Source organism: Pectobacterium nicotianae (assembly GCF_023272715.1).
In the GTDB taxonomy this organism is placed as follows: Bacteria; Pseudomonadota; Gammaproteobacteria; order Enterobacterales; family Enterobacteriaceae; genus Pectobacterium; species Pectobacterium brasiliense.
In genome coordinates this window covers 2,825,907-2,883,577 of the sequence record NZ_CP096821.1, presented here as the reverse complement: position 1 = coordinate 2,883,577, position 57,671 = coordinate 2,825,907, and the positions used below count along the sequence as shown (strand labels likewise).

Genomic DNA, 57,671 nt, shown 5'->3' with positions numbered 1-57,671 from the left:
GGGCGACGAAATCACTGTTAAAGTGCTGAAGTTCGACCGCGAGCGTACTCGTGTGTCTCTGGGTCTGAAACAGCTGGGCGAAGATCCATGGGTCGCTATCGCTAAGCGTTACCCAGAAAGCACGCGTCTGACTGGCCGCGTGACCAACCTGACTGACTACGGCTGCTTCGTTGAAATCGAAGAAGGCGTTGAAGGTCTGGTACACGTTTCTGAAATGGATTGGACCAACAAAAACATCCACCCATCCAAAGTTGTTAACGTTGGTGATGTAGTGGAAGTGATGGTTCTGGACATCGACGAAGAACGTCGTCGTATCTCTCTGGGCCTGAAACAGTGTAAATCCAACCCATGGCAGCTGTTCGCAGAAACCCACAACAAGGGCGACCGCGTTGAAGGTAAAATCAAGTCTATCACTGACTTTGGTATCTTCATCGGTCTGGATGGCGGCATCGACGGTCTGGTGCACCTGTCCGACATCTCCTGGAACGTGGCTGGCGAAGAAGCCGTTCGCGAATTCAAGAAAGGTGATGAAATCGCCGCTGTTGTTCTGCAGGTTGACGCAGAGCGCGAGCGTATCTCCCTGGGCGTGAAACAACTGGCTGAAGACCCGTTCAATAACTACCTGTCTGTTAACAAGAAAGGTGCTATTGTTACTGGTAAAGTTACAGCAGTTGACGCCAAAGGTGCTACAGTTGAATTAGCAGACGGTGTTGAAGGCTATCTGCGTGCTTCTGACGCTTCACGTGACCGTGTTGAAGATGCAACTCTGGTACTGAGCGTTGGCGACAGCGTTGAAGCGAAATACACCGGTGTTGATCGTAAAAACCGCGTTGTTAGCCTGTCTGTTCGTGCGAAAGACGAAGCTGACGAGAAAGATGCAATCGCAACTGTTAACAACAAGCCGGAAGAAAACAATTTCTCCAGCGCGATGGCAGAAGCGTTCAAAGCAGCTAAAGGCGAGTAATCACTACGGTGGAATGAGCAACGTAAGTTGCTCATTCTTGTAACGGTAGTCAGTTATCCTGGTTATTGATAACCGCACTTGGAGGAGCTATGACCAAGTCTGAACTTATTGAAAGGCTTGCTGGACAGCAATCTCATATCCCAGCCAAAGTGGTTGAGGATGCAGTGAAAGAAATGCTCGAACAAATGGCTTCTACGCTAGCCGAAGGCGACCGTATTGAAATCCGTGGGTTTGGCAGTTTTTCACTTCACTACCGTGCACCGCGTGTAGGTCGTAATCCGAAAACGGGTGACAAAGTTGAGCTGGAAGGTAAGTACGTCCCTCACTTTAAACCGGGCAAGGAACTCCGCGACCGCGCTAATATCTACGGCTAATCGTTAGTCTTAAATACCAGCCTTATAAAAGCACCCATCCCGGGTGCTTTTTTACATTTATAACCACCATCTTCTCCGCACTTCCTCACGATTGACGATTAGGTTTGATTACTTATCAGGGTGCGATCTCACGTAATACGCTTTCCTTTTTGCCCTTCACACCGCTAAGTGATCGTCAGCACACAAAATATGAATTTTTTGATTTTCAACTGCTTGGACGTTGAAGTTTCTAATGCTATTGCCTATTTTTTATTCGGCACATTAACATTTCTAATGCGTTACCTCTAAATAAGGAAAGTGTATGAGCGAAGCGTGTAGTCATTCTGGCAGCATAAGCTGTTCCTGCTGTAGCCCTCTGTGGAAATCGTTTCTCCCTGATACTCCAATTGATATCCCAGAAGAAAAGAGCAGCCTGCTTATCGAAACGAAATTATTCCGTTCCGCGCTAAATAAGGATGGGAGCCCTGGAAAAGCGATTCTGACATTGGAGGATGGGCAGGAGGTTTCGGTTGAAGCCATGGGCATTCATGGCGGACTGGTGGTGGCGACAGGTTCATATCAAGACGTGAAGGCCAAAATGCCGAAACACACAGCGGAGCATCAATTGTCTGGCAAACAAACGCTGTTGCCGGGCCTGATTGAGCCCCATGTCCACATTATTAACACCGCGATGTTATCTGCTATCGGCAATGATGTTAGCCCGTTCGACAAGCAGAAATTACGAAAAAATTATAATAGGGACTGGGTGACATCCTATCTGGCGGCGGAGGCAAAGTCGGCTACGAATAAAAATGATAGCTGGCTTATCGGCTTTGGTGCCGATCCCTCCTTGTTTATTGGTGGAAAGAAGGAGTTTAATGCTGCCGTTCTTGATCAGTGTGTGACGGATAAAAGACCTGTCTTTGTCATCAATGCCTCAATGCATCTGGCCTATATCAATACGTGTGCGATTGAACTTGTTAGCAAGTCTTGTAAAGATATTCCACCAGACGGCATCCTTAAAGAAATAGCAGGCATAGAGCCTGTCGTGAATGTCATTGTCAGCAGTTATCCCAAAGCAAAATTGGCACTCATGCTAATTGAATCGGTTAACAGCCTGTTGAATGTGGCGAGTCAGCGCGGTGTGACTTATATGCTTGATGCTGGCGTTGAACCTAAAGGGGCTCAACCCGGCTTCGATCAGGTGGGTTTTCTGAACACGTGGGCACACCTTCCACTCTGTCCGGTGCGAATAGGTGGTGCACTGATCGTTACGAGTGATGATGATTTCAATAATAAGGTGGTCGATTTTTACTCCCCAGGCTACGGCGATAAACATTTTCACTTGCCGTATATCAAGGTTATTTCAGATGGTTCAAACCAAGGACTGACGGGGTATCAATCTACGCCGTACTGCTGTAATAACCGCTATGAGAAGACACCGGGTGAGGAAAATATCGGGGCCTTTAACTTTAATCCTCTAACTGATATCAATACGCTGGTGCAGAATGTTGTGGATAAAAACTGGCCGTTGATGATTCATACGAATGGCGACGAAGCCATTAGGCTGACGTTAGCGTCATTTAAAGAGGCTGGTGTGACATCGGCTACCTATGAACAGCGCCGCGATCGCCTGGAACATGCATCCCTACTGACTGATGACCATCTATCTGAAATGAAGCTACTCGGTATTTCGCCTAGCTTCTTAATTGGTCATGTAGGGTATTGGGGATGGGCATTTCAGCAAACCATATTGGGAGAGGAGCGGGCTGATCACCTTGACCGCTGCCAGTCCGCTCTTAATCACGGGATGAGGATTACGCTACACAGTGATAACGGTGTTACACCGCTTGGCCCGTTGCGTATGATGGAACAGGCTATTTCACGCGTGATGGAAGGTGCATCTCAAGAGACGGCTTCTGCTGTACTTAGTGAGAAAGAGCGGATTTCCCGTTTCGCTGCGCTTAAAGCCGCGACCTATGATGCAGCCTGGCAATGCCATGCCGATAAGTGGGTAGGTTCGCTAGTCGCAGGTAAATGTGCTGATTTTGTTATTCTGGCAGATTCTCCGCTGACCTATGACTCAGCAGATAAGAATAACCCGGTCAAGAATATGCGTAATATCCCGGTTCTGGAAACCTGGAAGGGGGGACGTAAAGTCTATTCAGGCGCTGGTCATTCTTAACGCTGCAATATCATGATACTAAAGCCCCGCGTTATCAATGACTGATAACGCGGGGAAATGCTTACTTATTGTGACGCGCTTTGAGGCGATTGATGATGGTCGCCAGATCTAAATCCTGATCCTGCAACAGTACCAGCAGATGGTACATTAAATCTGCGGCTTCATTGGTCAGTTCTTCGCGATCGTGTACCGTAGCGGCTAGTGCGGCTTCCAATCCTTCCTCACCGACTTTCTGCGCAATGCGCTTGGTGCCGCTGGCATACAGACGTGCCGTGTAAGAGCTATCCGGGTCAGCATGTTTACGCTCGGCCAGCAGTTGCTCTAACTGATAGAGGAACGTCCAGTCGCTGGCAGCAGGTGAGAAACAGCTGCTGGTGCCCAGATGACAGGTTGGCCCGATAGGATTAACCAGAATCAGCAGCGTGTCGTTATCGCAGTCTGGCGTAATAGAGACGACATTGAGGAAATGGCCGGAAGATTCGCCTTTCGTCCACAGACGCTGCTTGGTACGTGAGAAAAACGTGACCTTTCCGCTTTCTTCCGTGGCCTGTAAGGCATCCTGATTCATATAGCCCAGCATCAACACTTCACCGGAGACGGCATGTTGCACGACAACTGGCAGCATACCGTCCGTTTTTTCCCAATCGAGCTGGTTTCGTTGTTCGTCGTTTAGAAAAACTGCTTCGCTTAACACACTCGAATCTCCACACCCTGTTGCTTAAGATATTGTTTCAGTTCGCCAATATTAATAATTTGCTTGTGAAACACCGATGCTGCAAGCGCGCCATCAACGTGGGCGGTTTGGAACGCATCCAGAAAATGTTCCATGGTGCCTGCGCCGCCGGAAGCAATGAGCGGGACATGACAGACATCACGCACCAGATTTAACTGATGTAAATCGTAGCCGTTGCGCACGCCGTCCTGATTCATCATGTTCAGGACAATCTCACCCGCGCCGCGCTTCTGCACTTCTTCTACCCAATCGAGCGTTTCCCAGGTGGTGACCTTGGTGCGCGCTTCATCGCCGGTGTACTGATTGACATGGTAGCGGCCCGTCGCCGCATCGTGCCAGGTATCAATCCCGACGACGATGCACTGCACGCCATAACGATCGGCCAGGCGAGTAATCAGCTCAGGGTCGGCCAGTGCCGGTGAGTTGATGGAGATTTTATCCGCGCCGAAAGAGAGGATTTGACCTGCTTCTTCCACGCTTTTAATGCCGCCCGCTACGCAGAAAGGAATATCAATCACTTCTGCGACGCGGGATACCCAGCTTTTATCGACCACACGGCCGTCGGAAGAGGCGGTGATATCATAAAAGACTAACTCATCGGCCCCTTCCTGAGCGTAGCGCTGCGCCAGTGGGACGATGTCGCCGATGATTTCGTGGTTGCGGAACTGTACGCCTTTGACGACCTGGCCGTTACGCACGTCCAGACAGGGAATTATCCGTTTTGCCAGCATGAAATAGCCTCCGCGACGTTGAATTTACCTTCCAGCAGCGCACGACCCACGATCACGCCCTGCACACCGCTGCCGCGTAAATTGGCGATATCCGTCAGATTACCGATGCCGCCGGATGCCTGAAAGGCAATCTGTGGATAGCGCTGACAGATTTCACGATAGAGCTCGACGTTGGAACCGCTCAGCGTACCGTCACGAGAAATGTCGGTGCACAGTACATGCTTCAGACCGAACGGCAGATATTGTTCGACGACCTGCTCAAGCGTGGCGTCTGAATTTTCCTGCCAGCCGCTGATTGCGACGAACTTCGTGCCGTTGGCGTCGATACGAACGTCCAGTGCCAGTACCAGTGCTTCTGCGCCGTAGCGGGTGAACCATTGCTGAACGAGTTCCGGCTGCTTAACCGCGGTGGAGCCGATAACGACACGGCTGGCACCAGCTTTTAATAACGCTTCTACGTCCTGTTCGGTGCGGATACCGCCACCGATTTGAACCGGTACGCTCACGCCAGCCAACAGCGTGGTTAACAAGGGGATTTGGCGGGCAGAAGGATCTTTTGCACCAGTCAAATCCACCAAATGCAGCACGCCAGCCCCTTGTTGCTGGTAATCCTGCAAGCGGGGAAGCGGATCGCTACCGTACTGGCGCTGTTGGCCATAATCACCCTGATGCAGACGGACAACCTGTCCATCAATCAGATCTAAAGCGGGAATAATCATGACGTTCTACATCTCCAGGAAGTTTTTCAGCAACTGCGCGCCCGCAGCACCCGAGCGCTCAGGGTGGAACTGCACGCCAAAGAAGTTATCTTTTTCCAGCGCGGCGGTGAAGGCTTCGCCGTAGTTGGCCTGTGCAATCGTGTTTTCGCAGACCGGCATGGCATAGCTGTGAACGAAATAGAAATAGGCACCGTCATCGATATCGCGGAACAAACGATGTCCGGCCTTCGGAATGACCTGATTCCAGCCCATATGCGGCAGCGGTAAGCCGTGGTCAACCATCTTTTTCACTGGCGTGTCGACAATCCCCAGCGTGGGGATGCCACCGTTTTCGTCGCTGTTTGTGCCCAGCAACTGCATGCCGAGGCAAATACCGAGAACGGGTTGGGTACAGGCCTTGATCAACGCAATCAGGTCGCGCTCTTCCAGTTGATTCATCGCGGCCTGCGCGGTGCCAACACCCGGCAGAAACAGCTTGTCCGCTTGCAGGACAATCTCGGCCTCACGGCTCACAACGGGCGTATACCCCAACCGCTGCACGGCGTAGGTCACCGAAGAGAGGTTAGCGCAGCCAGTATCAAGAATGACGACCTTCATCAGAGCACTCCTTTCGAGCTCGGCAGCGTGTCACCCTCGACGCGAATGGCCTGACGCAGCGTGCGTCCGAAGACTTTAAACAGGCTTTCCACACGGTGATGATCGTTGCGCCCTTTGGTTTTCAGATGCAGCGTACAGGCCATGGAATAAGACAGCGAGCGGAAGAAGTGTTCGACCATTTCCGTACTCAGATCGCCGACGCGCTGGTAGCTGAATTCCGCTTTGTATTCCAGATGCGGACGGCCTGAAATATCCAGCGCACAGCGTGCCAGACACTCATCCATCGGTAGGACGAAGCCAAAACGGCCAATGCCGCGTTTGTCGCCCAGCGCTTTGTTCAGGGCTTCACCCAGTGCCAGACCGGTATCTTCCACCGTGTGGTGATCGTCAATGTACAGGTCGCCTTTCACTTCAATATTCATGCGGAACCCGCCGTGGGTGGCGATTTGATCTAGCATGTGATCGAAGAAGCCGACGCCAGTGTTGATCTTGCTGCCACCTTCCTGATCCAGCCAGACGTTCACATCAATCGCGGTTTCACGCGTGACGCGGTTGACGTGTGCATGACGGTCACGCTTGGTCAGCTGGTTGGTAATGGCTTGCCAGTTAAGTCCACCGCGTTGGTAGAGCAGGCCGGTTATGCCCATATTTTGTGCCAGTTGAATATCGGTCTGGCGATCGCCGATGACGTAGCTATTCGCCACATCCATCAGGCCACTATTCAAATAGGCAGTGACCAGTTCAGTCTTGGGCTTGCGGCAGGTGCAGTTATCCGCCGGCAGATGCGGGCAAATCAACACTTGCTCAAACTGGATGCCCTGCGATGTCAGAATCTGCATCATCAGGTTGTGCGGTGGATCGAAGGTTTCCTGCGGAAAACTATCGGTTCCCAGACCATCCTGATTGGTGATCATCACCAGCGTATAGCCCGCTTTTTGCAGTGCCAGCAGCGAAGGGATGACATCTGGTTCCAGCGCCAGTTTATCCAGACGGTCAACCTGAAAATCCTCAGGCGGTTCAGCAATCAATGTTCCGTCACGGTCGATAAAGAGGTATTTCTGGCCCACGTGAGCTCCTTAAAATTAAGCGTTGATGCCCGGCAATGATTGTAATGCAGCAACAACGCGTTCACATTCGTAGCGGTTGCCGATAGTAATGCGCAAACAGCCTGCGAGGCTCGGTTGCTTATTTTGGTCACGCAGAATAATGCCTTGATCCCACAGCGTTTTAAATACAGAAGGGGAAGCGGTAAAGCGCACCAGCAAATAGTTACTCTCGCTGGGGAGGATTTCTTCAACGCAGGGAATGTCTTTTAAGGCATCGCTCAGCCAGCGGCGAGCGGAGGTAATTTCCTCAACATTCGCCTTCATTTTGGCGATCCCTTCGTGACTCAGCGCCTGCGCGGCGATATCTGCCACCGGAGTGGACAGCGGATAAGGAGCAATGACTTTCAGCAGAAGCTGAATCACTTCAGGGTTCGCCAGCGTGAAGCCACAGCGCAGCCCCGCGAGTGAAAAGGCTTTGGACAAAGTACGCAGAATCACCAGATGAGGAAACTCGCTTAGCCAGACTGCGGTGGACGCCTGCGGACAGAATTCGATGTAGGCCTCATCGATAACGACCAACGCTTTGCCCTGTGCCAGCGTGAGTAACTGGCGTAAATCCTCCCGTGCAATCAGGTTGCCAGTCGGGTTGTTCGGGCTGCACACGTAAATGACTTTGGTGCCGTCCAACTGTGCTTCAATCGCGTCGAGATCCAACTGCCAGTCTGATTTACTGGCTACGGTGCGACGTTCGACGCCAAACGTCTCAGCGCTGACGGCGTACATGCCGTAGGTTGGCGGACAGAACAGGATGGCATCTTTCCCCGGTTCGCAGAACGCGCGGATCAGCAGCTCGATACCTTCGTCGGCACCGCGGCTGACCAGAACCTGCTCCGGCGTTACGCCAGCATATTCAGCGTAACGGTTGATCACCGTGACCGGCTGACACTCGGGGTAGCGGTTCAGCGTTTGCAGCGTTAACTGAAACTCTGGTGCTTCAGGATATTCATTGGCATTCAACCAGACATCGCCGTTACCGCCCAGACGACGGGCAGATTGGTAGGGGGTCAACGCACGGACGTTGGCACGTGCCAGTTCTTCAATGCTGCTCATGCTTGCTCCTTCAGTGCTGCAACACGCAGGGTAACGGCGTTTTTGTGGGCGGTCAGCTGTTCGGCCTGAGCCAAGGTTTCTATGGTCGGTGCCAGTTGCAGTAACCCCTGCGGCGTGAGCTGCTGTACGGTCATGCGCTTCTGGAAATCGGCCAGACCCAGGCTTGAATAAGTTGAGGTATAGCCATAGGTCGGCAGAACGTGATTAGTACCGGAGGCGTAGTCGCCAGCGGATTCCGGCGACCAGTCGCCAAGGAAGACTGAACCCGCGCTGGTGATGCTATCAACCAGTGATTCGGCGTCGCGCGTCTGAATGATCAGGTGCTCTGGGCCATATTGATTGCTGATTTCAACGCACTGCGCTAAATCACGCGCGACGATGACGCGGCTGCTGGCAAGTGCCTGACGCGCGATGTCCGCACGGGACAGCTGCATGAGCTGCTCTTCAACGGCGTCTGCCACAGCTTTGGCCATTGCTGCGTCTGGCGTGAGTAGAATAACCTGTGAATCGGGGCCGTGCTCTGCCTGTGATAACAAGTCAGAGGCAACAAACGCGGGCGTCGCGCCGCTGTCGGCGATCACCAGAACTTCGGATGGCCCAGCGGGCATATCAATGGCCGCGCCATCAAGCTGCTGGCTAACCTGACGCTTGGCTTCCGTCACATAGGCGTTGCCGGGGCCAAAAATCTTATCCACTTTCGGCACGCTCTCGGTGCCAAATGCCATCGCAGCAATCGCTTGCGCGCCACCGAGCTGAAAGACTTCTTTAATGCCACAGAGCTGCGCGGCATACAGAATTTCATCGGCAATCGGCGGCGGTGAGCACAGCACGACACGACCACAGCCAGCGATGCGCGAAGGTGTTCCCAACATCAGCACGGTTGACGGCAGCGGGGCAGAGCCCCCGGGAATATACAGACCGACGGTTGCGATAGGGCGAGTGAGTTGCTGGCAACGTACGCCCGGCTGCGTTTCGATATCGACAATCGGCAGTTTTTGCGCGTTGTGGAATGTCTCGATATTACGCACGGCGATCGCCATCGCCTGTTTGACGTCATCGCCCAGACGAGCGGAGGCAGCGGCAATCTCGGCCTCGGTGACGCGAATCGCATTCACCTGAACCTTATCAAACTGCGCGCTGTAGTCACGCAACGCGCTATCACCACGGCTTTTCACGTTTGCCAGAATATCGCTCACGATGGCGGTAATGCGATCTGACGCAGAAATGGCCGGACGAGTGAGTAACTGACGCTGCTCTTCTGCTGAACAGCGCTGCCAGTCAACGAGCGTGCTGAAGCTGCCAGTGCTGTTGGTGTTATCAGCCATCGTCATCACTCCATCATTTTTTCAATAGGCAGGACCAGAATAGAGCTGGCACCCAATGATTTCAGCTTTTCCATCGTTTCCCAGAACAGCGTTTCGCTGCTGACCATGTGCATGGCAACGCGGCTTTGATCGCCAGCCAGCGGCAGAATGGTTGGGCGTTCGGCGCCAGGCAACAGGGCGATGACTTCTTCCAAACGTTCGCTAGGCGCGTGCAGCATGATGTATTTCGATTCACGCGCCTGAATCACGCCTTGCATACGGGTGAGCAGTTTATCGATCAGCAGCTGTTTCTCTTCTGGCATCTCGCCGTCGCGCTGAATCAGGCAGGCTTTAGAACGGTAAATCACTTCGACTTCGCGCAGGCCGTTGGCTTCGAGCGTGGCACCGGTTGATACCAAATCACAGATGGCATCGGCCAGACCGGCGCGCGGAGCCACTTCGACGGAACCGTTGAGCAGGCAGGATTTGAAATTGACAGATTGTCTGTCGAGATATTGTTTGAGCAGGTGAGGATAAGAGGTGGCAATACGTTTGTTTTGCAGACATTCAGGACCGGTGTAGGCTTCATCCAGCGGCATCGCCAGCGACAGGCGGCAGCCGCCGAAATCCAGACGGCGCAGCGTGAAGTAACGCGGGTCTTCGCCCTGTGCACGACGGTTTAACAGCTCTTCTTCCAGCACGTTTTCGCCGATGATGCCCAGATCGACAACACCATCCATGACCAGACCGGGGATATCGTCATCGCGTACGCGCAGGATATCAATCGGCATGTTTTCTGCGAACGCGATCAGGCGCTGTTGCTGTAAGTTGATTTTGATCCCGCAACGCGCCAGCAGTTCGCGTGAATCGTCGCTCAGGCGGCCTGACTTCTGCATTGCTATCCGTAAACGTGTTTTATCCAGCATGGAAACCTCATTAACCTGTCAAATTTAAAATTTTTAGAAACATTGGGCCATAAAAAAACCCTCGGAAGATGATCTTCCGAGGGCTCTCTTTGTGTTCTGCGCCACTGGAAGATCTTAACGTCTTCCAGCACCAACTGCCCGAAAGACTAATCAGGATGATGGTGATGATGGTGGTTAAACAGAACGCGTGTCATAAAGTGTCTCTTTGTTGTGTCAGTATTTATTAAATGAATAACGATTTCTGTCGAATAACCTAAACCATGTTCGGGTTGTTGTGCAACATTTTTTTAGCAGATGTGGGAAGTTCGTTTTGGTTGCGTGATGCGTCTGCCTAATTGCACGAGATATCGGCCCAGGATAGACAGAAAGCGCGGCTGAAATCGGACAGGCTCTGTAGCGATGGGCATGAAAGCCGTTTACTCTGTAGGCGGTGCGTGATGTTAATTAACAGGCTCCTTGCAGGGGAGAACGGCTGATGAAAAAAGTATCAATTGTTGGATTGGGCTGGCTGGGTATGCCGCTGGCTCTGGCGCTGAATGGGCACGGTTACCACGTGACAGGGACGAAAACCACTCAGGATGGCGTGGAAGCAGCGCGTATGAGCGGCATTGAGTGCTATCAACTGGCGCTGACACCGGAACTGGAATGTGACGCTGATGAGCTTAGCGCACTACTACAGGTTGACGTGCTGATCGTGACATTGCCCGCCAGCCGAACGGCGGAAGGGGGCGGAGGCTATGTGCAAGCGGTACAGCAACTTGTGAACATGGCGCGCGTATTTCATGTCCCGCGTATCATCTTCACCAGTTCGACCTCGGTTTATGGCGATAGCAGCGGCACGGCAAGAGAAAATTCGCCGCTACAGCCAACAACGGTAGCTGGGAAGACGCTGGTGTCCCTCGAACAGTGGTTGCAGCATCTACCTGATACTTCGGTGGATATCTTGCGTCTTGCGGGGCTGGTCGGCGGTGAACGCCATCCCGGGCGTTTCCTTGCCGGCAAAACCAATCTGCCGCGCGGTAACCAGGGTGTGAATCTGGTGCATCAGGAAGATGTGCTGGCGGCGATCCTACTGCTGCTTAAGCTTCCGAACGGTGGGCATATCTATAACCTGTGTGCGTCAGAACATCCTGCCAGACAGGATTTTTACCCTGAACAGGCGCGCAGATTGCACCTGTCTCCGCCGCAATTTGCACCCGTCACCGACAGCGATCAGGGGAAGATTGTTGATGGGCAGCGTATCTGCCATGAACTCGGGTTTGAGTATCAATACCCTAATCCCTCAACGATGCCGCTGAATGAAGGGGTGTAGCGCTAACCGAAATCGGTGCTGTTTTTGATACCGCTATAGGGTTACAGATATGCCCGGATGCGCATGAGGCCATCCGGGCGTGAAGCGTTAAAACGACGTCCAGTCGCTTTCTGACGATGTGGCTTTCTTATCTGCCGTTGACACGCGTTTTGGCAGCGCGTGTCGTGGCGTAGAGGATGACGTACGTGAGCCAGCGCGGTTGTCAGATTGAGACACGCGGAAGTGCTCAAGCAACTTCTCTAACAGCACGGCCTGTTCTTCCAGTGAGTTGGCGGAAATGGAGGATTCCATTACCAGCGAGGCGTTCTGCTGCGTCGTGGTGTCCAGTTCACTGATCGCCTGCGCGATTTGCCCAATTCCCCGGCTCTGTTCCTCAGAGGCGGAGGAAATTTCCCCCATGATGTCGTTCACGCGGGAAACGGAATCGACGATTTGCTCCATGGTTTCTCCCGCAACCGCCACAAGATGACTCCCCGCATTGGTACGCTCGACGGACTCTGCGATCAGGGACTCGATGTCTTTGGCGGCCTGAGAACTGCGCTGCGATAAACTGCGTACTTCGCCTGCGACCACGGCAAAACCACGGCCTTGTTCACCGGCACGCGCGGCTTCTACCGCAGCGTTCAGCGCCAGAATGTTGGTCTGGAAAGCAATGCTATTGATGACAGTGGTGATATCGGCGATTTTTTTGGAACTGGCCGCGATATTGTCCATGGTCGTCACAACCTGTTTCACGACTTCGCCACCTTTCAGCGCATTCTTGGAGGCATCGGCAGCGATCTGACTGGCATGCTTGGCGTTGTCGGCGTTGTTTTTCACCGTTGACGTCAATTCTTCCATGCTCGCCGCGGTTTCAACTACGGCTGCCGACTGCTGCTCGGTGCGCGATGATAGATCGCTATTGCCTGTGGCAATTTTGCTTGCCGACTGGCTGACGCTACCGACGCTGTCCCGCACTTCGGAGATAACGTGGCGCAGCTGTTCATTCATCGTCCCCATTGCGTGGGTAAGCCGCCCCAGTTCATCGTGGCGATCGGTCTGAATCGAGGTGGTGAGATCGCCACTGGCAATACGTTCCGCCAGCGACAGGTTATGGATGATGGGTCTGGTAATAATCCGGGTGATGTAGATCGAAATAATAATACCGATGATTACGGCGATGAGACCGATAATCATGGTAACGGTAGCGGAGTGATAGGCCAGTTCATCGTTTTTCGCTTTGATAATGGCCGTCAGCGCGTTGATGTCTGCGCTGCTTTTCGTTCCTGCTCTCATGACTAAATACTCTGCTTTTTTCACGTCATCGAAAGCGGTGTAATAGTCTGCATTAATCTGTTGATATTGCTTGATATAATTGCGCAACGCGTCAGCCTGACTTTTCAGGTCGGCAGGTAAAATCGGTAAGGCCTGATAGGCGGATTCCGTTTCCGTATAACGGTTATTCAGCGCAGTGACGGTTTTCTCATCTTTTGTTATTTGCAGCTCATAACTCAGCTTTTGTACTTCACTTAACAAGAAAGCCAGTCTGCTAATCGCGTAATAAGCATCGTTATCAGGGAATGAACTGGTGCTATGAATAGTCTGTGCAACAGGTTCCAGCGTGGCTTGTGCATGGAGTTGATTCATTTTCTCCTGAATAGCAACCGCTTTTTGTGTTGCAACAGACATTGCGGATACCGATGTCTGAAAGCCCTCTAAATTTTCTTTTAAGCTGTTGATGTGGCCTAACTCATCGGCGCTCCAGGCCAGCGTTTTTGCACTGTCTGTTAAGTCTGTCGCGCTTTTAACGAATTTCGCCAGAATATCTTTTGTTTTTTCATCAGGGGCGTAGAAATATTTAACACGGTTTATTTTTGCCTGAAACACCTCAATATTGATGCTGTAAATAAGATTGGTTTTCTCATAGATATCTTTGATGTCTTTAAATCTTTTGGTACTAAGCGATGAGGCAACAATAACGAGTAATAAAATAATGCCAAATCCCGCATACAGTTTATGTGCGATTTTTGTGTTACGGATTCGACTGGCAAGATTCTGCATTATAACTCTCCATGTAGGACGATTTTAGTAATAATGGCCACGGTTTTATTGCTAACTATTATTTTACTGTTAACGACAATGCCGTTTCTAAGCACGATTTCATTTCTAACTGCTGTTTCATTTATAACTACTATTTCCTTTCTAACTACTATGAGTTATCGGGCTTTCTTATCGCGATGTTAGTGCCGAAGTAGGGGATAATAACATTTTGTGATGGTTATCAAGGCGGGCTGTGCAAATGCATAGTGTTTTATGGGAATACATCCAAAATAACGTAGCTTACTGATTATTTAACGATTTATTTATTGTTGAATTCAGCCCTGACGTCATATCAGGGCTGAAGAAGCGAACGTTAGAAGGTGGTCCAGCCTGAATCCTGCGATTGTTTTGATGCAGGCGGCAGGCGTTTCTGCTGTGGCGGCAAACCGGAGAGATTGGCTTTGGGTTTGCGCCCCTCGTGATCGGACAGGCGGAAGTTCGCTACCATACTTTCCAGTATTGCAGACTGTTCTTCCAGCGAGTTAGCGGAGATCGAGGATTCCATTACCAGCGCGGCATTCTGCTGTGTGGTGGTATCCAGTTCGCTGATGGCGCGGGAGATTTGCTCAATGCCGCGGCTTTGCTCATCGGAGGCGGAGGCAATTTCCCCCATGATGTCGTTAACCCGCGAGACAGAGGAGACAATCTGATCCATCGCCGTTCCCGCATTGGCCACCAGTTGTGTTCCCACATTAATACGCGACACCGATTCAGATATCAGGCTGGCGATTTCTTTTGCCGCTTGCGATGTGCGTTGAGAAAGCGTCCGCACCTCGCTGGCAACCACGGCGAACCCACGACCTTGTTCACCGGCGCGTGCGGCCTCTACCGCGGCGTTCAGCGCAAGAATATTGGTCTGGAAAGCAATGCTGTTGATAACGGCAGTAATGTCGGCAATCTTCCGTGAGCTGTCTGAAATGCCTGACATTGTGTCCACCACATCCCGAACCACTTCGCCGCCTTTGTGCGCATTTTGCGAGGCTTCGGTACTGATTTGGCTCGCTTGTTTGGCGTTTTCGGCGTTGTTTTTCACGGTCGACGTCAGTTCTTCCATGCTGGCGGCGGTTTCTACCACGGCGGCAGACTGCTGCTCGGTGCGCGAGGAGAGGTCGCTGTTACCCGCGGCAATCTTGGCCGCAGAGGTGGACACGCTGTCCACGCTGTCACGCACATCGCTGATCATATGGCGCAGCTTCTCGTTCATTCTCCCCATAGCGGCCGTTAGCTGACCCAGCTCATCATCGCGGTCAGCCACGATTGTTGACGTCAGATCGCCTGCGGCGATTTTTTCCGCCAGAGAAAGGTTGTGAATCACGGGGCGGGTGATTTGGCGGGTAATCAGCAGCGAAATGATAATACCGATCACGACGGCGATGAGGCCAATGATCATCGTGATGGTAGCGGAACCGTATGCCAGTGCGTCATTCTTCTCTTTGACGATAGCGATAAGCGCTTTAATAGAGGCGCTGCTTTTATCCCCGCCGACCTTCACGCCGTCTTCGGCTTTTTTCAGATTGTTGACGCTCTGGAAGTAGTCAGCGTTGAGCTTTTTATAGCTGGTGACATAGTTTCGCAGGCCCTCTGCGGCGACCTGTTGTTCAGGCGTCAGTGCCGCAGTGGCGGCCTGGTAGCTACTGTCAAAGCGACCAAAAGCCTCATCGAGCTTCTTCGCCGCATCGGCATTTTGCTTAAGCTGCAACTCATAGGATAACTGCCTGAGTTCTGAAACCTGTGTTGCCAAATCTTCAACTGGATATTGCGTTGCGCTATCAGCAGGCTGCTGGCGCAGTTTGGCGTAAAAATCTGCGGTAATGTTTTGCCCGTTGGCGGTGCTGATTTTGTCGCGATTTTCTACCACGCGCTGCGTGGCTTTCCCCATCTCGGTGATCGCGTTCTGGAATTCGGTTAGGTTCTGGCCGAGATCGTTGACGAGGGGCGCGCCTTCCGGACTCCATGAGAGCGTTTTCGCTTCAGTGGTTAACTCTGAAGCATGTTTAACGAAGCCCGCCATGGTTTCACGCGACTTCTCTTCATACGAATAAAAATACTTCAGGCGGTTTATTTTGGCCTGAAAGACTTCGATGTTGATGTTGTAAATAAGGTTGGTTTTCTCATAAATATCACGAATTTCTCTGAAGCGACCTGCGCTCAGTAGCGATGCAATGATGACCAGTAGCAGGATCACCCCAAACCCAAGATACAGCTTTTGGGATATTTTAAGATTTCTGATTTTTTTGGCTAAGAACATGACGTCTCTCCGGGGATGAATTACTGGTGTCGGGTGTTAATAACGATATGATCCATGGTGTTTATCGGATTTATAGTGGTTTTTTTTAGTGTGAGTGAAGAAACTAATAATAATTTGTGAGGCTTCTCTCTTATTGTTGGACAACTGCACAGCAGGCACCGGTTGAATTACCAATCTGTATTACGTTAATCGTTATAAGAATAAGCACAGAAAACCGGCATTGTTTTTTAATTTTTAAAAAATAGATAAGAAAATGGTTAACTTAGACATATATTGAAATATAAATAGGATAAAAATAACGAATGGTTAAACTTTGACTTAGAACCTATCCCAATAGGATTTTATTCCAAACAATAATGCCACAGGAAAAATGCAGCATCGCTTCATAGTTCTCGACTTTTTTCTCCCAACGGATCAGGATTCGACGAAAGCGGTTCAGCCAGCTATGTGCTCTTTCTACCACCCAACGACGTGCTTTAAAGCCATCTGTCCTGATAACTTCTGATTTCTCTTTCCTCGACCTGATATGCGGCACGTAACGACGTTCTTTCAAGCTGTTTTCCAACCACTCAGCGTCATAACCTTTATCCATACACAAATGCAGCCTTCTCCCAGGACGCCCCGTCTCAAGCGAATCAAGCGTCGCTGCAACCAGCTTGATATCGTGGGTATTTGCTCCAGCAACCACCACAGAGAGCGGCAAACCGTTAGCATCGGTCAGCAAACTGCGTTTTACGCCCTGTTTTCCTCTGTCTGTGGGGTTACGACCTGTTTTTTTGAGCCTGCCAGCGGAGATTTTGTCATGCAACCGTCCATCGACAGCCATGACCAGTCAATCACATTCAACCGCTCACAAGCCAGCAATCCATTCTGCCAAAAGCGTTCAAAAACCCCAGCGTCACGCCATTCCTGAAACCGGCGATGAGCAGAGCTGGATGAGCATATCCCCGTGCCATTGAGTGCATTCCACTGACAACAGGTTCGGAGCACAAAGAAAATGGCGTTCATCGCGGCGCGATTATCAACACGTTTACGATGTGTCCCCAGTGGGTGACGAGTTTTGTGTTCTGGGATAAGGGGTGCCATTCTTTCCCAGAGTTCATCACTGATCTGCCATTTATTGGCCACGATTTCCTCCATCATTAATGCTCATTGTTTATTAATGATAACGCCTTTTGGGATAGATTCTTAATTAACTCATTGATTTGTAGGTAATCATCATTAATTCAGTTTTATCATAGAATATAGTACAAAAATTACACCCGCTTAGAATGGTATGAAGAATTATGAAAAAACGACAAACGTAGATAAATCTTCGTATAATAACTCATTCTAAATAACCTTCAGAGCAGAACCATTCACTTTGAGCTATTGCGTCCATTAACACTCTTATAATTGAATTAGCTGGCTGCCTTAAAGCTTTACTTGCAAAGTTAGCCTGAATTTGTGCCGTATTGAGATTTTGTTCATGTTTTAATTCTCGGACTTGTCCAATGAACATAGTGAAAAATAATGAAGCTTGAACTTTATACCTAGAAGCTAGATCGAAACCATCGAAGTGGTTTTTAGCTCTTTGTTGAGAATTATTGTCCCAGCTTGATGGTGGGTTTGCATAAAACTGAGCATTAACAGGTCTTGTTTCAAGAATTTGAGCAGCTATCCAATGGTCGTTGACAAATTGCTGAGATATAAAATAGGGATGCAATGGTTCTTCATTACTAGAACTTAAAATAGAACTTCCTTTACCTTTGTTGCAATCTATACATGCAGGAACAAGGTTATGTGGATGTACAGAATAAAGAGGATATCGCGCCTTTGGCAGATAATGATCAAGCGTAGAAACGAAACCGATTCCACAGAGAGGGCATATCCCATCAGAGGAAGACCTTACTGTATCATATATCCCTCTTCCACTGGCTCCTGCTTTCGATAAGTAATTATCGTATAACTCAACCAAGTCGGCTTTTGTTACATTATCGATAACCACATCATCTGAATGGCCATGCCTAGAATGAGAAAATTGATGTAGAGCCACAGACTCTGCCATTTGCTGATAAATCCGTTCAAATTCAGGTAATTGTGGGCTAATAGCTCTAATGGCAGAAATATTAGCAGAACGACTATTCTGAATGCATATATTGAAGACATCTAAAAAATGATATACAGGTAAAGGAAGTTTTTTCATTTCTATTTCTTACCATTATCCCTATTTGAAATCATACTCTGAAGTAAAAATTGTCCCTCGATACCTATTTTTTTACCGTATTCATTAAATATCTCTTGATAGCTACCGCCATCATCAACAGAAGACTGTAATAGTGCATGAAATCCTGATTTTGTTACTTCTAATCGAAAAACTTCTCGTGTAAGTATACCAAAATTCTCAGCAAATGTTTCTACTGTTGGGCTTGATATACTCATAATTTTTCCATAACGAGTTATTATAGATACGCAACTTTGTGGAATTTCTTGTAATACTACAGGTGAATGTGTAGCGATAATTGCCACACCATTTCTGTTTGAGAGTAAATCACTCAATGCTCTGGTAAATGCAGAAAGTAGAGGCGGGTGCAAATGACTTTCTGGCTCATCAATGAGGAGAAGTGTTTTTTCCTCTACCTTCTCAACAAGTTTTGTAAGCGTAAGAATAACAACAGCATGACCTGAACTCATTTTAGAAATTAAGTGCAGCGCTGCTTTTTTAAGATACTCATCACTTGTAATAGTCGCTAGAATTTTAAGGTTCATATCTGCAAAATTACTATCAGACTCTAAAGTTTTGACTGCTTTTAACCATCTTTCTTTTTTAGAGTTATCAACAAAACAATTTGTCAAACTGCGATAAAACTCAAGATGTAGTTGAGGTAAACTCTTAAGTACCTCCTGAGATTTTTGTTTCAAACCAATATAGTAATAACAAGTTCCCCCTGAAGGATCAGCTCGTTCCGATGGCGGGTCAAATGGATCAAAAACACTAAAGGAAACGGAAACAATACTACTAAAAAAATCATTACTAATTACTTTTCCAGCTCCAAATAGGTTATTCTCCTGGAAATTCCCTTTAGAAAAATCTTGATTAATAACACTAGTAATCATTCCATTCAGTAGTGTGGTTTTACCTACTCCATTACGTCCAATAATTGCATGAATATTTGTTTTTGGTTTCGAAAAAGGTTCAACTTTGAATTGTAGTAATACCTCTGCAAGGTCATCAGTTGATGGACGAATGAAACTGAAATCATAGGAAGTTAATTCAACACCGCCACCTAAAACTCGCTGAAATTGCCCCTTAACAGCAGATAAGCTTACAAACCTTAATAAGGATGTACCGAAAACGCTCTCATCTACTATATCTTCAATAATTTGAGGATTAAAAACAATATCGTTAAGTCCAGTTAGTAGCTTTTCTTTGGTTAGGCTAGACAAATCATTTGCAATCGTCTTGTAGTACCCAACATCATCACCAAGTGAGAAATAATCATCAGAAAGGTTGGTAAATGTGGAGTCCAACGTACTATGCGTTGTTTGTTCTACCTTTTGTCCCTTAAAACCAATTTTCACGCTTCCGAGATCATGTTTAGTACCATCTTCATCAAAGACGATTAAGTAGAACATTGTCACAAAAGAATAATCATTCCAGTTATCTATTCTCAGATAAGCAGTATTTAAACCAGACGAAGGCATCGCTTGATTGCTGGGAATTAAAGTAAAGTTCATATAGTATTCTTACATAAAATTATCTAAGCATTGCATATAATCATACACCCTAACTAATCTAATTTCTTTAGTCGTTAAGAAAAAACTGTACATTATTTTAGAACAGCCGTTCTGATTTATTAAACATCTACATACCATTAGGTTGCTCAGACTAGGACTGATAACAGACAGGATTGCGAACCTTTTACGTACATCTTCTGAAGAGCTTTCAATCTTAGTTGAAGGTTTACCTGCTTCAAATACCATTGACATAGCAACCGAATCAATAATTTCATCGAGAAACTACTTAGTAGGCTATCCCAATAGGATTTTATTCCAAACAATAATGCCACAGGAAAAATGCAGCATCGCTTCATAGTTCTCGACTTTTTTCTCCCAACGGATCAGGATTCGACGAAAGCGGTTCAGCCAGCTATGTGCTCTTTCTACCACCCAACGACGTGCTTTAAAGCCATCTGTCCTGATAACTTCTGATTCCTCTTTCCTCGACCTGATATGCGGCACATAACGACGTTCTTTCAAGCTGTTTTCCAACCACTCAGCGTCATAACCTTTATCCATGCACAAATGCAACCTTCTCCCAGGACGCCCCGTCTCAAGCGAATCAAGCGTCGCTGCAACCAGCTTGATATCGTGGGTATTTGCTCCAGCAACCACCACAGAGAGCGGCAAACCGTTAGCATCGGTCAGCAGACTGCGCTTTACGCCCTGTTTTCCTCTGTCTGTGGGGTTACGACCATTTATTGGCCACGATTTCCTCCATCATTAATGCTCATTGTTTATTAATGATAACGCCTTTTGGGATAGATTCTTAATGCTACTGAAGCATACCCAAGTAGTGAATGACGTTATTACTTTATCTGACTTTTATCTCAATTTTTATCGCACATTGTCGTCTGACTGTGCCGAATGCCTTATGACGGCTAACCTCGCCGCCATAGGATAGGGGGAGGAATCTAGTGGGTGTTTTTTGTGCGATATAGCCGGCGTGGGTGTCCAATCTTGCCGTAACGCATTTCGATGTCGAGGAACTGGTTTTCAACGCAGAACTCCAGATAGCGGCGCGCGGTCGTTTTACTGAGCCCGGTTTTTTCGACGATATCATCGACAGAATAGAGTGTCTCGCCGTCATTGTTGGCAAAAATCTGCTTGATCAGCCCCAGCGTGTTCTCTTCAATACCTTTTGCTGACGAGGAGGTGGCTGTGCCGGATGATTGCAACTGATAGAGAATATCGACGTTCTGCTGATCGACAATTTTGTAGGTGTGCTGCGTTTTCACGAATTGAATAAATCGCTCCAGCGAAGAGCGCAGCCGTGGGTAGGAGAGCGGTTTGATAATGTAGTCAAAAGCCCCGCAGCGAATCGCCTGAGCGCAGGTATTCATATCGCTGGCGGCGGTAATAAAGATGACGGAACAGTCCATCCCTTTGAGCAGTTGGCTTTCAATCAGCGAAACTCCTTCGCCGTCAGGCAAATAGTTATCCAGCAGGATCAGGCGCGGCCTGTGCTGCTGAAGGAGCTTTTTGGCTTCAAAAAGCGTAGCGGCAATCCCGACGACACGCAGATTGAAATGTTTCTCAATAAATTCAGCATGAATAGTTGCCAGCTTACTTTCATCTTCAACGATTAAAACATCGAAATGTTCAGTGTGCTGCATGGTGTGAATCCCTGTTAGTCTCTGAATTATAAAATAGTGTGTCCGCTATACCTCAAGCGGCCTGTGCGTTGTTCACTACGCGCCGCTCAACTTATTGGGGGGACATCGGAATAAATAGGGAAAATATGCTGCCATTCGGCTGGTTGGCCGAGACTTCGATCATTCCCTGAGCCTGATTGACGTAGCTGGCGACCAGATGCAGCCCCAGCCCGTGATCGCCCTGTGTTTTGCTGGTCACGCCCATTTCAAACAGGCTATCGGCAATGGCCGGATCGATACCCGTTCCCTGATCGGCGACTTCAATAACCAGCTCTTGTTCGCTGTTATAGATATACACCTCGACAGGATAATGTGGCGCGGTGGTGGCTAATGTGGCTTCCATCGCGTTATCCAGCAAATTACCAATGATGGACATCAGTTCCGTTTCGCTCAGCGTGGGGGGAATGTGGGTGAGCTGGCAGCGTGGGTCGAAAACAATCTCAATGCCTTTTTCCCGTGCCGTCGCGTACTTGCCAAGCAGCAGCCCGCACAGCGCGGGTGAACAGAAGCGACGCGAAACAAAATCCAGCACCACCTGCGCGCTTTCCGACTGCGCTTCAATATATTTGATGGCTTCGTCATAGCGTTTTAGGTGCAGTAGCCCGGCCAGCGTCGCTGTCCAGTTCAGCTGTTCGTGGCGCAAAATGCGCAGACTATTCGCGTAACGCTTCACCTGACTGAGTTGCATGCTAAGTGTGTGAATATCGTTTTTACCGCGGAAGCTGATGACCCAGCCCTGAAGCTCATCTTCCAGCATGATCCGCACTCTGCTGGCAATCACGGTAGCGTGGTTAAAACGGCAGATTTCATCGTGGGTGTCGCTGTTCCACATGGCCTCGCCGGAGAAAAAGGGCACAGGCTTAATGACGGTATCAATCGGCTTGCCGCGCAATAGGTAAGATGGTTCGTTCAGCCCGAGGATTTCTTTGGCGGCATGGTTAATGGCAGCAATGCGGTGCTGCTTATCAATGGCGATCACCCCTTCGTAGATCGATTCGAGCAGAGCCTTCTGCTGTCTGACCAGCATACGAATCTCAAGAGGTTCGAGGCCAAACATCTGTTTCTTCAGATTCCGCGAGAACCACCAGGAAAAGAGAAACAGCGCGACAAACATCGCCAAAATCGCCAGCAGGATATGCGCCAGTTTACTGAACGTCAGATTATCGATATGGGTTTTTAGATAGCCGACGGAGACAATACCAATAACCTGGCCGTCAGCGACGATTGGCGCTTTGCTGCGTAGCGAGACGCCTATGCTGCCGTGGCGCACGGTGATCACGCTTTTTCCCGCTAATACGTCGAAGTTATCGCCGCCGACCATCTGCGTGCCGACGAGCTTGTCGCTTTCCGCGTATTCAGAATGAAACAGATGACGCGCCTGATTATCGCCGATCACGATATAGCTGGCGTCGCTGCGCTGTTTTAATTGCTGTGCGAGGGTGTATATCTGTTTGATATCTCTATTTTTTACCGATTCAACTAGTGTCGGGATGATGGCGATTTCTCTGGCCTGTACCTGCGCGCGCGTACCCAGCTCGGAATACAGCTGCTTATCGATATCGTGATAATAATAAATACCCGTCATCAGAAGTAATGAAGAGAAGAAGACGATCAAATAGATAAATAATTTGATATGAAAGGAAAGTCCCACTCTCATGATGTGCGGTAACCTGCTGATGAACGAAAAATAGCTGATGAATTTATCACGAATGGTAATAAGAATGGGCTGAGAGGAAAAAACTTGTGAGCAATAACACGTTTAAATATGTTGTTACCAATATGATGGTGGTAATAAATAGATAAAATTAAACGCATCTGTTTTCTTTAATAAACAACTTAATTACGTTTTATCAACATAGTCATTTTTAGGAAATAAAAACCATAAACTCCATAGAAACCGTAAAGTTTATTTTGCGTGTAAAATCATCTAACTGCCTGCCTAATAAACGATTTCTGAATATAAACCATAAAAACCATAAACGCCTTTAAAACTCATTTTTTAATTTGAAGGGAATCACATAATAATAGTTAACCGCCCCCTATCATTCGCGGACAAAATAAAACGGGGACAGAGTTATGAGTACGACTGATGATTCATATATTGTGGTAAATAATGAGGCGGCTGGGAAGGCCTCATTAAAGGAAAAATGGTGGCACGTTCTGGATACCTATAAAGTAGGTATTATCCCTGTGCCACTCTTTGTGCTGGCGGGGGTATTAATCGGTATCGATTGCCTGAGTGGCAAGCTGCCGAGCGACATCGTCGTGATGGTGGCGACGCTGGCGTTCTTCGGGTTTGCCTGCGGCGAATTTGGTAAACGTCTGCCGATTATCGGCAAGATGGGGGCGGCGGCAATCTGCGCGACCTTTATCCCCTCGGCGATGGTGCATTATGGCCTGCTGCCGGACGTTGTCGTTGAATCCACGACCAAGTTCTATAAAAGCACCAACATCCTGTATCTCTATATCTGCTGCATTATTGTCGGCAGCATCATGAGTATGAATCGGCAGACGCTGATTCAGGGCTTCCTGCGTATTTTCTTTCCTATGCTGTGCGGTGAAGTTGCCGGCATGCTGGTGGGCATGGGCGTAGGTATTGCGCTCGGCCTGGATCCGTTCCAAATCTTCTTCTTCCTTATTCTGCCGATTATGGCGGGCGGGGTGGGTGAAGGTGCTATCCCATTGTCTATCGGCTATGCCACGATTCTGCATATGGATCAGGGTGTTGCGCTGGGACGCGTCTTGCCTATCGTCATGCTGGGCAGCCTGACTGCCATCATCCTTGCCGGTGTTCTGAATCAGTTGGGTAAACGCTATCCACACCTGACCGGTGAAGGCGAACTGATGCCGAATAAAGACAATAACCTGAGTGGCGGCGCAAGCAGCGCACCGGCTTCTGCCTTTAGTGGCAAAGCAGATGTCACGACGATTGCCTCTGGCGCGCTGCTGGCAATCCTGCTGTACATGGTGGGTATGCTTGGTCACAAAGTCATTGGCCTGCCAGCACCGGTTGGCATGCTGTTCGCGGCGGTGTTGGTGAAGCTGGCTCACGGTGTTTCACCGAAAATGCTGGAAGGTTCTCAGGTCGTTTATAAATTCTTCCAGACCTCTGTGACGTATCCGATTCTGTTTGCCGTTGGCGTGGCGATTACGCCGTGGCAGGAACTGGTGAACGCTTTTACGATTCAAAACCTGCTGGTGATTATTTCTACCGTGGTGACGCTGGTCGCGACCGGTTTCTTTGTGGGTAGAAAAATCGGTATGCACCCGATTGATGTTGCCATTATTTCCTGCTGCCAGAGCGGACAGGGCGGTACCGGTGACGTCGCCATTCTGACGGCAGGTAATCGTATGGTGCTGATGCCATTCGCGCAGATTGCTACGCGTATCGGCGGTGCGATTAACGTGTCGATTTCACTACTGGTGCTCGCCAACTTTTTAGTCTGATGCCATGCAGAAAATAAGAAGGCGCTGGGCTAAAGAAAGATTGTATTAAAAATGAGTTGAGTTAACGAAATAAAAACCGCCAATGCGCGTGGGCTTATTTTGCACAGGAAATATTATGAAACTTGCAAGCTATCGTTATAACGGTAAGGACAGTTACGGCATTTATACGCCAACGGGATTAATCGATCTCGGCGGTAAAATTGGTCACCGCTATCCCGATCTGAAAACACTGCTGGCGCAGAATGCGTTACAGGTGGCACACGAATTCAGTATGTGCACGCCGGATATTCCGGTCGCGGATGTGACGTTCTTACCGGTTATTACCGCACCAGGGAAAATCCTGTGCGTGGGGATGAATTACGCCGCTAAACGTCAGGAATTTAATGAAGAGAATCCCGCGCCAACATTATTTGTGCGCTTTGCGGATTCGCAAACCGGACATGCGACGCCGGTGATCAAACCGCATTACTCCAGCGAGTTTGATTATGAAGGTGAGCTGGCGGTCGTTATCGGTAAAGGTGGACAGAATATTGCTCAGTATGTCGCGCTCTCTCATGTTGCAGGCTACAGCTGCTACATGGATGGCTCTGCGCGTGACTGGCAGCATAGCTGGTTTACCGCAGGCAAGAACTGGCAGAAAACCGGTGCGTTCGGCCCCTATCTGACCACCACGGATGAAATTCCCGATCCGCATGTGCTGGCAATCCGTACGTATCTGAATGGCCGCATGGTGCAGGACGACAATACCAGCAGCATGATCCACAAAGTGGCGGAATTGATTGAATACATCAGCACCTTCACCGAACTGAGTGCTGGCGATGTGATCATTACCGGTTCACCGGGCGGCGTGGGTAAAAAACGCAATCCGCCGCTGTTTATGAACGCGGGTGACTGTATTGAAGTTGAAATCGAAAACATTGGCCATTTGCGTAACACGATCGTGGATGCCGCTGCGCCGGTGAAATCGGTTCCGGCTGCCGCTGAAGCCGTCGCGCACTGAGTGCAAATGTAAGTACCAGGCTGCCGGCGCTAAACCGGCAGCCTGCAATAGATTGCCTAAATAATTCGAGTTGCAGGAAGAACCGTGATGTATGCCAATGATTCCGTCTTTTTTGACACGCTGGATGTGCGCCTTCGGGAGCAGGAGAGGAACGCGGTGCGCCAGTTCCTCGCACACTGCCAGCTCGGCATGGATGACGATATTGACATTGTTGTGGTGGGCAAACGGGGCGGGCGGCTGATTGCCTGCGCAGGGCTGGCCGCCAACACCATAAAGTGCGTTGCGGTCGATCCTGAATTCAGACACCTCAATCTGGGCGTGCAGGTGGTGAATGAAGTCATGCAGCAGGCGGCGCAGCGCGGCCACTTCCACCTGTTTCTCTATACCCGACCGGAAAATGTCGACATCTTTCGCGGATGTGGCTTCTACCCGCTGGTGTGTTATCAGGACAGCGCGGTACTGATGGAAAACACGCCGATTGGCATCCAGCAGTATTGCCAGTCTTTGGCGGCCTTTGCGTACCCTGAACCGCTTGCGACGCGGACAGATAAAAAGATCGGCGCGATTGTGATGAACGCGAACCCTTTCACGCTGGGTCACCGCTATCTGGCCGAGCATGCGGCACAGTCGTGTGACTGGCTGCACGTCTTCGTGGTGCGTGAAGACGTGTCCTTTTTCCCGTTCAGCGAGCGTCTGGAGATGGTGCAGCGCGGCGTGGAACACATCCGCAATGTGACGGTACATGCCGGTTCGAACTACATGATCTCTAAGGCGACCTTTCCCGGCTATTTCCTGAAGGAAGAGAAACTCATCACCCGTGCTCATGCGGCGCTGGATTTACTCATTTTCAGGAAATATATCGCGCCGGCGCTCGGTATTACCCAGCGCTTCGTCGGCACCGAACCCTTTTGCCCGGTGACGTATCAGTACAATCAGGACATGCACTACTGGCTGGAGAAAGACCAGACGGTGTCTTCCCCGGCGCTAAGCGTGGTTGAAATTGAACGTAAACGGCAAACCTCAGGACTGGCTATTTCCGCTTCGGAAGTCAGGAAATTACTCAAGCTTCGGCAGTACAGCCGTATTCAGGACATCGTGCCAGCCTCAACCTTTGCGCATTTACAGCGCTATTACGAGCCCGAATACGCGTAATTAAAATTAATCAGGATAAGTCTATGAAGATTGTTAAGGAGTCCCTTGCTGGCACCTTTGAATCCAGCGATTTGCTGGTCAAAGTGGCACCGGCTGACGGGAAACTCACCGTGGTCATTAACAGCGAAGTCATGAAACAGTTCGGTCACCAAATCAAACAGGTCGTGAATGACACGCTGAAAGAACTGGGCGTACAGGAAGGGACGATCATTGTGGATGACAAAGGCGCGCTGGATTGTGTCATCCGTGCTCGCGTGCAAAGCGCGGTACTGCGCGCCGCAGACGGACAGCAGATTGAATGGGAGAAATTGTAATGAATAAGCTTCGCCGCAGTATGTTGTTCCTCCCGGGCGCGAACGCCGCCATGCTGTCTAATGCGTTTATCTATAAGCCTGACTCCATTATGTTCGATCTGGAAGATGCCGTTTCCCTGCGCGAGAAAGATACCGCACGCCTGCTGGTTTTCCATACGCTCCAACACCCGATGTACCGTGATATTGAAACTGTGGTACGCATCAACCAGCTCAGTACGCCGTTTGGCCTGCTGGATCTGGAAGCCGCCGTGCGCGGCGGTGCGGATGTGATCCGTCTGCCGAAAACCGATTCCACCGACGATGTCGATGAGCTGGAACGCCATCTGGTTCGTATCGAAAAAGCCTGCGGCCGTGAAGTCGGTTCCACTCGCATTATGGCGGCAATTGAGTCTGCGGTGGGCGTGATTAACGCCGTCGCGATTGCACGCTCTTCCGAACGCATGATCGGGATTGCGCTCGCGGCGTTCGACTATGTGATGGATATGCAAACGGAACGCGGTGACGGCACGGAGCTGTTTTATGCCCGCTGCGCCGTGTTGCATGCCGCTCGCGCTGCCGGTATCGACGCCTTCGACGTGGTCTATCCCAACGTCAATGACGATGCAGGCTTCCTGAAAGAGGTCGATCTGATCCGTAAGCTGGGCTTCAACGGTAAATCCCTGATTAACCCGCGCCAGATTGAGCTGTTACACAACGCCTATGCGCCTACGCAGGATGAAGTGGACTATTCCCATCTGGTGATCAAAGCCGCTGAAGAGGGCGAACGTGCCGGTCTGGGCGTTATTTCCCTAAACGGAAAAATGATCGACGGGCCGATTATCGACCACGCCAGAAGAGTGCTGGAACGTGCTCAGGCCTCCGGCGTTCGCAAATAGCCATTGCGTGATTGCACCGCAATTGCCGCTCTCAGGAATCACAGGATTAGACAATGAGTCATTTTATTGAAGCACTGCAAAAGCAGTACCCGGAAAAACGCCATCTGCAACCCTTCGTCAACGCGAATCAACATACGCCGTGGCTGAATGATGTCGCACAAAAACATGAACGCAAACTGTGCGTCGATCTGGAAGAGGCGATTCGTCACAGCGGACTGAAAAACGGGATGACGATCTCTTTCCACCACCATTTCCGCGAAGGCGATAAAGTCATTAATCGGGTGATTGATACGCTGGCACGGATGGGTTTTCGCGATCTGACGTTGGCATCCAGCTCGCTGATGAGCTGTAACGCATCGCTGATCGACCATATTAAAGCGGGTGTAGTCAGCCGGATTTATACCTCGGGGATGCGCGGCAAATTGGCTGACGCCATTTCTCACGGATTAATGAAAGAACCGGTGCAAATTCATTCCCATGGCGGTCGCGTCCATCTGCTGCAAAGCGGTGAACTGAATATCGACGTCGCTTTCCTGGGGGTGCCGTGCAGCGATGAATTTGGCAATGCCAACGGTACCGTCGGGAAATCCAGCTGTGGCTCGCTGGGCTATGCGATGGTTGATGCACAGTTTGCCCGTAAAGTGGTGCTGTTGACCGAAGCGCTAGTGCCGTTTCCGAACATGCCAGCCAGCATTGTGCAGGATCAGGTGGACTACATTGTTCAGGTCGATGAAGTTGGCGATCCGGCCAAAATCAGCGTAGGCGCGGCGCGCGTTACCAGCAACCCGCGTGAGCTGCTGATTGCCCGTTCCGCGGCAGACGTGATTGAACATGCCGGTTATTTCAAAAATGGTTTCTCGATCCAGACCGGTTCCGGCGCGGCCTCGACGGCCTGTACGCGTTTCCTCGAAGATAAAATGCGTCAGCAGAACATCGTGGCGCGCTTCGCCCTCGGCGGCATCACGGGCGGTATCGTTGATCTGCACGAAAAAGGGCTGATCGAAAAGCTGATCGATACACAGTGTTTCGATGCCAATGCAGCCGCATCGCTGGCGAAGAACCCGAATCACGTCGAGATCTCCACTAACGTTTACGCTAATCCCAGCTCTAAAGCGGCCTGCTGCGATCAGCTGGATATGGTGATTCTCAGCGCGCTGGAAATTGACACCGACTTTAATGTCAACGTGATCACCGGCTCCGACGGTGTGATGCGCGGTGCGTCCGGCGGACACTGTGACGTCGCGACGGCAGCGAACCTGACCATCGTTGTTGCGCCGCTGATTCGTAGCCGTATCCCGACCGTAGTGCGCCAGGTGACGACGCGTGTTACGCCGGGAGAAAGCATTGACGTACTGGTGACCGATCACGGCATTGCCGTCAACCCCGCGCGACCTGAAGTTGCTGAACGCCTGAAACAGGCGGGGCTGACGGTGATGACGATTGAGGCGCTGTATCAGCGTGCGATTGCGCTGGTGGGTGAACCACGCGCTATCGAGTTTCACGATCGCATCGTCGGCGTTATTCGCTACCGCGATGGCAGCGTGATTGACGTCGTTCGTCAGGTGAAAGAAGCCGACGAATAAGCGGTAAACGCATGAGGGAATCGACGATGACAAATGCTGTTTCCATCTCGCTGGAAACCTTACTCGCGGCGAAGGAACGCCGTGCAGTTCGCCAACAAGAATGGCTTGCCCGCCACGGTGCGACGCTGGTGTCGCTGACGCTGGTTACGCCGGGACCGGTAAAAGATAGCGAAGGCTATCGACAGGTGATGGCCGAAGCGATCAAGGCATTCACGTTTCTATGTCAGACCAGAGGGTGGACGGTGCTGGAGCAGCAGACATGCTGGCTGGCAACGGGCGCGGAAGGATTGTGGGCGATCACCAAAGATGCGCTGTCCGTGAAAGCCGCGACCATTGCGCTGGAAGATAGCCATGAGCTGGGGCGGCTATGGGATTTCGACATCTTCAGCCCGGAAGACGGATCGATTGGCCGGTCGATGCTGGCGCACGGTGGGCGAAAGTGCCTATTGTGCGACCAGATGGCACACGCCTGTAGTCGTTCGCGTCGTCATTCGCTGCCTGAGCTGCTTGAGCACATTGAGGAAAAGGTTAATGCCTACTTTACCCCAGCCTGACGGTGTACTGTCGGTTGCGGTATCCCGTTCCGCAGTCGGCGATGATCGGGAGCGCGACGCGTTACCGGATATCGACCGGCGGGTGACGCACGCGCTGACGATGGAAGTGATGCTGACACCGAAGCCCGGACTGGTGGATCGCGCCAATAACGGATCTCACCACGATATGGATGTGGCGCTGTTTCAGACCAGCATTCAGGCGATCTCCCCCTGGTTTCGGCATTTTACCGATGCGGGTTATCAGCGCGCTAACACACCGCTAGCGCAGTTGCTGTCTCAGATTCGGCCTATCGGCATCGCCTGCGAACAGGCGATGCTGTCAGCGACGCAAGGTGTGAATACCCATAAAGGTGGGATTTTCGCGTTTGGCCTGCTGTGTACGGCTGCCGGTTGGTTGGCTGGGCGGGGAGATCGTGTAACGCAGCACAGCCTGTGCGACAGCGTGGCGGCAATGTGTCACGATTTGGTGCGGAATGAGCTGGAGACGTGTTCTGGTGCAGCGACGGCGGGTGAACATCTCTATCAGCGTCATGGCCTGACGGGGGCAAGGGGGGAAGCCGCCAGCGGTTTCAGTACCGTATGCCAGTATGCGTTGCCCACCTTGCAACAGGCGATTGCTGCCGGGGCGGATGACGAAACCGCGCTGTTACGGACGCTACTGGTGTTGATGGCCCACAATCCTGACACCAATGTCGTTTCACGCGGTGGCATGGACGGACTGGTGTTCGTGCAAGATTACGCACGGAGATTGCTGACGGGGCCGCTGGATCGTCAGGCGCTGAGAGAAATGGACGACGCGCTGATTGCCAGAAACCTTAGCCCGGGCGGTAGCGCCGATCTACTGGCCTTAACCTGGCTGCTGTATCACTATCCTGCCGACTAGCAAACGAACAGGTGCGATAAAAGGCGCTGGCAGCGATGCGTTTCATTTTTGACCGCGCCTTAACACTTTTCCTCTTGTTCCACTAAAGTTATTGAGAAAATTGCCGATATCGTTTTCACCAACTTCTACCCGTCATACTTCGAGTTACGTACGTGCTGGCTGCTCAAATTCCTTTCCACGAGTTTGTTCTTCGCTTGCCTCCCTGTAACTTGAGTTAGTTAGGGTAGGTTTCATGCTGTTTCAGGTACTCCGAGTAATCGTTTTCAATATGCAGCCAGTGCAGTGCATCGTGTTGGCACACATGGGACTTGAAAGATAACGAAGAGGCGTGCATCAATATAAGCCATTGACACATACTCTGTGTAAACAATGGTGGGGATGAAAGCGGTGAATGAAAATTTGAAAGAGCAGTTTGTTAAGCGCAACAAACTGGCCATCTGTGCAACACTGCGCGAGTTAAAGAAGAATGATACGTCTTTGATGGTTCATCATTCTCACGGACAGTTCATCAGTAAAATTCTTGACGTTGTACCCGATAACAACCTGTTTGTCTTCGATTTAGGCGGCATTGAGCGTGAGAATAACCGCGCGCTGTATGCGGGGGCGCTGTCTTTTGTTGCAGAACCTGCCGGTGCAAAAGTTGAATTCAATGCTGAAATTGCAAAAACGGTGACTTACGACGGGCTGCCAGCCTTTAGCGCGCAGATTCCTGAGCTGCTTTATCTTATCCAACGCAGAACCTATTTCCGCATCAACACGCCGCTGTGGCCGCCGTTGACGTGCCGTGGCGAACTGCCGGATGAGAGTGTTTTCCTGTTCACCATTAAAGATCTCTCTCTGGGTGGATTGAGCCTGTATACCGACCGTGATACCACGGGGCTGTTGACCGAAGGCGACATCATTAAGAGCGTGGAGATGGATCTGGCTGACCACGGTTTTTTCTGTGTTGATTTGCAGTTCGTTGGTCAGGCAATGGTGAAGATCGTCGATAACAAAGGTGAATTGAAACTGACGCAGCGTTTGAGCTTCAAGTTCCCTTCGCTGAACGCATCGCAGGAACGGGATCTTCAGCAGGTGATTTTTGAGTTGGAAAGATTACAAAACGAAAAGAAAAAGCGATTCCAGGAGTTGTAATTTTTAAGCACAACTTTTTGTTTGGGCTTCACACATAACAGCAACGTTTTTATAACGAGTATTCGCTTATTTATCCTACTTATTACCCATAAGTCATGCGAAAAGCCAACGTACAGGCTTCTCGAAGAAGGGTGGGGATAAATAAATGGTTTCCAACGTTATCAGAGCCTTGTCAGATGAGATCGAGTGGTGCAGAATACGCGCCTTGCAAATAACCGACGTCTAATAGCGTCGGTTATTTTTTTACATTTATGCTCGTCAACCTTTCAGGTTACAGGGGTATTGGTGTGGTTTCTTACCTTTTCTCTGTGGCTCAGGTTTGCTGGGTATAGGGTCTTCAACCAAAGAGGCCGGACAACGATCCGGATAGATAATTTTGTGTGTGCCTGTGAGCACAGTGAGGAAAGGAAAGATGGGGCAATTAACACGTTTCGCACCGGTGCCCGCCGGTTTGTGCTGCAATGGTATTGGTTATGGCGCGACGCAGTCGCAAGTTATCTCTGGTGCTGTTACAGCCACCTCTTCTCATCGTGATTCAGGCGAGTCCTGTATCCACTCATTTGTTTTCGGTGCGTATGCTCCTGCCGTGATGAACGGAGGTGTGCGCCATGTCGCTTGATTCTCAGCTGCCTAATGCTGGCGCAAAACGTGCTCAGTTAAAAAGAACGCTCACGCTGTGGCCTGTCGTTATGATGGGGCTGGCGTACATGCAGCCGATGACCATTTTTGATACCTTCGGTATCGTGTCTGGCTTGACCGACGGCCATGTGGCAACGGCCTATGCGTTTGCGCTGGTCGCCATTCTGTTCACGGCGCTGAGCTATGGCAAACTGGTAAAACGTTTCCCATCTGCGGGCTCTGCTTATACTTACGCGCAAAAAGCGATCAGCCCACACGTTGGGTTTATGGTCGGCTGGTCGTCACTGCTGGACTATCTGTTCATGCCGATGATCAACATCCTGCTGGCGAAAATCTATCTGGAAGCGATCTTCCCCGGCGTACCGTCATGGATTTTTGTGGCGGCGCTGGTCGGCTTGATGACGCTGTTTAACCTGCGTGGTATCAGTCTGGTTGCTAACCTGAACTCCATTATCGTGGTGGTGCAGGTTGCGATCATGGCGGTATTCCTCGGTCTGGTGATTCACGGTGTTTATCTGGGCGAAGGGGCTGGTACGCTGACCAGTACGCGTCCGTTCTGGTCTGAGAACGCCCATGTGGTGCCGATGATTACCGGTGCAACCATTCTTTGCTTCTCGTTCCTCGGTTTTGACGGCATCAGCTCGCTGTCGGAAGAAACGCAGGACGCAGGTCGGGTGATTCCAAAAGCCATCTTCCTGACGGCGCTGATCGGCGGCGTGATCTTTGTTGCCGTGGCGTACTTCCTGCAACTGTATTTCCCGGATATTTCGCGCTTTAAAGAGCCGGATGCGTCTCAGCCGGAAATCATGCTGTATGTTGCGGGTAAATTCTTCCAGTCCGTTATTCTGGTGTTCTCCTGCGTCACCGTACTGGCATCCGGTATGGCGGCACATGCAGGCGTGTCTCGTCTGATGTACGTCATGGGTCGTGACGGCGTATTCCCAGAGCGCTTCTTCGGCTATATCCACCCGAAATGGCGTACGCCGTCTTTGAACGTCTTGCTGGTTGGCGTTATTGCACTGTCTGCGGTGTCGTTCGATCTGGTGACGGCCACTGCGCTGATCAACTTCGGTGCGCTGGTGGCGTTTACGTTCGTGAACCTGTCGGTCATTTCACAGTTCTATATTCGTGAGCGCCGTAACCGTACCGTGAAAGACACCATTAACTTCCTCGTACTGCCCGTGCTGGGCGCGTTGACGGTGGGTGCGTTGTGGGTGAATCTGGAAGCGAGCTCGATGACGCTGGGTCTGGTGTGGGCAACGATTGGATTGCTCTATCTGGCGTTTGTGACGCGTAGTTTCCGTCAGCCAGTACCGCAATGTAGCGAAGAACCGGTTTAAATAAACCGACGACACGCCTAAAAGAGAAAAGCGGAGCCACTGTGCTCCGCTTTTTTATGGCTTTAAGTGGCTATCTTAGCCCACCAGCTCCTGCGCATAGGCGTACAGCGCTTTTAGCTGTGCCATTTTCTCTTTATCGTCTTCGTGCAGTTGATAAAGGTTGTTGAGTTCTGACAGATAGTCCTGCAAGCGCTCCGGCGTAAAGACCGCACGCCGATGCTGCAACCAACGCTGCTGTTCGCGGTCGTCCAGCGTGCCGGGGAAATTGCGGGCGCGATAGCGGAAGAGCAGCGGTTCCAGACGATTATCGGCAAACGTGAGATCCAGCGCGGGCAGGTTCTGCGGAGCGGTCTCCTGAATAATCTTCATCGCCATGCGGTCAGCATCGCCAAAGAAGCCATCATAAAGCCGTAAATCGACATCATCAGATGCGGCGAACGCGGGGGCTTCAGCAAACAGCTCCACCACTTTTTCCCTGATGCTTGCGTTGTTGCGCAGCAGCGCCAAATTGTCCAGACAGCGTTGACGGTCGATGCCTAATCTTTCCGCATCTTCCGGCCGTAAGGTATTGGCCGGTGCTAAGACCGGACATTTATTGATGTGCACCAGCTTGAGTGGAATTGCACTCTGATCCGCCTCCAGCGCATCCCGGCGGGTGTATAACCGTTCGCGCAAGGCTGCGCTGTCCAGCTCCAGCAGCGGCGTCATATCGCCAGCCAGATCGCACATGATGACCGCATTACGGTTGTCCGGATGCCAGGCGAGTGGAACAACCCAGCTGGTATTGCTCCTCGCCGCGCCAAACATGCCAGACACGTGAACGAGCGGCTTCATTTGCGGGATATCAATCAGCGTGGAAATTTTGTTTTTGTTACGTAGCGGGAACAGATATTCAAACAGTTTAGGCTGCGCCTGCTTGAACAGCTTCGCCATAGCGATGGTGGCATAAACGTCGGACATTGCATCATGCGCCTGCTCGTGCGAAATACCGTTGGCTTTCGTCAGATGCTCAAGGCGGAAACTGGGCAAGCCGTCATCGTTTTCCGGCCAGACGATGCCTTCCGGTCGCAGGGCATAGCAGGCGCGTAACGCATCCAGCAAATCCCAGCGGGAATTGCCGTTTTGCCAGCTGTAGGCGTAAGGATCGTAGAAGTTGCGATAGAAAATATTGCGGCTGACTTCATCATCAAAGCGAATATTGTTGTAGCCCATAATACAGGTGCCGGGCACGCTGAACGCGTCGTGGATCTGACGAGCGAACTCCGCCTCATTGACGCCTTTTGCCAGCGCGACCTGTGGCGTAATTCCGGTGATCATCACCGCTTCCGGTTCCGGCAGGTAATCATCCGCCGGACGACAATAAATGACTAGCGGCTCACCGATAATATTGAAGTCCATATCGGTACGGACACCCGCAAATTGCGCAGGGCGATCGCGCGCTGGATGTTTACCGAACGTCTCGTAGTCATGTATGAAAAAAGTGGGTTGTGTTTTCTCGGCCATATATGCAGTTAGCTACGTGTGCGCGCTGAGCCTGAAATCAGGCAAAACAATCTGGAAAACGGCAAGGATACCATTGAATCAACTTTTCTGTGGCGCTTTCCTGATTTGCACCACTTCCCTGACTTACATCAATAGGAGGGTAGACAGAATCGCTAGGCATGACTGTGTCCATTCGGTTACAATTTTCGTTCTAATGCGAATGATAATTAAATTCTTTATTGCCCCGTGGATCACTCTGCGGGGTGGCATTCGGCAACAAACAGCGAAATGGAGAACACACTTATGCGGTTAAATGTGGTGCGATTGAATGCAGCGTTTGCAGTGAAGGCGACGTTATTGGCATCTATGTTTGTTCTGGCCGGCTGCGATCAGCAGGCATCGTCTTCAGAAGGAAGCCACACGGTCAGCATTGAGCATGCGCAGGGCACCACTCAGGTTCCACAGCCGCCGAAGAAAGTGATTGTGTTTGATCCTGCCTCATTGGATACGCTGGATGCGTTGAAGGTTGAAGGGATTGCCGGTGTACCAAAAAGCAGCACGCCGCTGCCCGCGTTTTTATCAAAATATAACAGCGATACTTACCTGAATGCCGGTACGCTGTTTGAACCTGCCTATGAAGCGCTCAGCAGCGCGAAGCCCGATCTGATTATTGCCGGTGGACGTACGCGCGACGCCTACGACAAGTTGAGCGGTATTGCACCGACGATCTCGATGGACGTGGATGAGCACCAGTTTATGGCGAGCTTTATCCAACGCATCGAGCAACTGGGCACCATCTTCGGTAAAGAAGATGACGCGAAGAAACAGATTGATGATTTCAAACAGCAGATCGCCCAAACGCGCGCTAAAACGGAAAATGCAGGCAATGCGCTGGTTCTGATGGTCAGCGGCGGCAAAATGTCTGCCTACGGCCCTAAATCGCGTTTCGGCTTCGTGTTTGATGAACTGGGCTTTAAACCCGCGACTGAGTTCCCTGAGTCTGGGCGTCATGGCAACGTGGTGACCTCAGAATTCTTACTGAGCGTGAACCCGGAATGGCTGTTCATTCTCGATCGTGACAGTGCGATTGGTCGCCCTGGTGGAGAATCGGCCCAGCAAGTGCTGGATAATCCACTGATTCACAAAACCAACGCCTGGAAAAATAATCGCGTGATCTATCTGGATTCTGCATCGCTGTATATCGCTGGGGGGCTGCAAAGCTATAAAAACCTCGTGAGTACCGTCAGTGACGCGTTAGATAAGCAATAACGGCAGGTTACGGCAGAATCAATGAAGTCTTTTTACTATTCGCTGGGTCTTGTTTTTCTGGCCTGCATGATCGTTGTCAGCCTGTTTGTTGGGGCAGGGCAACTGAATATGCAGGCGGTGTGGAACGACCCGGAAATGCGCGATATTTTCTTTATCAGCCGCGTTCCTCGCACGCTGGCTTTGCTGCTGGCAGGCAGTGCCATGAGCGTGGCTGGTCTCATCATGCAGTTGCTGACGCAAAACCGTTTTGTCGAACCGTCTCTGGCGGGGACCACACAGTCGGCTAGCTTAGGTTTGCTGGTGGTGATGATCGCCGTGCCCAGTGCGACGATTTTCACCAAGATGGTGGTAGCGAGCCTGTTCGCTTTAGCCGGCACCTTCCTGTTCATGATGCTGCTACAGCGGATTGTGCTGAAATCCGCGCTGGTGGTGCCGCTGGTCGGCATTATGCTGGGTGCGGTTATCAGTTCAATCACCACGTTTGGCGCGATGTATTTTGATCTACTACAGGCGCTCGGCAGTTGGGAATCCGGCGATTTCTCCGGTGTCTTGCAGGGGCGTTACGAACTGCTCTGGCTGGTTGGTGCGTTAACGCTGGTGGCCTGCTGGATCGCTGACCGCTTCACGGTCGCAGGCATGGGGCGCGAGTTCTCCGTCAATGTCGGCCTTAACTATCGGCAGGTGATGATGATGGGGCTGAGCATTATCGCCATCGTCAGCGGCGTAGTGGTCGTGGTGGTCGGTAGCTTGCCGTTTATCGGACTGATCGTGCCGAACCTGATCAGCATGATGATGGGCGACAATGTGCGCAAAACGATCCCGTGGGTGTGCCTGCTCGGCGGTGGTCTGGTGCTGTGCTGCGATATTATCAGCCGCGTGATTCGCTATCCTTTCGAGATTCCGGTGAGCGTGATTCTTGGCGTCATTGGCGCTGCCGTTTTCCTTCTCTTATTGCTAAGCCAGAAACGCCATGTCAGTCAATGAACGTAATACGGTGCTGACCGGACCCATCAGCGAAAAACGAGCGGGGTTATCGCCGACGCAGCGGTTGATGTGGTTGGCTGTTGCGGCTGCCGTGGTGATCGTGCTGTTTATGACCATCAATCTAGGCAGCAACCTGCGCTACATTTTGACGCACCGCGGGTTGATGTTGACGACGATGCTACTGGTGGCTTTTGCTGCCAGTGCGTCGACCGTGTTGTTCCAAACGGTGACGAATAATCGGGTGCTGACGCCGTCGATTATGGGGTTTGAAGCCCTTTTTATCCTGATTCAGACGTCGCTGGTATTTGTTTTCGGCATTAGCGGCATTCCGGGGCTGGGCGTTGAAGGCAAATTCGTTCTTGAGACGCTGCTGCTGATTCTCTTCTCCGCGCTGCTGTATCGCTGGCTGTTTACCGGCAGCCGCAATAACCTGCATCTGGTTTTACTGGTCGGGATTATCTGCGGCACGCTGTTTCGCAGCATGGCTGGCTTAATGCAGCGTTTGCTGACGCCCGGCGAGTTCGCCATCTTACAGGGGCGGATGTTTGCCACCTTCACCCGTACTGTGCCTGAACTGGTGGCGCTGTCGGTTGGAATTACGCTGGTGGTCGCGGTAGTGATCTGGCGTATGCGCTTTCGGTTTGATGTACTGGCGCTGGGGCGTAATAACGCGATTAACCTGGGTATCGACTACAAACGCAGCGTCACGATCATTCTGCTGCTGGTTTCCGTGCTGGTTGCCATTTCAACGGCGCTGGTCGGTCCGCTTACCTTTTTGGGCTTTATGGTCGCGAACCTTGCCTATTTAGTGATTGGTTCCAGCCAGCATCGCCTGTTGCTGCCCGCCGCTTTCCTGCTGGGCGTTATTTCACTGGTTGGTGGACAACTGGTACTTGAGCATCTGCTGGATATGTCTGGTGCGCTGTCGGTCGTGATCGAATTTGTGGGTGGATCGCTGTTTATTGTGTTGCTACTGAAAAAGGTTTCCGTGTGATTGAGATCGGCAATGTAACCAAAGCGTATAACAACGTTAAGGTATTAGATAATGTCACCGCGACGGTGCCTCGTGGTGGCGTCACGTCGATTATCGGCCCGAATGGGGCAGGGAAGTCGACATTGTTGTCCATCATCAGTCGCCTGCTGGACGCGGATCGCGGACAGGTAAAGGTCAACGGCATGGACGTGATGACCACACCAAGCGATAAGCTGGCGACGTGTTTATCTGTGTTGCGGCAGGAAAACCAGTTTACCAGCCGTTTAACGGTAGCGGAGCTAGTAGGTTTCGGTCGCTACCCTTATACCAAAGGGCGACTAAATGCTGACGATCGTGAACGCATCAGCGCCGCGCTGGCGTTCCTCAACCTGACCGAATTGAAAGATCGCTTTTTAGATGAGCTTTCCGGTGGCCAGCGCCAGCGTGCCTATGTCGCGATGGTGCTGTGTCAGGACACGGAATATGTACTGCTGGATGAACCGCTGAATAATCTGGATATGAAACACGCGGTGGCGATGATGAAACAGATTCGCCGTGCGGCCGATGAGCTAGGCAAAACCATCGTGCTGGTTATCCACGATATCAACTTCGCTTCCGCCTATTCGGATTACATTATTGCGATGCGCAAAGGGCAGATTATCTACACGGGAAAACCGGAAGACATCATGGTATCTGAGGTGTTGGAAGATATTTTCGATACGGAAGTGGCCATCGAGCAGGTTCATAACCAGCGTATCGCAGTATATTACCGCTGAATACCCGTCATACTTCAAGCCGCATGTACGTTGGCTTCCCTTGCTCACCCCAGTCACTTACTTGAGTAAGCTCCTGGGGACTCGTGCGGTCGCCGCCTGCATGCAACTCGAATTATTTAGGGTATGGTTTGATGACAGATTATCCGCTCAGCGAGGTGTTAGCGCAAAGGGCGTAAGCACTGCTTGAAAGACGCTGGGTATAACCTGTATGGTGAATGCATAAAGAATTTATGTATGACTTAAGGTAAGGGTAAAAGATGGATAAGGACACTAAGCCGTGTTTCCAGGATGTGCTGGAATTCGTGCGCATGTTTCGTCGTAAAAACAAGCTTCAGCGTGAAATCGTCGACAACGAAAAGAAAATTCGTGATAACCAGAAGCGCGTCCTGCTGCTGGACAACCTGAGCGAATATCTTAAACCTGGCATGTCCATTGAGGACGTGCAGAATATCATCGCTAACATGCGCAGTGATTATGAAGACCGCGTTGATGACTACATCATCAAAAACGCCGATCTGTCGAAAGAGCGCCGTGAGCTGTCTAAAAAGCTGAAAGCGATGGGCGAAGTTAAGTAACCTGACGCATCGTTTTTACTGTAACCAACGTTACGGTAAATAGCGCTTGTAAAAGGATCGCTTCTGCGATCCTTTTTCTTTTTAATCGCCTCATTATTCACCTCCTTCTTTGCAATCAATTTTTCCGTCAATTATCGCAGTATCAAACGCCTGAAAAACTGGAATCCAGCTCGCACGTTGAATGCCATTGTTTGCAATTTAGCCGTTTTCTTGCGAAGCGTTTCCCTACCTGAAGTTTTCGTCCTATTGCATCAGTTTGAGTTACTGCAACATGCTAGGACGAACCACAGGGAAGAGGGAAGGATGTGTCATGGCAAAGGACGATGTCAGTAAAAGGGATGATGTCAGTAAATAGTCTGGCTTGGGCGAGCGTGCTGGGTATTCTGCCGCTGCTTTTCTTACCGCATATCCCCGCGCAAATGCTGCTGTGGTGGGGGATTGGGCTATCCACCTGCGCGATGCTAGCCGGATATCGTCACGCGGGGATACGCTGTGTGGCGCTTGTTGCCATGAGTTTTTGCTGGGCCTCGTTGAATGCTCAAACTTTACTGTTACAAATCGAGCGCGTTACGCAGGGTCAGGTTAACGCTGTCGTGACGATCAGCAGCATACGATTCAATGAGCAGGATGATGATTGGATCACGGTTCGGCTGGAAGAGATCAATCAGCGCCGGATTTTCCCTCCGTTATATGCCCAGCTGACCTTATCACCGGCTATGGAAAACTGGTGTGGTGGTCAACGTTGGGCAATCACCGCCAGTTTACGACCTATTCACAGTCGACTAAATGAAGGCGGTTTTGATAGCCAACGCTGGGCGATAGCCAAACGGCAACCGTTGTCAGGCCGTGTGATAACGGCAAAGGCGGTCGATAGCCATTGTGACTTTCGCCAGCGCACGATTGTACAGGCGGAGCAGCAGGTGCAGGGATTAGCGTGGCGTTCTATTTTACTGGCGCTGACGTTTGGTGAGATGAAAACGGTTAGCCCGGAGCTCAAGACGCTACTTCAGAATACCGGGACGATGCACCTGATGGCGATATCTGGCCTCCATATCGTGCTTGCGGGTCTGGTTGGTTGGGGAATGGCGCGGGCGTTACAGTATGGCTTTCCCGTGCAGTGGATTGGCTATCGTTTCCCATTACTGACGAGCGCCGTGGTTGCCTGGGGATATGTCTGGCTGGCAGGAGGAAATCCGCCTGCTGTGCGATCTGCTCTCGCGCTTAGCGTATGGGTTTGCTTAAAAGTATGGAGCGTCAACGGCTCAGCCTGGCAGGTCTGGCTATGGTGTGCCGCGCTGATTCTGGTCAGCGATCCATTGAGCGTACTGTCAGACAGTTTTTGGCTATCTTGCCTTGCTGTCGCATCGCTAATTTTCTGGTTCCAGTGGGCACCGCTTCCTCATCGGCTACAGACCCGACGGCGCTGGTTCTGGCTGCGCTGGATCCACCTGCAAACGGGAATCACGCTGCTATTGATGCCCTTGCAGCTTCATATTTTCCACGGTTTCAGTATCACCTCGCTGCCTGCAAACCTTTGGGCTGTGCCTTTGGTGTCCTTCGTTACCACCCCGCTCATTTTGCTGGCATTGAGCACGCTGGCATTCGCGCCGCTGAGTGAAATGCTCTGGTGGCTGGCGGATATTTCGCTGCGTGTAGTATTCGCTCCGCTGACGTATCTACAGACGGGGTGGGTATATCTTGATGCATCGCTGCTGCTCGCGAGCGTCGCGGGCTGGGGCGCGGTTGTGATATGGCGCTTTAGCTGGTGGTGCGCCTATCCGATGAGTGTCAGTGCTCTGATTGTGGTTTTGCTGGTTTTTCGCATAAAGACTGATGAGCCGGACTGGCGCGTGGACATGTTGGATGTCGGGCATGGTCTGGCGATTGTGATCGAGCAGCGTGGGAAAGCGGTGTTATACGACACGGGAAACCGCTGGGAAGGAGGCGATATGGCGACGCGAGAAATTCTACCCTACCTGCGATGGCGGGGCGTTGACGTGGAAAACATTATCCTGAGCCATAGCCATATGGATCACATCGGGGGACTGGGAACGCTACAGGTGGCTTACCCTGAAGCAACGATATATAGCGCGACCAACGCGATGCATCATCGCTCTTGCCTACGCGGCGAGCGTTGGCGCTGGCAGGATCTCACGTTTACGGTGCTGTGGCCGTTAGCGCTCGTAGAACGAGCGGAAAATAACGACTCCTGTGTTATTCGCGTTGATGATGGAAAATACAGCGTCTTGCTGACAGGCGATCTGGAGTCAGATGCGGAAAAGGCATTGATTAGGTTAGATCGCAGTGCCCTGCGTGCGAATTTGTTACAAATCCCTCACCATGGCAGTAAGACATCATCATCGCCTTCCTTTATTCGTGCGGTTAATGCCGAGTTTGCTATGGCTTCTGCGGCGCGTTATAACCCGTGGCGGTTGCCTTCAGTAAAGATTGTTGAACGATATCGGCACTATGGCTACTCATGGCTGGATACCGCGTCATTCGGGCAGTTAAGTGCGCGTTTTTTCAGCGATTCATGGCACATTCTGCGGTTCAGGGATCACATATCGCCTCGTTGGTATCATCAGTGGTTTGGCGTAGGGCGGTATAATGAGTAAAATGGTCGGCTATTTCTTCCCGATTCAGGTTTACTACATGCTGAATGATAAAGATCTCTCCACCTGGCAGACCTTTCGTCGCCTCTGGCCGATGATCTCTCCTTTTAAAGCAGGGCTTGCTGTTGCTGCAATTGCGCTCATTATGAATGCAGCTAGCGATACACTCATGCTCTCTCTGCTTAAACCCCTGTTAGATGACGGATTTGGCAAAGCGGAACGGGCCGTATTAATCTGGATGCCGCTGGTTGTCATCGGCCTTATGATACTGCGTGGCGTGTCAGGATTTATATCCAGCTACTGCATAGCCTGGGTTTCAGGCAAAGTGGTGATGAATATGCGCCGCCGTCTCTTCTCCCATATTATGGGCATGCCGGTGTCGTTCTTCGATCAGCAATCAACCGGGACGCTGCTCTCTCGTATCACTTATGACTCAGAGCAGGTTGCGGCTTCTGCTTCCGGCGCGTTGGTGACGGTCGTCAGGGAAGGGGCCTCAATTATCGGCCTGTTCATTCTGATGTTCTATTATAGCTGGCAGTTGTCCATCATTCTGATTGTGATTGCGCCGATCGTATCGATCGCGATGCGTGTGGTATCCAAGCGGTTTCGCAGTATTAGTAAAAATATGCAGGACACGATGGGGCATGTCACCACCAGCACGGAACAAATGCTAAAAGGCCACAAAGAAGTGCTGATGTTTGGCGGCCAGGACGTTGAGACTAAACGTTTCGATCAGGTTAGCAACCGGATGCGTCAGCAGGGCATGAAGCTGGTTTCCGCCTCTTCAATTTCTGATCCTATCATTCAGTTAATCGCTTCGTTGGCATTGGCCTTTGTACTGTATGCCGCCAGTTTCCCCAGCGTGATGGAAACGCTAACGGCAGGGACAATCACGGTTGTATTCTCTTCCATGATCGCATTGATGCGTCCGTTAAAATCACTGACCAACGTTAACGCACAGTTCCAGCGTGGTATGGCCGCGTGCCAGACGCTGTTTGCGATTCTGGATATGGAGCAAGAGCGTGACACCGGTAAACGGGACATTGAGCGTGCGCAAGGCGAACTCGAATTCCGTCAGGTGAATTTTGCTTATCCGGGGAAAGAAAATCTGGCGCTGAAGAATATCAATCTGCATATTCCAGCAGGAAAAACGGTGGCATTGGTTGGTCGGTCTGGTTCGGGTAAATCAACGATTGCCAGTTTGATCACGCGTTTTTACGACATTCAGTCAGGTGAGATTCTGCTCGATGGTCACGATCTACGTGAGTACCGCCTGTCCTCCTTACGTAATCAGGTCGCACTGGTTTCTCAAAACGTCCATCTGTTCAACGATACGATAGCGAACAATATTGCTTATGCCCGCAATGAGCACTATAGCCGTGAGGAAATTGAACGTGCGGCGACAATGGCGTATGCGATGGATTTCATCAATAAGATGGATCACGGTCTGGATACGGTCATTGGTGAAAATGGTGTGATGCTTTCCGGCGGACAGCGGCAGCGTATCGCAATTGCCCGTGCGCTGTTGCGGGATAGCCCGATCCTGATATTGGATGAGGCTACGTCGGCGCTGGACACGGAATCTGAGCGTGCGATTCAGGCTGCATTAGACGAGCTGCAAAAAGATCGTACTGCGGTTGTGATTGCACACCGTCTTTCCACGATTGAAAAAGCAGATGAGATTCTGGTGGTGGAAGACGGCAAAATCATTGAGCGTGGTAACCATGCTGCGTTACTGGCGGCGAACGGGGCTTATGCTCAGTTGCATAAAATGCAGTTTGGCGAATGATTGAGCGCATCTGGTCTGGACGGTCGCCGCTCTATTGGCTGCTGCTGCCGCTTTCGTGGCTATACGGACTCATTACGTTTCTGATTCGCCAGAGCTATCGATGGGGATGGCGAAAAAGCTGGCGATCTCCCGTGCCCGTCGTGGTTGTGGGGAATTTGACGGCAGGTGGCAATGGGAAAACACCGGTCGTCATTTGGCTCGTCGAACAGCTGCAACGCAGAGGCTATCGTGTCGGCGTAGTATCACGTGGTTATGGCGGGAAAGCTGAACGTTATCCGCTGTTGCTGGATGAGTCGGTCACGACGGCGCAAGCTGGCGATGAACCGGTGCTGATTTTCCAGCGTACCGGTGCGCCTGTGGCGGTCGCTCCCCGTCGTCGGGATGCCGTGAGTGCATTATTGGCACAGCACACGCTAGATGTGGTGATCACCGACGATGGATTACAGCACTATGCGTTGGAGAGAGATATCGAACTGGTTGTGATTGACGGGATGCGGCGTTTTGGCAACGGATGGTGGCTGCCCGCAGGTCCAATGCGGGAAAGAGAAAGCCGTCTGGCTTCGGTGGATGCCGTTATTGTTAACGGCGGGACGCCGAGAACAAACGAGATAGGCATGACACTCACGGCGGGTATGGCGGTTAACTTGCTTTCTGGTGAGTCACGACCGCTGAACCAGTTGCATGATGTCGTTGCGATGGCAGGCATCGGACATCCTCCGCGTTTTTTTGCTACGTTGCGCGATGCTGGTGTTAGCATTGCTCGTGAAGTTGCCTTTGCTGACCATCAATCGTACCAGCCAGAACAGCTCGACTCACTGACTCAGGATGCGACACAGCCGCTGCTGATGACGGAAAAAGATGCCGTAAAATGTAAGGCATTTGCTCAGGGTAACTGGTGGTATCTGCCCGTCGATGCCGTGTTAGCTGAGCCCTACGGCACGCAATTGCTCGACAAACTGGAACATGTGCTTAATCGGAATGCGGACAGCAGAGCATAAAGTGGTCTGCTACCACGGTTTCAGATATCCCTTGTGGATATCACCTTATTAGATCGCTGCTGTAGCGAGAAAGAACATGCCGGTCATCGATCGGCCAAAGATGGAGGAAGCATGGATCACCGTTTACTTGAGATTGTTGCCTGTCCTGTTTGTAATGGTCGGCTGTACTTTAATAAAGAGAAACTGGAACTGATATGCAAGGTCGATGGTTTGGCCTATCCGGTTCGTGATGGTATCCCTGTGCTGCTGGAAAACGAAGCGCGTAAACTCGGGGCTGATGAGATAACACAATGACCTTTACTGTGATCATTCCTGCGCGTTTTGCGTCAAGCCGACTGCCGGGTAAACCGCTGGCGGACATCAACGGCAAACCAATGGTCGTCCATGTGATGGAACGGGCGCTGGAATCGGGGGCGCAGCGCGTTATTGTGGCCACCGATCATCCCGACGTCGAGGCGGCCGTGCAGCAAGCGGGCGGTGAAGTGTGCCTGACCCGCGCCGATCATAATTCTGGTACAGAGCGCCTGGCTGAAGTCATCGAACGTTACGGTTTTACCGATGATGACATCATCGTGAACGTTCAGGGCGATGAACCGCTCATTCCTTCCGTTATCATTCGTCAGGTGGCGGAAAACCTCGCTGCCAGTAAAGCAGGAATGGCGACACTAGCGGTGCCGATTGAAACCAGCGAAGAAGCATTCAATCCGAATGCGGTAAAAGTCGTTACCGACGCTGAAGGATACGCGCTGTATTTTTCCCGTGCGACTATTCCCTGGGACAGAGAGCGTTTTGCTCAGTCTAAGGAAACCATTGGCGATCACTTCCTGCGCCATATCGGTATCTATGCTTACCGTGCGGGCTTTGTGCGTCGTTATGTCAGTTGGGCACCGAGCCAACTGGAGCAAATCGAATTACTGGAGCAACTGCGCGTGCTGTGGTACGGCGAGAAAATTCACGTTGCGGTCGCCAAAGCCATTCCTAGCGTCGGCGTGGATACCCCAGAAGATCTGGCCCGCGTGCGGCACGTCATGGCGAGTCAGTAACACCTGCTACACCCGCTGGTTATAAGCACGTCATGGGGGAACCTATTCTTGCCGGAATAGATTTTCTCCATGACGTTTTTTCTTTATGCGACATATTATCTTTTAAATTATTTAGCACTTATTTAGATAACTATTCTTAAAAACTCTCAAATTACGCCGTGCTGCTTTATTTATGCGGATGGCTTATTCCCCTTCTGAATTGATTTGTCGTGAGTGGAACTTTTATTTTTATATTTAAATGCTACTATCAATTTGCCATGTTTTCGCATGGCGTTTTTGTTATTTCAACTAAGGATGGTAATAATATGAATGCTAAACATTATATCGCAAAAATTTTTCTCGGCGGTATGTTAATGGGGGCTGCCGCGGGCAGCAGCGCGGCGGTTTATTACATGGCTCCCAACGGCAACGACGCGAATAACGGCAGTAAAAACTCTCCCTGGAAAACAATCGACCGTGCACAGAAAACATTAAACCCTGGTGACCGCCTGTGGATCCGTGGTGGTAAATACGTGTTTACCAAAGGACTAAACGTCTGTACGACGCGTACTGATGTGGTGAATGCGATCACGCTGAGTAAGAGCGGTACTGAAGGTAAGCGCATTGAGTATTGGGCATCTAGCGGGGAAGTGCCGATTTTTGATTTCAGCCAGATGCAGGATGATTGCCGGGTTAAAGGATTCAACGTCGTTGCAGATTGGGTTTCCGTAAAAGGACTGGAAATAACCGGTGTCCCACAGCGTAATAACCTTAACCATGAATCCTGGGGCGTGTGGATAAGGGGCAGCAATAATATATTCGAGCAGTTGAATATTCACCATATTATGGGAACGGGGCTATTCATCCAGCGTGGTGGGAATAACCTGGTATTGAATAGTGACTCTCACCATAATTACGATCCACTGACCTCTAATGGTGCTGGCCAAAGTGGTGATGGCTTTGGTGCGCATATCCCTGCTAACCAACCGGGTAATATTTTCCGCGGTTGCCGGGCGTGGTCAAACTCGGATGATGGCTTCGACTTAATTAATGCTTATTCTCCGGTGCTCATTGAAAATTCCTGGGCCTGGTCGCACGGTTATTTACCGGGGACGACACAGTCACTGGCTGCGGGTAACGGTAACGGTTTTAAAATCGGTGGCTACGGTGGTGTTTATGTGGCGAATGCGGTGAAGCATACCGTGCGTAACTCGGTTGCGTTTTTAAATAAAGCCGCGGGTTTTTATGCCAATCACCATCCGGTAGCGAACGATTTCTTTAACAACACTGGCTATAAAAATAACCCGAACTTTAATATCCGCGGCATTGATGCAAACGGAAAAGCGATTGGGCTGGGTACGTTACGCAACAACGTTTCTCACGGCGGTAAAGACCTGTCGTTCTCCGATGGCGCGAACATGCGCTATAACTCGTGGGATCTGAAAATTGCGGTATCAGATTCTGACTTCGAGAGCGTTTCCGTGACCGGATGGGATGCTCCGCGTCAGGCTGACGGCAGCTTGCCAGTACTGAAAAGCCTGCGTCTTGCTTCGGGTAGCGCACTGATCAATAAGGGCGGGGATGTCAAACTGCCTTACAAAGGATCTGCCCCAGATCTGGGCGCCTTTGAACGCGAATAATGGCAGCGTGTTAACACGCTAGCCTGTCACTCCGATATTCCCTACTGACGAGTAGGGAATATCGCTGAAGCAACCTCAGCAGGAGTTATCCCTGCCGCCATTGATCCCCCGCTTATACTCTAAATAATTCGAGTTTCAGGAAGGCGGCAAGTGAAGGAATCCCGATGAGCTTACATAGGTAAGTGATTCGGGTGACTGAACGATGCCAACGCACATGCAACTTGAAGTATGACGAGTATATTTGATCTGCGTTGAAGTATTTGTCGCCTGCTCGCCGCATCATGGTGAGTGGAGCTATTTGGCTCAACTGAGGTATAGCCGTTTATGGAACAGTTGAAATCAGAACTCAGCACGGTGTTGGGGGAAAGCCTCAGCCGACTTGAGCGCATAAGCGAGCAGCCGTATGCGGATCTGTATGCCTTGTATGATAAAGAAGGCAACGCCATTCCTTTGTTGGCTAAAAGTTATGTTTGTCAGGGCGTGGCGCAGCAGGAAGCCTACAAACTTTCGATGCTGGCGCGTGAGGGCGACGTGCGCCTGCCAACCGTTTATGGACTGGTACTGACGCAACAGCAGCCTTATCGGGAACTGCTGCTGATTGAGCGTTTACGCGGCGTGTCGGTGGAAGCGCCGCCAAGAAACGGTCAGCGCTGGACGCTGCTGATGGATCAAATTGTTGAAAACGTATTGGCCTGGCACCGAATTGATAGTCACGGCTGCGTCGGTTCCGTGGACAGCACGCAGGACAATGACTGGTTCAGTTGGTATCAACAGCGTCTGGAAGTCCTGTGGTCCACGTTGCTCAATGTTAATGCGCCGCAGCTTACGCAGCAGGATCGGAGCGTGCTGTATCGTTCGCGCCAGTGCTTAGAAATGCTGTTTGACGATTTTGAGGATGGCTGTGTGTTGGTACACGGTAACCTGTCGCTACGCAGTATGTTGAAGGACGCGCGTAGCGATCAGCTATTGGCAATGATCAATCCGGGAATGATGCTGTGGGCACCCAGAGAGTATGAACTCTTCCGGCTTTGTGAATCTGGCATGCCGGAGCAGCTGCTTTATCACTATCTGAAACAGGCACCGGTATCTGAATCCTTTGTCTACCGGCGCTGGCTCTATGTCATTTGGGAAGCCGTATCCCGCTATATCCACACGGGACAGCTAGACCGTCAGCTATTTGATGTCGCTTCTCGAGAGCTATCTCCCTGGCTGGAGTGAGTCTGCGGTTGTTCCGCGTCGTGCGGTGCTGCCGTGGTTCCCTTCAGTGCCTGCCAGAGGCGACCGAGCGTTTCGTACCAGGCTCGTTCGCTGTGCGATAGATAGTAAGCGGAAGGGAATACTTTTTCCCACGGGTTGAGCGCGGAGGTAATTGCCATCTGATTGGCTGGCGCGGGAATCGGCGCTAGCCCTTGAGCCTGGAAAAATCGCATGGCGCGAGGCAAATGATTGGCCGAGGTCACCAGCAAGAAAGGGCGTTCGCCAACAATCTTAGCGGTTGCCGCCGCTTCCTCTTCCGTGTCCTTTGGCGTATCCAGAATGATGATATCCTGCTGGGGAATGCCCAAACTTTCGGCGACCAGCGCCGCGGTTTTCGCGCTGCTGACAGGGTTACCCTGTGCGGCTCCACCGGTAAAAATCAACTTTGCGCCGGGATTGGCATGATAAAGGCGAACACCTTCCGTGACGCGCGGGAGGCTGTTGCTGATGAGGTTAGAACTGGGTGCCCATTCCGCGTTATAGGTATATCCCCCGCCTAGCACGACAATATACTCGGCTTTGCTCGCCTGCGGCGTTTGTCGCCAGGTTGGGTAGTGTGATTCCAATGGTAATAGCAACCGATCGGCAACAGGCTGCAAGCTGAGCAGAATAAGCATCAGCCAACTGGCTAATATTATCGTTTTTCCCGTGCGCTGCCGCTGGGTAAACCAGAGCAGCAACAGGCCAACACCCATCAGAAGCAATAGCAATGGCAGGGGCTGAAGAAGGCCACCGACGAACTTTTTGAGTGTGAAAAGCATAAAATTGCATTCCTTTTGAGTGAAAAACCCGCATCCGGGAAGATATCATGCGGTAAGGCCATTTATTCTAAGCCAGCCTGTGCCAAAATGGCAGGCTGGAAAAAAATCGCATCGCGCAGACATGTCCTGCACGAGATCCCCGTTTATATGATGCGGAACAATGACTGATGCAGGATCGCAATTTTAACGATATCGCCGAAAAATTTGCTCAGAATATCTATGGCACGACGAAGGGGAGACTTCGGCTGGCGGTATTGTGGCAGGATCTTAGCGATCTTTTGACCCAGCTTCCGGCACGGCCTCTGCGCATCCTTGATGCGGGGGGCGGCGAAGGGCAAATAGCCTGTCGTCTGGCGGCTTTAGGACATCAGGTATTGTTGTGCGATGTTTCCGGTGAGATGATTCAGCGCGCCAAACATGCGGCAGCGGCGCAGGGCGTTACCCATAATATGCGTTTTGTGCAGTGTGCCGCACAGGATATCGCGCAATATATGGATAGCCCCGCCGATCTGATATTGTTCCATGCGGTGCTGGAGTGGGTCGCGCAACCGCAGCAGGTACTTAAAATACTGTACGATTGCCTGTCGCCGGGTGGCGCATTGTCCCTGATGTTCTATAACCATCATGGGCTGTTGATGCGTAACATGGTGGTGGGTAACTTTGATTATGTTCAGGCCGGGATGCCTAAGGGTAAACGGCGCTCGCTCTCGCCGGATCACCCGCTGAACCCGCAAGATGTGTACGGTTGGCTTGATGAGATGGGGCTGACCATTAGCGGGAAAACTGGCGTGCGCGTGTTTCATGACTACTTGAAAAATAAGCAGCAGCAAGTTGAGAAATTTGACGACATTCTGGAAATTGAACAGCGGTATTGTCGGCAAGAGCCTTTTGTGAGTTTGGGCCGTTATATCCATGTCATGGCGCATAAACCCCATTTGAAGGATGCATTATGAGTGATTTTTCCCAGACTGTACCCGAACTGGTCGCCTGGGCACGAAAAAACGATTTCTCCATTTCCCTCCCCACCGAACGCCTGGCGTTTTTGATGGCGATTGCCACGCTTAACGGCGAACGCATGGATGGTGAAATGAGTGAAGGTGAGCTGATTGATGCCTTCCGTCATGTGAGTCAGGGATTTGATCAGACGAACGAAACCATTACCCTTCGCGCCAATAACGCGATTAACGATCTGGTGCGCCAGCGCTTGCTTAACCGCTTTACCAGCGAGCAGGCCGAAGGTAATGCGATTTATCGTCTGACGCCGCTGGGGATTGGCATTACCGATTATTACATTCGGCAGCGTGAGTTCTCGACGCTGCGCCTTTCCATGCAGCTCTCTATCGTGGCGCAAGAGCTCAACCGTGCTGCTGATGCGGCGGAGGAAGACGGTGATGAGTTTCACTGGCACCGCAACGTCTTTGCGCCGCTGAAATACTCCGTTGCAGAAATTTTTGACAGTATCGATCTGTCACAGCGCGTGATGGATGAGCAGCAGCAGGGCGTTAAAGACGATATCGCCGCGTTGTTGAATCAGGACTGGCGAGCCGCGATCAGTAGCTGTGAACAACTGCTGACGGAAACGTCATCGACGCTGCGTGAGCTACAGGATACGCTGGAAGCCGCAGGCGACAAATTGCAGACGAGCCTGTTGAGCATTCAGGATGCGATTATGAATAATCCGCATAATCTGGAGTTTGTCGACAAACTGGTGTTTGACCTGCAAAACAAACTCGATCGCATTGTGAGCTGGGGACAGCAGACGATAGATCTGTGGATTGGTTATGACCGCCACGTACATAAGTTTATCCGTACCGCGATTGATATGGATAAAAACCGCGTCTTTGCCCAGCGGTTGCGTCAGTCGGTGCAGAGCTATTTCGATAGCCCCTGGGCGCTGACGTTCGCCAACGCGGATCGTCTGCTGGATATGCGTGACGAAGAGCTGACGCTGCGTAGTGAAGAAGTGACCGGTGAACTGCCGCCGGAGTTGGAATACGAAGAGTTTAGTGAAATGCGCGAGCAGCTGATCGCGCTGGTCGAGCAGGCGCTGCATAAATATAAAGCGCAACAGATTCCGCTGGACTTGAGTGAAGTGATGCGTGAGTACCTCGCGCAGCACCCTCGCTCGCGGCATTTTGATGTTGCCCGAATCGTGGTCGACCAGGCAGTACGTCTGGGCGTAGCCGAAACAGATTTCACCGGATTGCCTGCATTGTGGCAGGCGATCAATGATTACGGAGCCAAGGTGCAGGCCCATGTCATCGACAAATATTGAACAATTTATGCCAGTGAAACTGGCAACCGCGCTGTCGAATAACCTCTTTCCTGCGCTGGACAGCCAATTGCGCGCCGGGCGCCATATTGGTATTGAAGAACTGGAAAACCACGTATTTTTGATGGATTTTCAGGAGGTGCTGGAAGAGTTCTATAGCCGTTACAACGTGGAGTTGATCCGCGCGCCGGAAGGATTTTTCTATCTGCGTCCGCGTTCTACCACGCTGATCCCGCGCTCGGTATTGTCTGAGCTGGATATGATGGTAGGGAAAATTCTCTGCTATCTCTATCTGAGCCCGGAGCGTTTGGCGCACGAAGGCATTTTCAGCCAGCAGGAGCTGTATGAAGAGCTGCTGAGTCTGGCGGATGAAAGTAAGCTGCTGAAACTGGTTAACCAGCGTTCTACCGGTTCTGATCTGGATCGCCAAAAATTACAGGAAAAAGTCAGAACCTCGCTTAACCGCTTACGTCGGTTAGGTATGATCTACTTTATGGGCAATGACAGCAGCAAATTCAGAATTACTGAATCGGTGTTCCGCTTCGGGGCCGATGTACGCAGCGGTGATGATGCCCGCGAAGCACAGCTACGCATGATCCGCGATGGTGAAGCGATGCCTGTTGAAGGTAGTTTGTCGCTGAAAGATGACAGCGACGATAACGATCGCACCGATGATACCGCGCCAGAAACGGGCGAGGATGAATAAGTGTTGAGGATGAACAGGAATGATTGAACGCGGTAAATTTCGCTCACTAACGCTGGTCAACTGGAACGGCTTTTTCGCCCGCACCTTCGATCTGGATGAACTGGTTACCACGCTATCCGGCGGTAACGGTGCCGGGAAATCCACTACGATGGCCGCCTTTATTACGGCGCTGATCCCCGACCTGACGCTGTTGCACTTCAGGAACACCACCGAAGCCGGTGCCACCAGCGGCTCACGCGATAAAGGTCTGCACGGTAAATTGCGCGCCGGCGTCTGCTACTCCACGCTGGATGTCGTTAACTCGCGTCATCAGCGCGTGCTGGTTGGGGTTCGTCTCCAGCAGGTGGCAGGGCGCGACCGTAAAGTCGACATCAAGCCTTTCACCATTCAGGGATTACCGACGGCGATACAGCCGACGCAAATTCTGACGCAGGTGGTCGGCGATCGTCAGGCGCGCGTGCTCTCATTGCAGGAGCTGAAAGAGCGCGTCGAGGAGATGGAAGGCGTTCAGTTCAAGCAGTTTAACTCCATCACCGATTATCACTCGTTGATGTTTGATTTGGGCGTGGTGCCGCGTCGCCTGCGTTCTGCTTCCGATCGCAGTAAGTTCTATCGTCTGATCGAAGCTTCGCTGTACGGCGGTATTTCCAGCGCGATTACTCGCTCGCTGCGTGACTACCTGCTGCCGGAAAACAGCGGCGTGCGGAAAGCGTTTCAGGATATGGAAGCCGCGCTGCGTGAAAACCGCATGACGCTGGAGGCGATTCGCGTCACCCAGTCCGATCGCGATCTGTTTAAGCATCTGATCTCTGAAGCGACTTCCTATGTTGCCGCTGACTACATGCGGCACGCCAATGAGCGTCGTATTCACCTGGATGGAGCGCTGGAACTGCGTCGTGACCTGTTCTCCAGCCGTAAGCAACTGTCGAGTGAGCAATATCGTCATGTAGAAATGGCGCGGGAGCTGGCGGAGCAGAGCGGTGCCGAAGGCGATCTGGAAACGGATTATCAGGCGGCCAGCGATCACCTGAATCTGGTGCAGACAGCGATGCGTCAGCAGGAAAAAATCGAGCGCTATAACGCCGACCTGGAAGAATTGAGCTATCGCCTCGAAGAACAGAACGAGGTGGTGGAAGAAGCGCGGGAGCAGCAGGCAGAAAACGAAGAACGCGCCGACGCTGCCGAGCTTGAAGTGGATGAGCTGAAAAGTCAGCTTGCCGATTATCAGCAGGCGTTGGACGTGCAGCAGACGCGCGCCATTCAGTATCAGCAGGCTCAGCAGGCGCTGGAACGCGCCCGCTCGCTGTGTCAGCTGCCAGATTTAACGGAAGACAACGCGGATGAGTGGCTGGATAGTTATCAGGCGAAAGAGCAGGAAGCGACAGAAATTCTGCTGATGCTGGAGCAGAAACTGAGCGTGGCCGATGCGGCGCACGGCCAGTTTGAACAAGCCTATCAACTGGTGAGCAAGATTGCCGGTGCGGTGAATCGCAACGAAGCCTGGCAGGTTGCACGCGACCTGTTGCGCGATAGCTCTTCGCAACGCTATCAGGCGGAGCGGGTACAGCCGCTGCGGATGCGTCTGTCTGAGTTGGAACAGCGCCTGCGCGAACAGCAGGATGCCGAGCGATTATTGCAGGATTTCAGCAAGCGCAACGGTCAGGATTATCAACCGGAAGAGCTGGAATCACTCCAGCAAGAACTTGATGCCCGCATCGAAACGCTGTCATCGCTGGTGGCAGAAGCGGGTGAACGTCGCATGGCGCTACGTCAGGAGCTGGAGCAGACTCAACAGCGCATTCAGAAGCTGACGGCGCGTGCGCCAGTCTGGTTGGCTGCACAGGAAATGCTGACGCAACTGAGCGAGCAGAGCGGCGAAACGTTTGAAGATAGCCGTCAGGTGACGGAATTCATGCAGCAGTTGCTGGAGCGCGAGCGTGAAACCACGGTTGAACGTGATGACATCGCAGCCCGCAAGCGGCAGATCGAAGCGCAGATTGAGCGACTGAGTCAGCCCGGCGGTTCGGAAGACCCGCGCCTGAACGCGCTGGCGGAACGCTTTGGCGGCGTGCTGCTGTCTGAAATTTATGATGACGTGACATTGGATGATGCGCCGTACTTCTCGGCGCTTTATGGGCCCTCCCGCCATGCCATTGTGGTGTCCGATCTTTCTCTGGTGCGCGATCAGCTTGCCGGTCTGGAAGATTGCCCGGAAGACCTGTATCTGATCGAGGGGGATCCGCAGTCGTTTGATGACAGCGTATTTGCCGTTGAAGAACTGGAACGTGCTGTTGTAGTTAAAGTCGCGGAGCGCCAGTGGCGTTATTCGCGTTTCCCTGAAGTGCCGTTGTTTGGCCGCGCCGCGCGGGAAATGCGTCTGGAAAGCCTGCGTGATGAGCGCGAAGCGCTGGCTGAGCAGTACGCGACGATGTCGTTTGACGTGCAAAAAACGCAGCGCCTTCACCAGTCGTTCAGCCGCTTTATCGGCACGCATCTGGCTGTCGTTTTTGATGAAGATCCCGAAGCAGAAATTCGTACGCTCAGTTCCCGTCGTGGCGAGCTGGATCGTGCGATGGCCAGCTTTGATGGCGAAAACCAGCAGCAGCGTCAGCAGTACGATCAGGCGAAAGAAGCCAGCGCACTGCTGAATAAACTGATTCCGCGCATTAGCCTGCTTTGCGATGAGACATTGCAGGATCGCGTGGAAGAGATTCGTGCAGAGCTGGATGAAACCGAAGAGTCTGCTCGCTTCATTCAGCAGCACGGTGCGACGCTGGCCAAGCTGGAACCGCTGGTTTCTGTTCTGCAAAGCGACCCGCAGCAGCATGAGCAGTTGCAGGAAGATTATACGCAGGCGCAGAACGCACAGCGGCAGGCAAAACAGCAGGCGTTTGCGTTGACCGAAGTTGTGCAGCGTCGCGCGCACTTCAGCTATGCCGATTCGGCCGGAATGTTGGGTGAAAATGCAGGCTTGAATGACAAACTGCGCCATCGTTTGGAACAGGCTGAAGCGGAGCGGACAAAAGCGCGTGAACAGCTACGCCAGCATCAGGCACAGCTGACGCAGTACAGTCAGGTTCAGGCATCGCTGAAAAGCTCTTACGATGCCAAACAGGACATGCTGAAGGAGCTGACGCAAGAACTTCAGGATATCGGTGTACGTGCGGATGCTGATGCCGAAGCGCGCGCCCGTCAGCGTCGTGACGAGCTGCATGCCGCATTAAGCACCAACCGTTCACGCCGGAATCAGTTGGAAAAACAGATTACGTTCTGTGAAGCGGAAATGGACAGTTTGCAGAAGAAGTTGCGCAAGCTGGAGCGTGATTACCACCAGATGCGTGAGCAGGTTGTCACGGCGAAAGCGGGCTGGTGTGCAGTCATGCGTTTGGTGAAAGACAATGGCGTCGAGCGTCGTCTGCACCGTCGTGAACTCGCCTATATGGAAGGCGATGAACTGCGTTCCATGTCGGATAAGGCGCTGGGTGCGCTGCGTCTGGCGGTTGCGGATAACGAACATTTGCGTGATGTACTGCGGCTTTCTGAAGATCCGAAGCGGCCTGAGCGCAAGATTCAGTTCTATATCGCCGTTTACCAGCATCTGCGCGAGCGTATCCGTCAGGATATTATCCGCACCGATGATCCGGTAGAAGCGATTGAGCAGATGGAGATCGAGCTTAATCGTCTGACTGAAGAGCTGACGGCACGTGAGCAGATGCTGGCCATCAGTTCACGCAGCGTGGCAAACATCATTCGTAAAACGATCCAGCGTGAGCAGAACCGTATTCGGATGCTGAACCAGGGGCTGCAAGCGGTCGCATTTGGTCAGGTGAAGAGCGTTCGCCTCAACGTCAACGTGCGCGAAACGCATACTATGTTGCTCAACGTGTTGTCCGAACAGCAGGAAATGCATCAG

Annotated in this window: 49 protein-coding genes, 1 pseudogene and 1 other annotated feature (2 of these 51 cut by a window edge); of the genes and pseudogenes, 31 read left to right on the top strand and 19 right to left on the bottom strand. The window is 51.4% G+C overall.

Going from position 1 to position 57,671, the window contains the following annotated elements:
- The 3 genes from rpsA to MYB54_RS12910 all read left to right on the top strand — a co-directional run.
- Nucleotides 1-964, top strand: the 3' portion of a protein-coding gene (rpsA, locus tag MYB54_RS12920; RefSeq protein WP_010277167.1) for a 30S ribosomal protein S1. It extends 710 nt beyond the left edge of the window; 964 of the gene's 1,674 nt are visible here — the last part of the coding sequence; its start codon lies beyond the left edge, outside the window; its stop codon occupies nt 962-964.
- A gap of 89 nt (nt 965-1,053) precedes the next feature.
- Nucleotides 1,054-1,338 carry an integration host factor subunit beta gene (ihfB, locus tag MYB54_RS12915; RefSeq protein WP_005967571.1) on the top strand — a complete coding sequence of 95 codons (285 nt, stop codon included), beginning with the start codon at nt 1,054-1,056 and terminating at the stop codon, nt 1,336-1,338.
- A gap of 301 nt (nt 1,339-1,639) precedes the next feature.
- Nucleotides 1,640-3,502, top strand: coding sequence for an amidohydrolase (locus tag MYB54_RS12910; RefSeq protein ID WP_248720851.1), 1,863 nt, complete (start codon nt 1,640-1,642; stop codon nt 3,500-3,502).
- A 61-nt stretch (nt 3,503-3,563) separates the two neighbouring features.
- Here the strand turns inward: MYB54_RS12910 and hisIE are convergent, their stop codons facing one another.
- The 9 genes from hisIE to hisL all read right to left on the bottom strand — a co-directional run bounded on the left by hisIE (nt 3,564) and on the right by hisL (nt 10,862).
- The gene (gene hisIE / locus MYB54_RS12905) at nt 3,564-4,127 is read right to left on the bottom strand and encodes a bifunctional phosphoribosyl-AMP cyclohydrolase/phosphoribosyl-ATP diphosphatase HisIE (RefSeq protein ID WP_043901981.1); all 564 of its coding nucleotides are present in this window, start codon (nt 4,125-4,127) and stop codon (nt 3,564-3,566) included.
- Nucleotides 4,128-4,189: 62 nt separating this feature from the next.
- Nucleotides 4,190-4,966: an imidazole glycerol phosphate synthase subunit HisF gene (hisF, locus tag MYB54_RS12900; RefSeq protein ID WP_010277156.1), complete on the bottom strand. Its 777-nt coding sequence runs from the start codon at nt 4,964-4,966 to the stop codon at nt 4,190-4,192.
- Nucleotides 4,948-5,685: a 1-(5-phosphoribosyl)-5-[(5-phosphoribosylamino)methylideneamino]imidazole-4-carboxamide isomerase gene (gene hisA / locus MYB54_RS12895; RefSeq protein ID WP_039276326.1), complete on the bottom strand. Its 738-nt coding sequence runs from the start codon at nt 5,683-5,685 to the stop codon at nt 4,948-4,950. The genes hisF and hisA overlap by 19 nt, the downstream gene beginning before the upstream one ends.
- Before the next feature lie 6 nt (nt 5,686-5,691).
- Complete coding sequence (hisH, locus tag MYB54_RS12890) at nt 5,692-6,282, bottom strand: imidazole glycerol phosphate synthase subunit HisH (protein WP_014915086.1); 591 nt, start codon at nt 6,280-6,282, stop codon at nt 5,692-5,694.
- On the bottom strand, nt 6,282-7,349 hold the full coding sequence (hisB, locus tag MYB54_RS12885) for a bifunctional histidinol-phosphatase/imidazoleglycerol-phosphate dehydratase HisB (RefSeq protein ID WP_039286954.1): 1,068 nt from the start codon (nt 7,347-7,349) through the stop codon (nt 6,282-6,284). The genes hisH and hisB overlap by 1 nt, the downstream gene beginning before the upstream one ends.
- Before the next feature lie 15 nt (nt 7,350-7,364).
- Entirely contained in the window at nt 7,365-8,438 is a 1,074-nt protein-coding gene (gene hisC / locus MYB54_RS12880; protein ID WP_248720850.1) for a histidinol-phosphate transaminase, read from the bottom strand.
- Nucleotides 8,435-9,763, bottom strand: coding sequence for a histidinol dehydrogenase (hisD, locus tag MYB54_RS12875; RefSeq protein ID WP_248720849.1), 1,329 nt, complete (start codon nt 9,761-9,763; stop codon nt 8,435-8,437). The genes hisC and hisD overlap by 4 nt, the downstream gene beginning before the upstream one ends.
- 5 nt (nt 9,764-9,768) lie before the next feature.
- Nucleotides 9,769-10,668 (bottom strand): ATP phosphoribosyltransferase, encoded by a 900-nt coding sequence (hisG, locus tag MYB54_RS12870; protein WP_010277135.1) that lies wholly within the window; start codon nt 10,666-10,668, stop codon nt 9,769-9,771.
- A gap of 49 nt (nt 10,669-10,717) precedes the next feature.
- Nucleotides 10,718-10,839 (bottom strand) — a sequence feature (His leader region).
- Entirely contained in the window at nt 10,815-10,862 is a 48-nt protein-coding gene (hisL, locus tag MYB54_RS12865; protein ID WP_106389040.1) for a his operon leader peptide, read from the bottom strand. It overlaps the preceding feature by 25 nt.
- A gap of 281 nt (nt 10,863-11,143) precedes the next feature.
- Between hisL and MYB54_RS12860 the strand changes: the two genes are divergently transcribed.
- The gene (locus MYB54_RS12860; RefSeq protein WP_248720848.1) at nt 11,144-11,980 is read left to right on the top strand and encodes an SDR family oxidoreductase; all 837 of its coding nucleotides are present in this window, start codon (nt 11,144-11,146) and stop codon (nt 11,978-11,980) included.
- An 87-nt stretch (nt 11,981-12,067) separates the two neighbouring features.
- On the opposite strand, the gene MYB54_RS12855 is transcribed toward MYB54_RS12860, so the two are convergent.
- The 8 genes and pseudogenes from MYB54_RS12855 to MYB54_RS12820 all read right to left on the bottom strand — a co-directional run bounded on the left by MYB54_RS12855 (nt 12,068) and on the right by MYB54_RS12820 (nt 23,378).
- A complete protein-coding gene (locus MYB54_RS12855; protein ID WP_205592732.1) occupies nt 12,068-14,020 on the bottom strand; it encodes a methyl-accepting chemotaxis protein in 1,953 nt (650 codons plus the stop codon).
- Between the two features lie 352 nt (nt 14,021-14,372).
- On the bottom strand, nt 14,373-16,307 hold the full coding sequence (locus MYB54_RS12850) for a methyl-accepting chemotaxis protein (RefSeq protein WP_206555580.1): 1,935 nt from the start codon (nt 16,305-16,307) through the stop codon (nt 14,373-14,375).
- 325 nt (nt 16,308-16,632) lie between these two features.
- Nucleotides 16,633-17,447 (bottom strand): IS5 family transposase gene (locus MYB54_RS12845; RefSeq protein WP_371928297.1). Its coding sequence is split into 2 segments (ribosomal slippage): nt 16,633-17,085 and nt 17,088-17,447, totalling 813 coding nucleotides; the frame shifts between segments, so codons are not numbered across the junction.
- 187 nt (nt 17,448-17,634) lie between these two features.
- Complete coding sequence (locus MYB54_RS12840; protein ID WP_248720847.1) at nt 17,635-18,492, bottom strand: HNH endonuclease; 858 nt, start codon at nt 18,490-18,492, stop codon at nt 17,635-17,637.
- Nucleotides 18,493-18,494: 2 nt separating this feature from the next.
- A complete protein-coding gene (locus MYB54_RS12835) occupies nt 18,495-20,024 on the bottom strand; it encodes an AAA family ATPase (RefSeq protein WP_248720846.1) in 1,530 nt (509 codons plus the stop codon).
- Nucleotides 20,025-20,318: 294 nt separating this feature from the next.
- A pseudogene (locus MYB54_RS12830) lies at nt 20,319-20,762 on the bottom strand (IS5 family transposase); the annotation flags it as partial.
- A gap of 218 nt (nt 20,763-20,980) precedes the next feature.
- Nucleotides 20,981-21,682 carry a response regulator gene (locus MYB54_RS12825; RefSeq protein WP_248720845.1) on the bottom strand — a complete coding sequence of 234 codons (702 nt, stop codon included), beginning with the start codon at nt 21,680-21,682 and terminating at the stop codon, nt 20,981-20,983.
- Nucleotides 21,683-21,773: 91 nt separating this feature from the next.
- Nucleotides 21,774-23,378, bottom strand: a complete 1,605-nt coding sequence (locus MYB54_RS12820; RefSeq protein ID WP_039286932.1) for an ATP-binding protein — start codon at nt 23,376-23,378, stop codon at nt 21,774-21,776.
- Between the two features lie 419 nt (nt 23,379-23,797).
- On the opposite strand from MYB54_RS12820, the gene MYB54_RS12815 reads away from it, so the two are divergent.
- From MYB54_RS12815 to MYB54_RS12770, 11 genes are all read left to right on the top strand, one after another.
- Nucleotides 23,798-25,168, top strand: a complete 1,371-nt coding sequence (locus tag MYB54_RS12815) for a 2-hydroxycarboxylate transporter family protein (RefSeq protein WP_014915095.1) — start codon at nt 23,798-23,800, stop codon at nt 25,166-25,168.
- 115 nt (nt 25,169-25,283) lie between these two features.
- Nucleotides 25,284-26,168 (top strand): fumarylacetoacetate hydrolase family protein, encoded by an 885-nt coding sequence (locus MYB54_RS12810; RefSeq protein WP_248720844.1) that lies wholly within the window; start codon nt 25,284-25,286, stop codon nt 26,166-26,168.
- Between the two features lie 87 nt (nt 26,169-26,255).
- Nucleotides 26,256-27,320 (top strand): [citrate (pro-3S)-lyase] ligase, encoded by a 1,065-nt coding sequence (citC, locus tag MYB54_RS12805; protein WP_014915097.1) that lies wholly within the window; start codon nt 26,256-26,258, stop codon nt 27,318-27,320.
- A 23-nt stretch (nt 27,321-27,343) separates the two neighbouring features.
- On the top strand, nt 27,344-27,634 hold the full coding sequence (citD, locus tag MYB54_RS12800; RefSeq protein ID WP_010277114.1) for a citrate lyase acyl carrier protein: 291 nt from the start codon (nt 27,344-27,346) through the stop codon (nt 27,632-27,634).
- Nucleotides 27,634-28,509, top strand: a complete 876-nt coding sequence (citE, locus tag MYB54_RS12795; protein ID WP_248720843.1) for a citrate (pro-3S)-lyase subunit beta — start codon at nt 27,634-27,636, stop codon at nt 28,507-28,509. Before citD ends, citE begins: the two co-directional genes overlap by 1 nt.
- Nucleotides 28,510-28,562: 53 nt before the next feature.
- Nucleotides 28,563-30,092: a citrate lyase subunit alpha gene (citF, locus tag MYB54_RS12790; protein WP_205541555.1), complete on the top strand. Its 1,530-nt coding sequence runs from the start codon at nt 28,563-28,565 to the stop codon at nt 30,090-30,092.
- 26 nt (nt 30,093-30,118) lie between these two features.
- Nucleotides 30,119-30,646: a citrate lyase holo-[acyl-carrier protein] synthase gene (gene citX, locus MYB54_RS12785; RefSeq protein WP_248720842.1), complete on the top strand. Its 528-nt coding sequence runs from the start codon at nt 30,119-30,121 to the stop codon at nt 30,644-30,646.
- Nucleotides 30,624-31,529, top strand: a complete 906-nt coding sequence (gene citG, locus MYB54_RS12780; protein ID WP_248720841.1) for a triphosphoribosyl-dephospho-CoA synthase CitG — start codon at nt 30,624-30,626, stop codon at nt 31,527-31,529. The genes citX and citG overlap by 23 nt, the downstream gene beginning before the upstream one ends.
- A gap of 378 nt (nt 31,530-31,907) precedes the next feature.
- Nucleotides 31,908-32,663, top strand: coding sequence for a flagellar brake protein (locus MYB54_RS12775; RefSeq protein WP_014915103.1), 756 nt, complete (start codon nt 31,908-31,910; stop codon nt 32,661-32,663).
- Nucleotides 32,664-33,075: 412 nt separating this feature from the next.
- Nucleotides 33,076-33,282 (top strand): hypothetical protein, encoded by a 207-nt coding sequence (locus tag MYB54_RS22095; protein ID WP_014915104.1) that lies wholly within the window; start codon nt 33,076-33,078, stop codon nt 33,280-33,282.
- Entirely contained in the window at nt 33,272-34,642 is a 1,371-nt protein-coding gene (locus tag MYB54_RS12770) for an APC family permease (RefSeq protein WP_014915105.1), read from the top strand. Before MYB54_RS22095 ends, MYB54_RS12770 begins: the two co-directional genes overlap by 11 nt.
- Nucleotides 34,643-34,717: 75 nt before the next feature.
- Here MYB54_RS12770 and sbcB read toward each other — a convergent pair whose 3' ends face one another.
- Nucleotides 34,718-36,145 (bottom strand): exodeoxyribonuclease I, encoded by a 1,428-nt coding sequence (sbcB, locus tag MYB54_RS12765; protein ID WP_248720840.1) that lies wholly within the window; start codon nt 36,143-36,145, stop codon nt 34,718-34,720.
- Between the two features lie 303 nt (nt 36,146-36,448).
- Here sbcB and MYB54_RS12760 point away from each other — a divergent pair, with 303 nt between their 5' ends.
- The 12 genes from MYB54_RS12760 (at nt 36,449) to MYB54_RS12705 (ending at nt 49,980) form a co-directional block, all read left to right on the top strand.
- Nucleotides 36,449-37,393: a siderophore ABC transporter substrate-binding protein gene (locus MYB54_RS12760; protein ID WP_371928296.1), complete on the top strand. Its 945-nt coding sequence runs from the start codon at nt 36,449-36,451 to the stop codon at nt 37,391-37,393.
- A 21-nt stretch (nt 37,394-37,414) separates the two neighbouring features.
- A complete protein-coding gene (locus MYB54_RS12755; RefSeq protein ID WP_205604925.1) occupies nt 37,415-38,377 on the top strand; it encodes an ABC transporter permease in 963 nt (320 codons plus the stop codon).
- Nucleotides 38,364-39,371, top strand: coding sequence for an iron chelate uptake ABC transporter family permease subunit (locus tag MYB54_RS12750; protein ID WP_110163020.1), 1,008 nt, complete (start codon nt 38,364-38,366; stop codon nt 39,369-39,371). Before MYB54_RS12755 ends, MYB54_RS12750 begins: the two co-directional genes overlap by 14 nt.
- A complete protein-coding gene (locus MYB54_RS12745; protein ID WP_010277081.1) occupies nt 39,368-40,126 on the top strand; it encodes an iron ABC transporter ATP-binding protein in 759 nt (252 codons plus the stop codon). Before MYB54_RS12750 ends, MYB54_RS12745 begins: the two co-directional genes overlap by 4 nt.
- Before the next feature lie 257 nt (nt 40,127-40,383).
- A complete protein-coding gene (gene tmaR / locus MYB54_RS12740; protein WP_039276381.1) occupies nt 40,384-40,701 on the top strand; it encodes a PTS system regulator TmaR in 318 nt (105 codons plus the stop codon).
- A 323-nt stretch (nt 40,702-41,024) separates the two neighbouring features.
- On the top strand, nt 41,025-43,316 hold the full coding sequence (locus MYB54_RS12735; protein ID WP_248720838.1) for a ComEC family protein: 2,292 nt from the start codon (nt 41,025-41,027) through the stop codon (nt 43,314-43,316).
- A 37-nt stretch (nt 43,317-43,353) separates the two neighbouring features.
- Entirely contained in the window at nt 43,354-45,102 is a 1,749-nt protein-coding gene (gene msbA / locus MYB54_RS12730; RefSeq protein WP_180791366.1) for a lipid A ABC transporter ATP-binding protein/permease MsbA, read from the top strand.
- Complete coding sequence (gene lpxK, locus MYB54_RS12725) at nt 45,099-46,100, top strand: tetraacyldisaccharide 4'-kinase (RefSeq protein WP_248720837.1); 1,002 nt, start codon at nt 45,099-45,101, stop codon at nt 46,098-46,100. Before msbA ends, lpxK begins: the two co-directional genes overlap by 4 nt.
- Nucleotides 46,101-46,211: 111 nt before the next feature.
- Nucleotides 46,212-46,394 (top strand): Trm112 family protein, encoded by a 183-nt coding sequence (locus MYB54_RS12720; protein WP_005967647.1) that lies wholly within the window; start codon nt 46,212-46,214, stop codon nt 46,392-46,394.
- On the top strand, nt 46,391-47,143 hold the full coding sequence (gene kdsB / locus MYB54_RS12715) for a 3-deoxy-manno-octulosonate cytidylyltransferase (RefSeq protein ID WP_102116294.1): 753 nt from the start codon (nt 46,391-46,393) through the stop codon (nt 47,141-47,143). The genes MYB54_RS12720 and kdsB overlap by 4 nt, the downstream gene beginning before the upstream one ends.
- 305 nt (nt 47,144-47,448) lie before the next feature.
- A complete protein-coding gene (pelN, locus tag MYB54_RS12710) occupies nt 47,449-48,762 on the top strand; it encodes a pectate lyase PelN (RefSeq protein WP_039286892.1) in 1,314 nt (437 codons plus the stop codon).
- A gap of 324 nt (nt 48,763-49,086) precedes the next feature.
- On the top strand, nt 49,087-49,980 hold the full coding sequence (locus MYB54_RS12705) for a YcbJ family phosphotransferase (protein WP_010277054.1): 894 nt from the start codon (nt 49,087-49,089) through the stop codon (nt 49,978-49,980).
- On the opposite strand, the gene elyC is transcribed toward MYB54_RS12705, so the two are convergent.
- On the bottom strand, nt 49,932-50,780 hold the full coding sequence (gene elyC, locus MYB54_RS12700) for an envelope biogenesis factor ElyC (protein ID WP_227528076.1): 849 nt from the start codon (nt 50,778-50,780) through the stop codon (nt 49,932-49,934). The two genes, MYB54_RS12705 and elyC, sit on opposite strands and share 49 nt — an antisense overlap.
- A gap of 167 nt (nt 50,781-50,947) precedes the next feature.
- Here elyC and cmoM point away from each other — a divergent pair, with 167 nt between their 5' ends.
- The 4 genes in view from cmoM to mukB are tightly spaced (at most 19 nt apart) and all read left to right on the top strand, a layout consistent with a single transcriptional unit that may run on beyond the window.
- Nucleotides 50,948-51,733 (top strand): tRNA uridine 5-oxyacetic acid(34) methyltransferase CmoM, encoded by a 786-nt coding sequence (gene cmoM, locus MYB54_RS12695; protein ID WP_014915115.1) that lies wholly within the window; start codon nt 50,948-50,950, stop codon nt 51,731-51,733.
- Nucleotides 51,730-53,055: a chromosome partition protein MukF gene (mukF, locus tag MYB54_RS12690; RefSeq protein WP_010277046.1), complete on the top strand. Its 1,326-nt coding sequence runs from the start codon at nt 51,730-51,732 to the stop codon at nt 53,053-53,055. The genes cmoM and mukF overlap by 4 nt, the downstream gene beginning before the upstream one ends.
- Entirely contained in the window at nt 53,036-53,758 is a 723-nt protein-coding gene (mukE, locus tag MYB54_RS12685) for a chromosome partition protein MukE (RefSeq protein ID WP_010277044.1), read from the top strand. The genes mukF and mukE overlap by 20 nt, the downstream gene beginning before the upstream one ends.
- Nucleotides 53,759-53,777: 19 nt before the next feature.
- Nucleotides 53,778-57,671 carry the 5' portion of a chromosome partition protein MukB gene (mukB, locus tag MYB54_RS12680; protein ID WP_248720836.1) on the top strand. The gene runs 546 nt beyond the window's last position, so 3,894 of the gene's 4,440 nt are visible here — the first part of the coding sequence; it begins with the start codon at nt 53,778-53,780; its stop codon lies beyond the right edge, outside the window.

Excerpts from the sequence above, each read along its gene's own strand:
- ihfB (WP_005967571.1), top strand. The coding sequence starts at position 1,054 with ATGACCAAGTCTGAACTTATTGAAAGGCTTGCTGGACAGCAATCTCAT.
- MYB54_RS12910 (WP_248720851.1), top strand. The coding sequence starts at position 1,640 with ATGAGCGAAGCGTGTAGTCATTCTGGCAGCATAAGCTGTTCCTGCTGT.
- hisIE (WP_043901981.1), bottom strand. The coding sequence starts at position 4,127 with ATGCTGCCAGTTGTCGTGCAACATGCCGTCTCCGGTGAAGTGTTGATG.
- hisF (WP_010277156.1), bottom strand. The coding sequence starts at position 4,966 with ATGCTGGCAAAACGGATAATTCCCTGTCTGGACGTGCGTAACGGCCAG.
- hisA (WP_039276326.1), bottom strand. The coding sequence starts at position 5,685 with ATGATTATTCCCGCTTTAGATCTGATTGATGGACAGGTTGTCCGTCTG.
- hisH (WP_014915086.1), bottom strand. The coding sequence starts at position 6,282 with ATGAAGGTCGTCATTCTTGATACTGGCTGCGCTAACCTCTCTTCGGTG.
- hisC (WP_248720850.1), bottom strand. The coding sequence starts at position 8,438 with ATGAGCAGCATTGAAGAACTGGCACGTGCCAACGTCCGTGCGTTGACC.
- hisD (WP_248720849.1), bottom strand. The coding sequence starts at position 9,763 with ATGGCTGATAACACCAACAGCACTGGCAGCTTCAGCACGCTCGTTGAC.
- hisG (WP_010277135.1), bottom strand. The coding sequence starts at position 10,668 with ATGCTGGATAAAACACGTTTACGGATAGCAATGCAGAAGTCAGGCCGC.
- MYB54_RS12860 (WP_248720848.1), top strand. The coding sequence starts at position 11,144 with ATGAAAAAAGTATCAATTGTTGGATTGGGCTGGCTGGGTATGCCGCTG.
- MYB54_RS12855 (WP_205592732.1), bottom strand. The coding sequence starts at position 14,020 with ATGCAGAATCTTGCCAGTCGAATCCGTAACACAAAAATCGCACATAAA.
- MYB54_RS12850 (WP_206555580.1), bottom strand. The coding sequence starts at position 16,307 with ATGTTCTTAGCCAAAAAAATCAGAAATCTTAAAATATCCCAAAAGCTG.
- MYB54_RS12840 (WP_248720847.1), bottom strand. The coding sequence starts at position 18,492 with ATGAAAAAACTTCCTTTACCTGTATATCATTTTTTAGATGTCTTCAAT.
- MYB54_RS12835 (WP_248720846.1), bottom strand. The coding sequence starts at position 20,024 with ATGAACTTTACTTTAATTCCCAGCAATCAAGCGATGCCTTCGTCTGGT.
- MYB54_RS12825 (WP_248720845.1), bottom strand. The coding sequence starts at position 21,682 with ATGCAGCACACTGAACATTTCGATGTTTTAATCGTTGAAGATGAAAGT.
- MYB54_RS12820 (WP_039286932.1), bottom strand. The coding sequence starts at position 23,378 with ATGAGAGTGGGACTTTCCTTTCATATCAAATTATTTATCTATTTGATC.
- MYB54_RS12815 (WP_014915095.1), top strand. The coding sequence starts at position 23,798 with ATGAGTACGACTGATGATTCATATATTGTGGTAAATAATGAGGCGGCT.
- MYB54_RS12810 (WP_248720844.1), top strand. The coding sequence starts at position 25,284 with ATGAAACTTGCAAGCTATCGTTATAACGGTAAGGACAGTTACGGCATT.
- citC (WP_014915097.1), top strand. The coding sequence starts at position 26,256 with ATGTATGCCAATGATTCCGTCTTTTTTGACACGCTGGATGTGCGCCTT.
- citD (WP_010277114.1), top strand. The coding sequence starts at position 27,344 with ATGAAGATTGTTAAGGAGTCCCTTGCTGGCACCTTTGAATCCAGCGAT.
- citE (WP_248720843.1), top strand. The coding sequence starts at position 27,634 with ATGAATAAGCTTCGCCGCAGTATGTTGTTCCTCCCGGGCGCGAACGCC.
- citF (WP_205541555.1), top strand. The coding sequence starts at position 28,563 with ATGAGTCATTTTATTGAAGCACTGCAAAAGCAGTACCCGGAAAAACGC.
- citX (WP_248720842.1), top strand. The coding sequence starts at position 30,119 with ATGACAAATGCTGTTTCCATCTCGCTGGAAACCTTACTCGCGGCGAAG.
- citG (WP_248720841.1), top strand. The coding sequence starts at position 30,624 with ATGCCTACTTTACCCCAGCCTGACGGTGTACTGTCGGTTGCGGTATCC.
- MYB54_RS12775 (WP_014915103.1), top strand. The coding sequence starts at position 31,908 with ATGAAAGCGGTGAATGAAAATTTGAAAGAGCAGTTTGTTAAGCGCAAC.
- MYB54_RS22095 (WP_014915104.1), top strand. The coding sequence starts at position 33,076 with ATGGGGCAATTAACACGTTTCGCACCGGTGCCCGCCGGTTTGTGCTGC.
- MYB54_RS12770 (WP_014915105.1), top strand. The coding sequence starts at position 33,272 with ATGTCGCTTGATTCTCAGCTGCCTAATGCTGGCGCAAAACGTGCTCAG.
- sbcB (WP_248720840.1), bottom strand. The coding sequence starts at position 36,145 with ATGGCCGAGAAAACACAACCCACTTTTTTCATACATGACTACGAGACG.
- MYB54_RS12755 (WP_205604925.1), top strand. The coding sequence starts at position 37,415 with ATGAAGTCTTTTTACTATTCGCTGGGTCTTGTTTTTCTGGCCTGCATG.
- MYB54_RS12750 (WP_110163020.1), top strand. The coding sequence starts at position 38,364 with ATGTCAGTCAATGAACGTAATACGGTGCTGACCGGACCCATCAGCGAA.
- tmaR (WP_039276381.1), top strand. The coding sequence starts at position 40,384 with ATGGATAAGGACACTAAGCCGTGTTTCCAGGATGTGCTGGAATTCGTG.
- MYB54_RS12735 (WP_248720838.1), top strand. The coding sequence starts at position 41,025 with ATGTCAGTAAAAGGGATGATGTCAGTAAATAGTCTGGCTTGGGCGAGC.
- msbA (WP_180791366.1), top strand. The coding sequence starts at position 43,354 with ATGCTGAATGATAAAGATCTCTCCACCTGGCAGACCTTTCGTCGCCTC.
- lpxK (WP_248720837.1), top strand. The coding sequence starts at position 45,099 with ATGATTGAGCGCATCTGGTCTGGACGGTCGCCGCTCTATTGGCTGCTG.
- MYB54_RS12720 (WP_005967647.1), top strand. The coding sequence starts at position 46,212 with ATGGATCACCGTTTACTTGAGATTGTTGCCTGTCCTGTTTGTAATGGT.
- kdsB (WP_102116294.1), top strand. The coding sequence starts at position 46,391 with ATGACCTTTACTGTGATCATTCCTGCGCGTTTTGCGTCAAGCCGACTG.
- pelN (WP_039286892.1), top strand. The coding sequence starts at position 47,449 with ATGAATGCTAAACATTATATCGCAAAAATTTTTCTCGGCGGTATGTTA.
- MYB54_RS12705 (WP_010277054.1), top strand. The coding sequence starts at position 49,087 with ATGGAACAGTTGAAATCAGAACTCAGCACGGTGTTGGGGGAAAGCCTC.
- elyC (WP_227528076.1), bottom strand. The coding sequence starts at position 50,780 with ATGCTTTTCACACTCAAAAAGTTCGTCGGTGGCCTTCTTCAGCCCCTG.
- cmoM (WP_014915115.1), top strand. The coding sequence starts at position 50,948 with ATGCAGGATCGCAATTTTAACGATATCGCCGAAAAATTTGCTCAGAAT.
- mukF (WP_010277046.1), top strand. The coding sequence starts at position 51,730 with ATGAGTGATTTTTCCCAGACTGTACCCGAACTGGTCGCCTGGGCACGA.
- mukE (WP_010277044.1), top strand. The coding sequence starts at position 53,036 with ATGTCATCGACAAATATTGAACAATTTATGCCAGTGAAACTGGCAACC.